Here is a 48,445-nt window from a genome sequence, read left to right on the forward strand (position 1 = left end):
GGGCCGTCTCCTTGAGGTGCAGCTTCTGTGGTCATTCCACCAGTGTATTCTCCGCCCGCCGGACGGTGCCGGGCGTGCAAGAATGGGACTGTGCGACTAAGCGAATTTTGGCGATTGATGGACGACGAGTTCACCCCTGGCTATTCCCGCGTGCTGGCCAGGGAGCTGCACCTTGCGGGCGTGGGCGGGAAATCGGCCCTCGATGCCCTCGCCGCCGGATACGAGCCGCGGGAGGTTTGGCTGGAGGTGTGCCAAATGCAGGATGTGCCGGAGTCACGGCGGCTGGGACGAGACGTCCCGGTGAAGAAATAGCCACCTTGAGAGGCGACACGCCGCACGAATACTCGAATACCTATTCGAAGCGGCTTAGAGTTGAGTCCGTTGATGCGGCCGTGGAAGAAAGTTCTCCACACATTTGCCCGGAGCGCCGGACTTCACCGGACATTGTCAGAGCCTTGAACTAGCGTTTTAAGTGTTGGAAAACCACCGGGTTGCCCCCATGGGCAGCTTGAGGATGAAGAAACTAAACCACCACCCGCCAAGGGGCGCAGGCAGCGCCGCAAGGACGGGGCCGAAGAATCGGCACAGATGAAAGACCGAGGTGAACCATGGCTGCTCCCGCAGACCGTGACAAGGCGCTGGCCGCAGCACTGGCCCAAATCGACAAGCAGTACGGCAAGGGCTCGGTAATGCGCCTGGGCGACGACGTCAGGGCGCCCATTGAGGTCATCCCCACGGGTTCCATCGCGCTGGACGTTGCCCTGGGCATCGGCGGCCTGCCGCGCGGGCGCGTCGTGGAGATCTACGGCCCGGAATCGTCCGGAAAGACCACCGTCGCCCTGCACGCGGTGGCAAATGCGCAGAAGAACGGCGGCATCGCGGCGTTCATCGATGCCGAGCACGCCCTGGACCCCGACTACGCCGCCAGGCTCGGCGTGGACACGGACGCCCTCCTGGTCTCACAGCCGGACACCGGCGAGCAGGCCCTGGAGATCATGGACATGCTCATCGGCTCCGGGTCGCTGGACGTGATTGTCGTCGACTCCGTGGCCGCCCTCGTGCCCCGCGCCGAAATTGAGGGCGACATGGGCGACAGCCACGTGGGCCTGCAGGCGCGCCTCATGAGCCAGGCACTGCGCAAGATCACCGGGCGCCTGAGCCAGACCAAGACCACCGCCATCTTCATCAACCAGCTGCGTGAAAAGATCGGCGTGTTCTTTGGCAGCCCGGAAACCACCACGGGTGGAAAGGCGCTGAAGTTCTACGCTTCCATCCGCATCGACGTCCGGCGCATCCAGACGTTGAAGGAGGGGGCCGACGCCGTGGGAAACCGGACCAAGGCCAAAGTCGTCAAGAACAAGATGGCCCCGCCGTTCAAGATCGCCGAATTCGACATCATCTACGGCCAGGGCATTTCGCGCGAAGGCGGCATCATCGACATGGGCGTGGAGCACGGCATCATCCGCAAGTCCGGCTCCTGGTTCACCTACGACGGCGACCAGCTCGGCCAAGGCATGGAGAACTCGCGCCGCTTCCTGCGCGACAACCCCGAACTCGCCGAGGAGCTGGAGCGCCTCATCAAGGCCAAGCTGGGTGTCGGCGTCACGCCCGCCGCGCCAGAGGCCGAGGCTGCCCCGAAGCTAAAGGCCGTGGACGGGTTCTAAGCGGCCGCCATGAACAGCGAACGGCCCGCACCGGAACTGGACCCCGACGCCAACCCGGCGTCGGTGGCCCGGGCCATCATCCTGCGCCAGCTGACCAACTCGCCCAAGAGCCGCCAGCAGCTGGCCCAAAAACTGGCCGAACGCAACGTCCCCGCCGGCGTCGCCGAGGCCGTGCTGAACCGCTTCGAGGAAGTCAAGCTCATTGACGACGCCGAATTTGCGCAACTGTGGGTGCGCAGCAGGGCGCAAAACAAGGCGCTCGCCCGGGGAGCCCTCAGGCGCGAACTGGCCGGGAAGGGAATAGCCCCCGAGCTGGCCGAGGAAGCACTGGCCCAGCTCAGCGACGAGGACGAGGCCGGCAGCGCCGAGGCCCTGGTGCGGCGCAAGCTGCGCACGTCCATGAACCTGGCCGACAGGGCCGAGCGCGAGAAGTACACGCGCCGCTGGGTGGCCATGCTGGCCCGCAAGGGCTACAGCCCCTCAGCAGCCTTTGCCGTCGTGGACCGGCTGATCGACGAACAGGTCGACGGCGAATCACCGGAGTAATTGCCGCCGAAAGTGGGTACTGGGTGGTTATGCTGGCCACCTATGATTAGTTTTCCACGTCGTGCCATGAGCACCCTGGCAGCCGCCGTTGCCGCCGGGTTCATCGTGGTGTCCGGCGTTTCGGCAAGCCCCGTGTCCGCCGACGACGGCCCGCCCAGCGGCTACCCCACCTGGTCCGACGTGCAACAGGCCAAGGGCAACGTTGCGGCCACCAAGGCGGAAGTCGCCAAAATCAACGGCCTGCTGGACAGCTTGTCCGCCGAATCCGACGCGCTCGGCACCGCGGCCGTCCAGGCCGGGGCCAGCTACGCCGCGACCCAGGCACAGCTTGATCTGGTCAACGGCCAGGTCAGTGTGCTGCAGGCGCAAACCAACAGGGCCGAAAAGCAGGCCCTGGGGTACCAAAAGGACGTTGCGGCGGCCGCGGTCCAAAGCTACAAGTCCGGCGGCGCGAATCTGGGCATCTTCAACACCCTGGCCACGCTCGGTAACGCCAATGCGCTGCAAGGCCTGGACATGCTCGCCCAAGTGGGCGGGCAGTCGGCGGGCCGGGCCGTGCGTGCCAAGGACGCGGAAGCCGTGGCATCGTCGCTCGCCAAGTCGCGTCAGGCAGCGGAGGCCGAGCAGGCCAAGCTCACGGCGGCCTCCAAGTCGGCACTGGCGGCTGCCATTGCCGCGCAGCAGGCGGTGGCCAGGCAACTCGCGGCCCGGAAGAAGGACAGCGCCACCCTGACCGCGCAACTGGCCGCGCTGAACAACACCACGGCCGCCGTCGAACATAAGTACCGGCAGGGCCAGGAGGCACTCGCCGCCTATGAGGCCGCCCAGGCGGCCAAGCGGAAGGCCGCCGCGGAGGAAGCTGCGCGTCAGGCGGCCGCAGCCGCGGCAGCAGCGGCAGCCGCGGCAGCGCAGCAGGGAGTCCAGCAGCCGGCGGCAGCCCCCTCCTCGGGCGGCGGATTCATCCCGGTTGCGGTGCTCCTGCCCAACATTCCCGGCGAGGCCGTGAACGACCCCTCCGGCGCGCAGGCCTACGCCGCGTCCCGGCTCGGCGCCCACGGATGGCCGCAAAGCCAGTTCCAGTGCCTGCTGCAGCTGTGGAACCAGGAGTCCGGCTGGCTGACCAACGCCACCAACCCGAGCAGCGGGGCCTACGGCATCGCCCAGGCGCTGCCTCCGGGAAAGTATGCGGACACCGGCTCGGACTGGCTCACCAACTACCGCACGCAGATCGACTGGGGCCTGGGCTACATCGGCAACCGCTACGGTTCACCCTGCGGCGCCTGGTCGCACGAAGTCTCCAACAACTGGTACTGACCCCCAAAGTCCGGGCGCGCCGCACTGTTGCCTGCGCGGCCCGGTGGGACCGTTGCGCAGAACGCCGTCCTGCGCAACGCGCGCAACGGCCGCCGCGCGGAACAGCCCGGACGGAGCCGGCGGGGCCCATTTACCGAGTACCCGTCCCAGGACTTAAGCTTGATGGGTGAGCCTGACCCTAGACGGCGTTGATTCTTCCGCCACCAGCACCTCCAGCCGGCCGCGCACCTACCAGGTGCGCACCTACGGCTGCCAAATGAACGTCCACGACTCCGAGCGCATGGCGGGCCTGCTGGAGGCCGCAGGCATGGTCGCCGTCGAAGAGGCCGGCCCCGCGCCCGTGCGGGATGCGAACGGCGAACCCGTGCCCGACGTCGTCGTCTTCAACACCTGCGCCGTCCGCGAGAACGCCGACAACAAGCTGTACGGCAACCTCGGCATGCTGGCCCACATCAAGGAAACGAACCCGGGAATGCAGATCGCCGTGGGCGGCTGCCTGGCGCAGAAGGACCGCGACACCATCCAAAAGCGCGCCCCCTGGGTCGACGTGGTCTTTGGCACGCACAACGTCGGCGCCCTCCCGGTGCTGCTGGAGCGCGCCCGCCACAATGCCGACGCCCAGATGGAAATCCTGGAGTCCCTGGACAGGTTCCCGTCCACGTTGCCCACCAGGCGCGACGCCGTGTACTCCGGCTGGGTCAGCATTTCCGTGGGCTGCAACAATACCTGCACCTTTTGCATCGTGCCGTCACTGCGGGGCAAGGAACGCGACCGCCGCCCCGGCGAGATCCTCGCCGAGATCCAGGCCCTCGCCGACGACGGCGCCATCGAGGTCACGCTGCTGGGCCAGAATGTGAACTCCTACGGCGTCGAATTCGGCGACCGCCTCGCCTTCGGCAAGCTGCTGCGTGCCTGCGGGCACATCGCGGGCCTGGAACGCGTCCGCTTCACCAGTCCCCACCCGGCCGCCTTCACCGACGACGTCATCGCCGCCATGGCCGAAACCCCCAACGTCATGCCGCAGCTGCACATGCCGCTGCAGTCCGGCTCCGACAAGGTCCTCAAGGACATGCGCCGTTCCTACCGCTCGGCGAAGTACCTGGGCATCCTGGACAAGGTGCGCGGGGCGATGCCGCACGCCGCGATCTCCACCGACATCATCGTCGGTTTCCCGGGCGAGACGGAGGAGGATTTCCAGGCCACGCTCGACGTCGTCGAGAAGTCCCGCTTTGCCACCGCCTTCACGTTCCAGTACTCCAAGCGACCCGGCACGCCCGCCGCCGAGCTGCCCGGCCAGCTCCCCAAGGAAGTGGTCCAGGAACGCTTCCTGCGCCTGACCGCCCTGCAGGACAGGATCGCGGCAGAGGAAAACGCAAAGCAGGTGGGCCGCACGGTGGAGGTCATGGTCACCGCCCGGTCCGGGCGCAAGGCCGCCGAAACGCACCGGCTCTCCGGCCGCGCCCAGGACCAGCGGCTGGTGCACTTCAGCGTCCCAGAAGGCGGCCAGGCACCGCGACCCGGCGACCTCGTCACCGTCACCGTCACGGAGGCGGCCGCCTTCCACCTCGTGGCGGATCCCGCCACCGCGGCGGACTACCAGCTGCGCCGCTCACGCGCGGGCGATGCCTGGGACCGTTCACAGGCCGAATCCTGCGGCGTCCCGGCCACCGTTGCCGGCAACGCGTCCGGCGGCAAGGCGGCGGTGAGCCTCGGCATGCCGTCGCTGCCCGTCCGCACCGCGTGAGCGCAGCGGATTCCGGCCCGGCCACGGCGCGCGAGGGCCGGGCCCTGCCCGTTGTGGCCGTCGTGGGCCCCACGGGGTCGGGCAAGTCGGAACTGGCCCTGCAGCTCGCGGAGCGCCTCAACGGCGAGGCCGTCAACGCCGATTCCATGCAGTTCTACCGGGGCATGGACATTGGCACCGCCAAGGTGCCCCCGTCGGAGCGCCGGGGCATCCCGCACCACCTCCTGGACTTCCTGACCGTCCGCCAGGACACCACGGTCGCGGAATTCCAGTCCCTGGCCCGGGCAGCGATTGCCGACATCCAGTCGCGGGGGAAGCTGCCCATCCTGGTGGGCGGCTCCGGCCTGTACGTGCGCGCGGCCGTGGACGTGCTTGACTTTCCCGGCACCGACGCGGACGTGCGAGCCCGGCTGGAAGACGAGCTCGACGCCGGCGGGCTGGCCCCGCTGGCCGCCCGCCTGGCGCTGGTGGACCCTGTCTCCGCCGCCCGCATCGGCGACGGCAGGCGGATCGTCCGCGCCCTGGAGGTCCAGGAGCTGACCGGGCGCCCGTTCAGCTCCTTCATGCCGGCCCGGGAGTATGTGCAGCCCACGGTGCAGATCGGTCTGAACGGGGACCGTGCCGAACTCCACCGGCGGCTGGCCTCCCGTGTCCGCGGCATGGTGGACGCCGGGCTGCAGGCCGAGGTCGAGGCCCTCATCCCGCAGGGGCTGCGGGAGGGCCGGACGGCGCGGAAGGCACTCGGCTACCGGCAGTTCCTGCGTGTCATCGACGGCGTGTCCACCGTGGCGGAAGCCGCGGACGACACCATCACCGCCACCCGGCAGTTTGCCCGCCGCCAGCTGACCTGGTTCCGGGCGGACCCCCGCGTGCAGTGGCTCGACTGGGACCGGCCCGATCTCGGCGGGGCCGCCGCGCGGCTGGTGAATGGCGCGCCGGGCGCGACGCCCGCCTGAGCCGGGATCCTGCGTCGCACGCCCCCGCCCGATTTTGTGAAAGGCTTGACCCATGACTGACGCACCAGCCCCCTTGTCCGGTCTTCGCTTTGCGAAGGGACACGGCACCGGCAACGACTTTGTGCTGGTGGCCGATCCCGACGGCGAACGCGAGATCTCCCCGAAGCAGGTGGCCCTGCTGTGCGACCGCCACCGCGGAATCGGCGGCGACGGCCTCATCCGCGCCGTCCGCTCCCGGCAGCTGCCCGAAGGCGCCGCGCTGCTGGCGGAGCACCCCGCAGCGGAATGGTTCATGGACTACCGCAACGGCGATGGTTCGCTGTCGGAAATGTGCGGCAATGGTGTGCGCGTGTTTGTGCACTTCCTCATTGACCAGGGCCTGGCGGCGCTGGCCGAAGGGGAGGCCCTGACCATCGGCACCCGCGGCGGCGTCAAGGTGGTGGCCCGCACGGCGGACGGCTACCGCGTGGACATGGGCCCGTGGGAGTTCATCTTCCCGGAACAGGCGCAGGAGCGGGGCATGGATTCCCTCGTGGAGGCTGCGGGGCTCGACGTGGCCCGTCCTGCCCTGTCCGTGAGCATGGGCAACCCGCACACCGTGGTGGCGCTGGCCGACCGTGCAGAGCTCGACGGGACGCGCCTGACTGAGGCGCCCTCCGTGACGCCCGTTCCGCCGCACGGCACCAACGTGGAGTTTGCCGTGCCGGCCGAGCCGCTCGTGACCGACGACGTCGGCAACATCACCATGCGCGTCCACGAACGTGGCGTGGGGGAGACCCTGTCCTGTGGGACGGGTGCGTGCGCAGCGGCCGCCGCCACCCGCTTCTGGGCCGGCGCCGACGCCCCGGACACCTGGGCCGTCGCGGTGCCCGGCGGCACGGTGGGCGTGCGCTTCTTCCCCGGCCCGGACGGCCGCGAGCACGTGGAACTCAGCGGGCCGGCCGTGATCGTGGCCGACGGGGTGCTCGCCCTGCCCTGACTGCGTGCCGACCGGACGCCCCGACTGCGTGCCCAGCCGACGGACTGCCCTAGGTGCCCTCCTGCGTGCCGTCCGGGCGGAACACCTTCAAGATCCGGAATGCCTTGTGCGTTGAATCCCGGGAAACCTTGAAGCCGGCCTCCGGGAACTGCTGGGCCAGCTCCGCGGCAAGCCAGCGCTGCAGGGAATCCGCGCCCAGGTTCTTTTGCACCACCAGGTAGGCGGCCCCGCCGTTGGCCAGGCGCGGCAGCCACAGGAGCAGGAGGGAGTGCAGCTCGGCCTTGCCCACGCGGATGGGCGGGTTTGACCAGATGGTGTTGAAACGCAGCTCCGGGTCGACGCCGTCGGGCGTGGACGCGCGGACGTTGTCCAGGCCCAGGGCCCGCGCGTTGTCGTTGGTGAGGTCGATGGAGCGTTCGTTGACATCAACCGCGTGCACGGTCGCGGCGGGGGAGCGAAGCGCCAGGGTCAGCGCCACGGGACCCCAGCCGCAGCCAATGTCCAGCAGGTGACCCCCGGCGGCAGGCGGCGGCGCCTCGTTGAGCAGGACCGCCGTGCCCTTGTCCACGCCGTCCGGGCTGAAAATGCCGCCAGCCGTTTGCAACTTGCGTTCGGCACCGGCCAGGAAAACCGTCAGGGGACGCCGCTTCAGCGGTGTTGACGGCTGTGAGGTGAAATAATGATCTGCGCCCTGAGTACCCATAGTCCTGCCAGATTAGTGGCAATTGCGCGCCAGCGGAATTTGGGCGGCATGGCCGGCGGGCGACGCGTCGTGGCGGCCCGGGTGCGGGATATCCACAGGACGCCGCTGCAAAGGTGTGCCCGTCGGTGCCCGGGACTACGATTGGTATAACCGCCACTAAGGAGAACATGTCCAACCCATCTGCACCCCACGGTCCCGCAGACCACCATGATCCCCGCGGCACGCGCGCGTCCGGGTCCGCCGGGGATGCCAGCTCTGACCTATCCGTCGCCGAGATTGAAGCCGTGATCGACCGCATCCTGGCCAAGGATGCTGCCGCGAGCCGGGCCGTTCGCGAGGATGCAAGGCTTGACGCCGTGGACCCCCAGTCCGCGGCCGGCGCGTCCCGTCCCATCGTCGGGCGGGCCCAGGCGCTCTCGCAGCTGAACTTCCAGCACAGCAGCTTTGACGGCGACCAGTCGGAACTCGCCGAACGCAACGCCCTGCGGCGCACGGCCGGCCTCTCCACCGAGCTCGAAGACGTCACCGAGGTTGAATACCGCCAGCTGCGCCTGGAGCGGGTGGTCCTGGCCGGGCTGTGGAGCGAGGGCACCATGGCCGATGCCGAGAACTCGCTGCGGGAACTGGCCGCCCTGGCCGAAACCGCAGGCTCGGAAGTCCTCGACGGCCTGGTGCAGCGCCGCGCCAAGCCGGACCCCGCCACCTACCTGGGCCAGGGGAAGGCGCAGGAACTCAAGGACATCGTCCAGGCCACCGGGGCTGACACCGTGATTGTCGACGGCGACCTCGCCCCCTCCCAGCGGCGCACACTTGAGGAAGTTGTCAAGGTCAAGGTCATCGACCGGACTGCCCTGATCCTGGACATCTTCGCCCAACACGCACAGTCGCGCGAGGGCCGCGCCCAGGTGGAACTGGCCCAGATGGAATACCTGCTGCCGCGCCTGCGCGGCTGGGGCGAATCCATGTCCCGCCAGGCAGGCGGCCGCGTGGGCACGGCCGGCGGCGGCATCGGCTCGCGTGGACCCGGTGAAACCAAGATGGAACTGGACCGCCGCAAGATCCGCACCCGGATGGCCAAGCTGCGCCGCGAAATCGCGGCCATGAAGCCCGCACGGGAGACCAAGCGGGCCAACCGAAAGCGCAATGCCGTCCCCTCCGTGGCCATCGCCGGCTACACGAACGCCGGCAAGTCCTCTCTCCTGAACCGGCTCACCGACGCCGGCGTCCTGGTCGAGAACGCCCTGTTCGCCACATTGGACCCCACCGTTCGCAAGACGGAAACCGCCGACGGCCTGGGCTTCACCCTCGTGGACACTGTGGGCTTTGTCCGCTCCCTGCCCACCCAGCTCGTGGAAGCGTTCCGGTCCACCCTGGAGGAGGTGGCCGATTCCGACCTCATCCTGCACATTGTTGACGCCTCCCACCCGGACCCGGAGGGCCAGATTGCGGCCGTCCGGACCGTTTTTGCCGAGGTGTCGGCCCTGAAGATCCCCGAAATCATCGTGCTGAACAAGGCCGACATCGCCGACCCGTTCGTCGTGGAGCGGCTGCGGCAGCGCGAACCCCGCACGGTGGTGGTCTCCGCACGCACCGGCCAGGGGATCGACGAGCTCCTGGCAGCCATCAGCGACGCCATCCCGCGCCCCAGCGTCGCCCTGACGCTGCTCATTCCCTACGACCGCGGCGACGTGCTGAACCGCCTCCACCGCAGCGACGCCGAGATCGTCAGCGTGGAGCACGGGGAACACGGCACCATCGCCAAGGTCAAGGTCCGGGAAGACCTGGCCAGCGAGGTGGACCCGTTTGTCCAGCATGGGTGAGGCTGCAACCGCCACGGACCTGGACAGCGCTGCGAAGAGCCCCGGAGCCATGGCGGCCGAAGCCCTGGAGCTTCTGGACAGCGCCGTGGAGGCCATGGGCGGCCAGCGCCGCGACGGCCAGCACGAGATGGTCCGGCGCGTGGTCGAAGCCATCGAAAGCGGCGACCACCTGCTGGTTCAGGCGGGCACCGGCACCGGCAAGTCCCTCGCCTACCTGATCCCGCTGATCGTGCATTCACTGACCAGCGACAAACCTTCCGTGGTGGCCACGGCAACGCTGGCCCTGCAGGCGCAGATTGTGGGCCGGGACGTGCCCCGGCTGCTGGCCGCGCTGGCGCCGCTGCTGCCGCGCCCGATTGACGTGGCCCTGGTCAAGGGTCGCAGCAACTATGTGTGCAAGCACAAGCTGGGCGGCGGGTTCCCGTCCGAGGACTCCTCCGAGGGCGCCCTCTTCAGCCTGGGCGAGGACTCCAGCGTGGTGCACCTGCCGGGCGCCAAGTCCGGACCCTCCTCACCCCTGGGGCGCGAAGTGGCGCGGCTGCGCGAATGGGCCGGGGACACCGAAACCGGCGACCGCGACGAACTCATGCCCGGCGTCACAGACAAGGCCTGGCGCCAGGTTTCGGTGACGTCCATGGAGTGCCTGGGCGCGCAAAAGTGCCCGCTCGCCGAAGTGTGCTTCTCCGAACTGGCCCGCGCCAGGGGCGGCCAGGCGGACATTGTGGTCACCAACCACGCCATGCTCGCCATCAGCGCCTTTGAAGGCATTGCCGTGCTGCCCGACTACGACGTGGTGGTGGTGGATGAAGCCCACGAACTGCAAGACCGCGTCACCGGGGCCGTCACCGGCCAGCTGTCAGTGCAGATGGTCCAGGCGGCCGCCTCCAGCACGCGCAAACACACCGGCGTCTCCGTCGAGGCGCTCCACGCCGCCGCCACGGTCTTGGACATGGCCTTTTCGGGCACGCCCACCGGGCTGCTGCCCAACGGGCTCAACGAAGAACACACCGCCGCCATCGAACAATTGCGCGACGCTGCGCGCGTGGCGCTCTCCGACTCCAAGCCGGATGGCAACGCCGCGGCAGACGGGGGCCGGTCCATCGCCAGGTCGCGGCTGACCCTGATTTTTGACCTGTGCGAACGGCTGCTCACCGCCCGGGACGGGCGGGAAGTTGTGTGGGCGTCGAGGACCGGCACCTTCGCCCCGGGCAAGGGCTACCAAAAGGCCGACGAGAGCGAGCCCCCCGTCATCAACGTGGCCCCGCTCAGCGTGGCAGGCAAACTCCGGGAGGGCCTGTTTGCCGACCACACCGTGGTGCTCACCTCGGCCACCCTGGCCATCGGGGACTCCTTCCAGGCCACCGCCGGCGGGCTGGGCCTGCTGGGCGCAAACGCACCCGCCTGGACGGGCGCCGATGTAGGCTCCCCGTTTGACTACCCCAAGCAGGGCATGCTGTACGTGGCGGCGCACCTGGCCAAGCCCGGCTTCGGGAATTCCCCCGAACAGCTCTCCGAGCTCGAGGCGCTCATCACCGCCGCCGGCGGGGGCACGCTCGCACTGTTCTCCTCGCGGCGGGCCGCGGAGGATGCCGCGGAAAAGCTGCGCAAGAAGCTCAAGGTCAAAATCCTGTGCCAGGGCGACTCATCCATGGCAGGGCTCATCAAGGAATTTTCAGACGAGCCGGACACCTGCCTTTTCGGCACCATGTCGCTCTGGCAGGGCGTGGACGTCCAAGGCGCCTCTTGCCGGCTGGTGGTCATCGACCGGATCCCGTTCCCCCGCCCCGACGACCCCCTCGTTACGGCGCGTGCCCGTGCCGTTGCACAAAGCGGCGGCGACGGCTTCATCGCCATCTCCGCGACGCATGCCGCGATCCGGCTGGCCCAGGGTGTGGGCCGGCTGATCCGTTCCAGCAGCGACCGCGGGGTGGTTGCCGTCCTCGACTCGCGCCTGGCCAACGCCGGCTACGGCGGCTTCCTCCGCGCGGCCCTGCCGCCGTTCTGGTCGACCAGGGACCGGTCCGTCGCCCTCGCGGCGCTCCAAAGGCTGTCCGGGAAGTAGCCGCTCCGCCGCTTCCGGTCGCGCGCGCTGACAGCATGGAAGCGCCCCCGGCCTCGCTGCCGGGGGCGCTGCTGGGTCCTGCGGAGCTTGCCTACAGGCTGCGGAGGACTGAGACGACCTTGCCCATGACGGTGGCCTCGTCGCCGAGGATGGGTTCGTAGCGGGTGTTCTGCGGCAGCAGCCACGTGTGGCCGTCGCGCTGGCGGAAGGTCTTGACCGTGGCCTCGTCCTCCAGGAGGGCGGCGACGATGTCCCCGTTGTTGGCGGTGTTCTGGCGCCGGACCACCACCCAGTCGCCGTCGCAAATGGCGGCGTCGATCATGGAATCCCCGGCGACCTTCAGCATGAACAGTTCGCCGCTGCCCACGATTTGGCGCGGGAGTGGCATGATGTCGTCGACCATCTGGTCGGCCAGGATGGGCCCGCCCGCGGCGATCCGGCCCACCAGGGGGACAAACGCGGTGTCCGAGGCACTGCTCAGCTGGGCAAAGTTCAGCCCGTTCGAGCTGCGGACCTGGTCGGGTTCGTTGACGCCCTCAATTTCCACGACACCGTTGTCGATGACCAGCGGGATCAACACTTCCATGGCACGCGGGCGCTTGGGGTCGCGGCGCAGATAGCCATGGCGTTCGAGCTGTGTCAGCTGGTGGGTGACGCTGGAGAGGCTGGCCAGGCCCACGTCGTCGCCAATTTCACGCATGGACGGCGGGTAGCCCTTGTCAGCGATGGAGCGCTGGATGCATTCGAGAATCTTCTTCTGCCGCACGGTCAGCCCCTTCATGCCGGCCCGGCTCGGAGCCTGCGGGATTCGATGCGGAGGTTCGGGTAGCGCCATGTTCCTTCGATCCTTTCTGCGGATGCAGCCAATAATGTCAGTGCCTGCTGGTGGACTGCTCTTGTTGGCGAATCCTGTACCTCAAGATTAAGCCCGGTCCGGCCAAATTTCAAACATTTGTTCGATCGAGTCTTGGCAGGAGTCGTCAATAGATGCTAAAACTAATAGAGCAACGTTAGAACATACGTTCTATCGAACGAATTGTGCATGGAAGCTCCGCCCCGCAAGACACACGCGGTCCCCGCCAACCGGGAACGCCCGGGTGGCGGCCTCCCGAATGCGAAAGGAATGAAGTCATGAGCGCATTGGTGATTTCCCCCGCAGGGCCCGCCGTAATGTCGGCGTCCACCCGCCCCGCCGCGGCCCGCGCGCTGCGGCTGACTCGCCGCGGCCGCATGGTGCTGTTCGGCCTGCCTGCCCTGGCGGTGACGGCCGCGCTGGTCTTCTCCCTGCTGGCAGTCCTGCTGGGTTCCCTCGCCAGCCCGGCCAACGCGGCCACCAAGGTCAACACCGCGAACCTGGCCGGCTACGCCGCCCCGGTCACGGTGCTCCAGGGTGACAGCCTGTGGACCATTGCCGCCCACAGCGACCCCGCCCGCGACGTTCGTGACGTCGTGGCGGACATCGTGGCCATGAACGACCTCGGCACCGGCGTCCTGCAGGCGGGCCAGCGCCTTTATGTCCCATTGCGCAAGTAAGGGAGCCGGCCCAGGGCGTCACAAGTTCTTAACGGGAGGGTGGCACACTTAAACTGGTGGCATGGACCAGTTTGAACGTCTCAGCCAGCTACCCCTTCGCGACGATTTGCGCGGCCAGCACCCGTACGGCGCCCCCCAGCTGGACGTCCCCATCCTCCTCAACGTCAACGAAAACACCTTTGGCCTCCCCCTGGACGCCAAGGAAGCCATCCTCAAGGCAGTCGCGGACGAGTTGGATGGACTCAACCGCTACCCCGACCGCGAGTTCACCGAACTGCGCAGGGCCCTCGCCGCGTATCTGGGCCACGGCCTGACGGACGCAAACATTTGGGCGGCCAACGGTTCCAACGAGGTCCTTCAGCAGCTGCTGCAGGCGTTTGGCGGCCCGGGGCGCAGCGCCATGGGATTCCCGCCCACCTACTCGATGTACCCGCTGCTGGCCAGCGGCACCGGCACGGCCTACGTGGCCGGCGTCCGCGGGGACGACTACGGCCTCACGGCCGAGTCGGCGGCGCAGCAGGTGCGGGCGCAGGCCCCCAACGTCGTCTTCCTCTGCTCGCCCAACAATCCCACGGGCACGGCGCTGGGCCTGGACGTGGTGGAGGCCGTCTACGACGCGGGGGAAGCATCACAGGCCATCGTTATTGTCGACGAGGCCTATGCGGAGTTTGCCCACGCCGGCACTGGGAGCGCGCTGACCCTCCTGGAAGGCCGGCCGCGCCTGGTGGTCTCCCGCACCATGAGCAAGGCCTTCGCGCTGGCCGGCGCGCGCGTGGGCTACCTCGCATCAGCTCCCGAAGTCACCGACGCCATCCGGCTGGTCCGCCTGCCCTACCACCTGTCCGCCATCACCCAGGCAACCGCGGTTGCGGCGCTGCGGAACTCGGATGCCCTGCTCGCTAACGTCGAGGCCATCAAGGTCCAGCGCGACCGCATCGTGGCTGAACTGGAACAGATGGGCCTGAGGCCCGCACCGTCGGACTCCAACTTCGTGTTCTTCGGTGGCCTGGAAGATCCGGTGTCCGTCTGGGAGAAGCTGTTGGCCGACGGCGTGCTGATCCGTGACGTCGGCATCTCCGGCCATCTGCGCGTCACCGCCGGCACGGAGGCCGAGACCGGCGCGTTCCTGGACGGGTTGCGCTCCATCCTGGCGAAATAGCGCCAAGGCACCCGGCCGGCGTCGCCCTTCCGGGAACGGCACGGGGATGCGCATCCCCTCGGGCGCCGTCCCCGGGACCGGGCAGGGAGCCCGGCGGGTGCGTCTAAACTGGTGGTACACCAACACCCCAGTTGCACGCGCCATGCCCGGCCTGGCACGCCCAATTAACCAAAGGACCGTAAGAACAATGACCGAGAACAGCCAGCAGCCCGGCCAGGGACGCACGGCACGCCTGGAACGCGCCACGAGCGAATCCAGCGTGCTGGTTGAGATCAACCTGGACGGCACCGGGGTTTCGGAGATCGACACGTCCGTGCCGTTCTACGACCACATGCTCACGGCCCTCTCCAAGCACTCGCTCATCGACATGAAGGTCAAGGCCACGGGAGACACCCACATCGATGCCCACCACACCGTGGAGGACGTGGCCATTTCCCTGGGCGAGGTGCTGCGCGAGGCGCTCGGCAACAAGGCCGGGATCCGCCGCTTTGGCGAAGCAACCGTCCCCCTCGACGAAGCCCTGGCCAACGCGGTCGTGGACGTTTCCGGCCGGCCCTACCTGGTCCACAGCGGCGAGCCCGCCGGGCAGGAATACCACCTCATTGGCGGCCACTTCACGGGTTCCCTGACGCGCCACGTATTTGAGGCCATCACCCTGCACGCGCAGATCTGCCTCCACATGACGCTCATTGCGGGGCGGGACCCGCACCACATTGTCGAGGCCCAGTTCAAGGCCTTTGCCCGGGCCCTGCGGTCGGCCGTGGAGAAGGACCCCCGTGTCACGGGGATTCCGTCCACCAAGGGACTTCTGTGAACACGGCCGCGGCACAGCCCACCGTCACGGTCCTGGACTACGGTTCCGGCAACGTCCGCTCGGCCGTGCGGGCCCTGGAGCGTGCCGGCGCAAACGTCAGCCTGAGCGCGCGCCCCGAGGACGTCCTCGGCGCGGACGGCCTGGTGGTGCCCGGCGTGGGTGCCTTTGGCTCCGTCATGGCTGAGCTGAGGGCCGTGGACGCCATCCGCATGATTGGCCGCCGCGTGGCCGGCGGGCGCCCCGTCCTGGGCATCTGCGTGGGCCTGCAGGTCCTCTTTGAGGCCGGCGTGGAACACGGCATCCGCGAGGAGGGCATGGGGGAGTGGCCGGGAACGGTGGAACTCCTCCCGGCCGACGTTGTCCCGCACATGGGCTGGAACACCGTGAAGGCCCCGGAAGGCTCCCTGTTGTTCAACGGCGTCGAGGAGGAGCGCTTCTACTTTGTCCACTCGTACGGCGTCCAGACGTGGGACTTTGAGGTGATCCAGCCCAAGATGAAGCCGCCGGCGGTCACCTGGTCCGAACACGGCGCGCCGTTCATTGCCGCCGTGGAGAACGGCCCGCTGTGCGCCACCCAGTTCCACCCGGAAAAGTCCGGCGACGCCGGCGCGCGCCTGCTGCGCAACTGGGTGCAGTCCCTGAAGGTGGCAGCGTAGATGTATTCGCTGCTCCTCATGGGCCTGGGCGGCCTGCTCATCGGCGGTGCCTACACGTTTTACCAGCAGAAGACCCCACGCTGGATCCCCGTCAGCTTTGCCATCCTCGCCGCCTTGTCCCTCGTGGCGGCCTACCTGCTCACCCTGAAGGGCTAGGCGGCCCGGACCGCGCCACCGGGCCTGCCCAGCCAACCCGTTCCACCACCTACACGTTGAGGACCCGATGACCACCACCCCCATTCTGGAACTGCTTCCCGCCGTTGACGTCGCCGACGGCCAGGCCGTCCGGCTCGTGCAAGGCGAAGCCGGCTCCGAGACCGGCTACGGCTCGCCCCTCGAAGCCGCCCTGAACTGGCAAAACGATGGCGCCGAATGGGTCCATCTGGTGGACCTGGACGCCGCCTTCGGCCGCGGCTCCAACCTTGAACTGCTGAGGGAGGTTGTCCAGGCCCTCGAGGTGAAGGTGGAGCTGTCCGGCGGCATCCGCGACGACGCCTCGCTGGAAGGTGCCCTGGAATTGGGCGCAGCCCGCGTCAACCTGGGCACGGCGGCTCTCGAAAACCCCGAGTGGACGGCCCGGGCCATCGATCGCTTTGGCGAGCGGATCGCCGTCGGCCTGGACGTGCGGGGCACCACCCTGGCCGGCCGCGGCTGGACGAAGGAAGGTGGGGACCTCTGGGAGGTCCTGGCCCGCCTGGAGGATGCCGGCTGCGCCCGCTACGTGGTTACCGACGTCACGAAGGACGGCACGCTGCGCGGCCCCAACGTGGAGCTGCTGCGGGAAATGTGCTCGCGCACGTCAAAGCCCGTGGTGGCCTCCGGCGGGATTTCCAGCCTCGGGGACCTGCGCGTGCTGCGCGGGCTGGTGGCCGACGGCGTCGAGGGCGCCATTGTGGGCAAGGCCCTGTATGCGGGCAAGTTCACGCTGCCCGAGGCCCTTGACGTTGCCGGACGCCGCTAGAGCCCGTGCTTGAGATGCCCCGCAAGCAACTGCCCGGACACATCGCCGCGGCCCTCGCCGGTGCCGGCGGCGTGGCCGACTCCGCCGGCCAGCCCTGGTCCGGCCGCAGCCTGCCGGACCAGGCGAAGTACCACAACTTTGACGCCGACGACGGCGCCACGGACCCCCGCTATCAGGCGGCCGTTTCGCGGCTCCTGGGTGGAAGCGGCTCCGAAGCCGATGTGGTTGCGTCGCTGGCGGAGGCGCGCGTGTTCATCCCGATTGTGGCGCAGCTGGCCGACCGGGCCGTGGGGGAGAATGGGCTGGCGTCGGACAAGGAGTCCGACATGGCCCTGGTGACCCTGCAGGCGCCCGACGGGCGGCGGGCGCTGCCGGCGTTTACGAACGCGGCGGCCCTTTCCACCTGGCACCCCGAGGCGCGGCCCGTGGCCGTGCATGCCGCGCGCGCTGCCCTGTCCGCCGTGGCCGAGGAGGCCCAGCTGCTGGTCCTGGACCCGGGATCGGAACGCCCGTTTGTGGTGCGGCGCCCCGCCATGTGGGCCCTGGCGCAGCAGCGGCAGTGGCTGCCCAGCTACGCTGACCCCGCCGTCAGGCAGGTGTTGGCAGATTCCATGACTGCCGCCGGGAACCCCGGGATTCTGGACATTTCCGCCTGCGCCGGCAAGGGCATAGAATCCCTGTGGGACCACAAATCTGAACCGTCTGGACGGCTGGTGGCGGGCGGCGGCGCGGGACCGGAACTGGCCGTCTCGCTCACCCTGCGCCCAGGGCTCGACCAGTCCGCCGTGGACAGCATTCTCCAGGTCCTGCAGGCATTCTGGGCGCGGAATGACGTTTTCGCCCAGGCCGTTGACTCCGTCCAGGTGCGGTTGCTCCATCCCGGCCCCACACCCTAACTCCACAGCAAGGCTGCCCTGCGCTCTCTTGTGACGGACCACAAGAGAGAAGAAGCAAACAAGTGGACTTTGCCAGCTACCGGCAGCTCTTGGCGCTTGCGCCGGTGCGGAGGCTGCTCCTGATCGCCATGATTGCGCGGATCCCCCATGCGGCGGCCGGCGTGCTGCTCACGCTCCATGTCGTGGCCACGCTGCACCTGAGCTATGCGGCGGCGGGATCCGTGGCAGCAGCCATCACCGTCGGGATGGCCCTCGGCGCCCCGTGGCGCGGGCGCCAGGTGGACATTCTGGGCCTGCGCCGCGCCCTCATACCTTCCGTCATCGCCGAAGTGGCGGTGTGGTCCGTGGCGCCCTTCCTGAACTACCAGCTGCTGGTGGTGGCCGCCGTCATCGGCGGACTGTTTGCCGTGCCCATTTTCTCCGTCGTCCGGCAGGCCCTGGGCGTCATGGTGCCGGCCGGACAACGCCGCACCGCCTACGCTCTTGACTCGATGGGCGCGGAGATCACGTTCATGGTGGGGCCGGCGGCCGGCGTCGTCCTGGCCACCACCCTCCACACCGCGGCGGGCCTGGTCATCATTGGCGTTGCCTCCGCGCTTGCGGGCCTGCTGCTGATGTGGACCAACCCGCCCACGCGCTCGGGCCAACGGGGCGCCTGGGCGGAACCCGTCGAAGCGGCCGGGGCGCCGGCGCCCGGCAGGTTCGAGGCTGCCGTCGGGGCTCTTGATCCGCCTGCCGGCAGGCTGGGACGCGCGTGGGGCAGCACGCGCAGCAACCTGGCCTGGGTGAACCTGGCGGTGCTGGCCGTTTTGGGAGCTTCGCTGGGGGCCGGACTGGTGCTCTCCGGGACCGATGTCGGCATGGTGGCCGTGCTGCGTGCCAGCGAGCAGGTGGGCGAGCTGGGGATCGTCTTCTTCTTCTGGTGCGGGGCCTCCCTCGTGGGCGGGCTGGTCTACGGCTCGCTCAGGCGGTCCATCAACCCGCTGTGGCTGCTCGGCGCCATGGCCCTGTTGACCATTCCCATGGGCTTTGCCACCAACGCGTGGACGCTGGGGCTGCTCTCCATACTGCCCGGGCTGCTCTGCGCCCCGGTACTGACGTCCAGCGCCGAACACATTGCCGACCTCGTCGAGGAGCGCCGGCGCGGCGAGGCCATGGGCTGGTACGGCTCATCCATGACCCTGGGCAGCGCCATGGGTGCACCGTTCGCCGGGGCCATGATCGACGAGGTGGGACCCTGGGCAGGATTTGTCATCATCGGCATCGTCGCCGGCATCCTCGCCGTCGCGGGCCTGGCCGTCCAACGCAGCCGGCGGCGGAAGGCCGCGGGGGCGCCTGCCGGTCGCGGGGAGGACGGCACCATCCCCGGCGCGCCGGGGTCCGCTGTTGACGGGCTGCTGGGCGAACCCGACGCCGTCTGAGCCTGCGGCATAAACAAAGTGTGGCGCAGTGGTTGCTGGAATTCCACAAAATTCCAGCAACCACCGCGCCACGGATCCCACCTTGGGTGGATTTGGGTCAGTTGACGGCTCCGGTGAACTTTTCGCCCGGGCCCTTGCCCGGCGCGTCCGGGAATTCCGAGGCCTCGCGGAATGCAAGCTGCAGCGAACGCAGGCCGTCACGCAACGGTCCGGCATGCTGGCTGCCAATCTCCGGGGCCGCTGCCGTCACGAAACCGGCGAGGGCGGTAATCAGCTTGCGTGCCTCGTCCAGGTCCTTCAGGTCCTCGGCGTCGGGTCCGGCTGCCAGGCCGCACTTGACAGCCGCTGCGCTCATGAGGTGGACGGCAGCCGTGGTGATGACTTCGACGGCCGGGACTTCGGCGATGTCGCGCACCACGGACGCCGCTTCGGCGTCGCCGAGGGACTCCTCGGGTGCGAAGCTGTTGCGGTGGCTGGTGTCCGAATTATTGTCTGGGGTGCTCATACTGCTAAGCTTGTCATAGACCGACTGGGTGCTGTTACTTCTGCGGGCCAAAACCCCGCGAGGAAAGAGCGCATCCAGTTTGCAAGTGGAGTCCTCTCCCACCTTTCGACCCAGCAATGGCGTTGTCTGGTTCCGGTTGGCGCCTGCATTCGTGTTGGCTGGCCGCGGCCCCGCTGGGGGCGGCGGAACCAATCCCCGAGGCCTCCGATTGCATCAGCAATGGGAGGCCTTCTTCTTTTGCCGATGGCACCCACATTTCTTTGAATCAACAGGAGTTACACATTAGCGAGCCACGCATCAATGATCGTATCCGCGTCCCCGAGGTGCGGTTGGTGGGGCCGGCAGGCGAACAGGTTGGAATCGTCCGCATTGAGGACGCCCTCCGATTGGCTGCCGAGTCGGACTTGGATCTGGTTGAGGTAGCACCGACGGCGAAGCCGCCGGTGTGCAAACTGATGGACTTCGGTAAGTACAAGTACGAGGCCGCCGTCAAGGCGCGTGAAGCCAGGAAGAACCAGACGAACACCGTTCTGAAGGAAATCCGCTTCCGTCTCAAGATCGACAAGCACGACTACGAGACCAAGCGCGGCCACGCGCTGCGCTTCCTCGGCACCGGTGACAAGGTCAAGGCCATGATCCAGTTCCGCGGCCGCGAGCAGCAGCGTCCGGACATGGGCATCCGCCTGCTCCAGAAGTTTGCGGAGGACGTGGCCGAGGTCGGCGTGGTCGAGTCAAGCCCCCGCATTGACGGGCGCAACATGGTCATGGTGATCGGACCCTTGAAGAACAAGGCCGAGGCCAAGGCCGAGGCCCGGCGCCAGCAGCAGCGCGCCGAGGCGAAGGCCCAAAACGAGGCCGTTGCCAATGGCACCGCCCGCGTTGACGTGGACCGGGACAACAAGGCGCCGATGACGCAATCCCTGGCTGACCTCCTGCCCGAGGGCCTGCACCTGGACGAAGGCACCGCCGAGGCAGTGGACGCGGCTCCCTCCACGGGCCACGAGGCACCCGCGGCCAGCGCCGCTGCCGCCCCGGAGACGCCCGCCGAAACCGCCACCCCGGAGGCACCTGCCGCCAAGGCTCCCGAGGCCGAGGCAGCCGTGGCCAAGGCCCCCGAGGCCAAGGCGCCCGCCGTGCCACGGTCTGCAGCCAAGGCCCCCGTTGCCAAGGCACCTGCCGCTGCGCGTCCGGCTGCCACGGCGGCACCTGCCGCTGCGCGTCCTGCCGCCACGGCGGCACCTGCCGCTGCGCGTCCTGCCGCAACACCAGCAGCCGCGCCGAAGCCAGTGACGGCCAAGCCGATCCCCATGCCCAAGCCCATGGCGAAGCCGGTTGCCAAGCCCGCGGCCAAGCCCGCTGCAAAGGCGGCAGGCAAGCCGGCGGCCAAGGCTGCACCTGCAAAGCGTGCGGCCGACACCAAAGACTCAGCCGAATAGGGCCAACACCCTCTTTGGCGGTGAATACACACCCCACACAGTGACCGAACCGGTCGCTGCAAAAGAACCACGGGCAGCGCCGGTGGATACGTAAGGAGACAGGTCCTCATGCCTAAAATGAAGACACACAGTGGTGCAAAGAAGCGATTCAAGCTCACTGGCACGGGCAAGCTGCGCCGCCAGCGCGCCAACCGCCGCCACTACCTGGAGCACAAGCCCTCCAGCCTGAAGCGCCGCCTCAAGGGCGACCTCACGGTTGCCAAGGCCGATGTCCGCAACATCAAAAAGATGCTCGGCATCTAATTTCGCAAGTCAATCGGTGAAGGGCCCGTAGCGGGTCCGACACCATTGAAATCAACGCCTTCCCCGGCACGATTGGCTTGGGATGCAAAAACTTGAAGGAGTACGCACGTGGCACGTGTGAAGCGGGCGGTAAACGCCCACAAAAAGCGTCGGGTTGTTCTTGAGCGCGCAAAGGGTTACCGCGGACAGCGTTCGCGCCTGTACCGCAAGGCCAAGGAGCAGCTGCTGCACTCGTTTGTGTACAGCTATGGCGACCGCCGCAAGCGCAAGGGTGACTTCCGGCGCCTCTGGATCCAGCGCATCAACGCTGCCTCCCGCGCCAACGGCCTGACCTACAACCGCCTGATCCAGGGCCTGAAGGCCGCCGAGATCGAGGTTGACCGCCGCATGCTGGCCGACCTGGCCGTGAACGACGCCGGTGCCTTCGCCGCACTGGTCAAGCTCGCCAAGGCCGCGCTGCCCGCAGACACGTCTGCCGCAGCCGCCAAGTAGCACTAATTGACGCGGAACCCAGCGTTCCGTATTCATGCGGGCGGACTGCTAAAGTCCTAACCATGGATGAACCCGGGCGCCCGTCAGCTGATGCAATGACCAATCCTCGAGCAGATCGGGTGAGGGAAGTTGCGAAGCTGGCAGGGCGCTCGGGCCGTTTAAAGCGCCGGCAGTTTTTCGTCGAAGGCCCGCAGGGCGTCCGTGAGGCGCTGCAGGCGCACCGCGACTGTTTGGACGCGGGCGGCAGCCCCGTGGTCGAGGCCGTGTATGCCACAGTGGAGTGCCTCAAGCGCCACGACGAGCTGCTGGAACTGGTCCACCATCCCGGCTCGCGGCTGCAGGTCCGCATTGCCAGCGACATGGTGCTCTCGGCCATGACGGACACTGTCACGCCGCAGGGCATCGTGGCTGTGTGCAACTTTGTGGACGTGCCGCTGGCGGAAGTGCTGGCGGCCAGGCCCAAGCTCATCGCCACGCTGTGCCGCGTACAGGACCCCGGAAATGCCGGGACGGTCCTCCGTGCCGCCGACGCGGCAGGCGCGGACGCCGTCATCTTCACCAGCTCCAGCGTGGACATCTACAACCCCAAGGCTGTGCGGTCCACGGCTGGTTCACTGTTCCACCTGCCCGTGGTGCGCGGTGTCGAGCTGGCGGATGTGGTGGCTGCCGCCAGGGAGGCCGGCATTGGCATCCTGGCCGCGGACGGCTATGGGCTGCTCAACCTTGACCTGCTTCAGGACGAAAGCGCCGCCAGGGCGTTTGAGCAGCAGATCCCCGACGCCCAATACGCCTTGGAGGACCCCACCCTGTGGCTGTTCGGCAACGAGGCGCAGGGCCTGGCGGGGGAGGAGAAGGCGCTGGCGGACCACCGTGTCGCGGTCCCCGTCTACGGCCGGGCGGAGTCCCTTAACCTGGGAACTGCAGCCACGGTGTGCCTGTACGCCAGTGCCCGGGCCCAGCGCCGCGCGGAGTGAATCCGCGCCGCCGCAACCCAGTACACTATGAATCCGGGGCTGTGCTGTCCCATCCATTAGTGAGGGGATCCGATCGTGGCTCATGGGGGCGGGAACAAGGCAATTATCGCCGCGCTGGCGGCAAACCTGTCCATTGCGGTACTTAAGTTCCTGGCCTACCTGCTGACGCTTTCATCGTCCATGCTGGCCGAATCGATCCACTCCCTCGCGGATTCAGGCAACCAGCTGCTGCTGCTGGTCGGCGGCAGGCGGGCGAAGCGGCAGGCCAGCCCCGAGCATCCCTTCGGCTACGGCCGCGAACGCTATGTCTACGCCTTCCTGGTCTCCATCATCCTGTTCAGTGTGGGCGGGGTCTTTGCGCTGTATGAGGCGTATTCAAAATGGCAGCACCCCCACGGCATGGATCCTCGATGGGCGTGGGTTCCCCTGGTGGTGCTCATCGGATCGATCCTGCTGGAAGGCAATTCCTTCCGCACGGCCATCAAGGAATCCAACCGCACCCGCGGATCCAAGACCTGGGGGCAGTTCATCCGGACGGCCAAGGCGCCCGAACTGCCGGTGGTTCTGCTGGAGGACGCTGCAGCCCTGCTCGGTCTGCTGTTTGCCTTGTTTGGCGTCACCCTGACAATCGTCACCGGCAACGGGCACTGGGATGCGGTGGGAACCGGCCTGATCGGCGTCCTGCTGGTGGCCGTGGCCGTGGTGCTGGCGTTGGAAACCAAGTCCCTCCTGTTGGGGGAATCGGCCACCGAGGAGGACATCCGGGCCATCGAGGCCGCGCTGGTGGGCCCGGGCGTGAGCGGCATCATCCACCTCAAGACACTGCACCTCGGGCCGGAGGAGCTCCTGGTGGCGGCCAAGATTGCCGTGGAGGAAGCGGGGACCGGTGTCCAGATTGCGCAGGCAATCGACGCCGCTGAAAAGCGCGTGCGCAGCTCGGTGCCCATCGCCACTGTCATTTACCTGGAGCCGGACATTTATTCGGCCGCCAAGGAAAGCCAGCCCTAGCCGTCCACCCGTGCCGTTGCGCCTACGGGCACGACGGCGGCCGGCCGGCCGCGTCTGTCGAGCCGGCCGCTGACCAGGGCGATGCCGAGGCCCATTACGGCCAGGACGGCGCCCACCAGTGCGGGGGCGGTGAAGCCCCAGCCCCAGGAAATGACGAGACCGCCGGCGAAGGCGCCGAGCGCGTTGGCCATGTTCAGGGCGGAATGGTTCAGCGAGGACGCCAGCGTGGGGGCGCCGGGGGACACGTCCAGCAGGCGGGTCTGAAGCGACGGGACCAGCATGGACCCGGACGCCCCAATGACGAAGATCATGACCAGCGCCAGCCACTGGATGTGGACCGTGAACGCATAGGTGACCAGCATGAGGGCGATGAAGCCCATCACGATGTAGATGCTGCCCAGCACGGACCAGTCCGCCAGTTTCCCGCCGGCAAAGCTGCCGGCCACCATGCCCAGGCCGTAGAGGCCGACGATGACGGGCAGGAAGTCCGCCGGGAACCCGGCGACGTCCGTCATGGTGTTGGCAACATAGGTGTAGACAGCAAAGAATCCGCCGAAGCCCACGACGCCCACGAGCAGCGTCAGCCAGACCTGGCCGCGCCGCAGGGCGCCAAGCTCCCGACGCAGGCTGGCGTCCGGGTGGGCCTTCTGAAACGGGATGACCACGGCGATGAACGCGATGGTCACGAGCCCGATGAAGGCAACGAAGACAAACATCAGCCGCCAGCCGAACTGCTGGCCCACCATCGTGGCCAGCGGAACGCCCACAACGTTGGCCACGGCCAGGCCCATCATGACCATGGCGATGGCCCGGCCCCGCTTGGTGGGCACCACCAGGGAGGCGGCGAGCACGGCGGCGACCCCGAAGTACGCGCCGTGCGGCAGGCCGGCCACGAAGCGGGTGGCCATCAGCGTCGGGTAGTCCTGGGCAAAGAACGATGACAGGTTGCCCAGGGTGAACAGGCCCATCAGCGCCAGCGCAAGGGTCTTGCGCCGCCACTTGGCGCTGACGGCCACCAGCAGCGGGGCCCCGACCACGACGCCGAGGGCGTAGGCGGAGATGACGTGCCCGGCCTCGGGCACGGACACCCCCACGCCTGCGGCCACGTTGGGCAGCAGGCCCATCATGGCAAATTCGGTGGTGCCGATCCCGAATCCGCCCATGGCCAGGGCGAAGATGGCCCAGGCGGCGGCATTCGGCGAGGCAGGCTTGGTCTCGGACAGGAAGTTGGCAGTGGTCATGGGGCAGTCTCCCAAGGGACGTTATCGCCCCGGCCGACGAGGCGCAGGTGCGGGCGGCGTGATGGGGCCGCAACGGTGAATGGACCAGACGGCGCTGTCCGCATCCAGTCTAGTTGTGGCTATGCTGTCCGGGTGACCTCATCGAAACAAATTGTGGGCGGAGCCCTTGTCGATTCCCTTGCCCGGCCCACGCGCCTGCTGGCTGCCCGGCGCACCGCACCGCCGGAGTTCGCCGGACTGTGGGAATTCCCCGGTGGCAAGGTTGAGCCCGGGGAAGGCGCCGAGGAGGCGCTGCACCGCGAACTCGCCGAGGAGCTTGGCGTCACGGTCCGCCTCGGAGCCGAACTTGACGGTCCGACGCCGGAGGGCTGGCCCCTCGCCTCCACCGCGGCGATGCGCGTATGGCTGGCGCAGGTGACGGACGGTTCGCCGGAACCACTGGAGGACCACGACGAGCTGCGCTGGGTGGCCCTGGACGGCGGGGAGGCGCTGGGGCTGGCCTGGATTCCCGCGGACCTGCCCATTGTGCAGGCCCTGCTGGAGCTGAACATGCCTGCGAGCTGAACACGCCTGGTTGAGGTGTTGAATATCCCACCCCCTGTGCCAGACTGGGGGCTAGCCAAAAAGCGCAAGGAGGTTGTGCAGTGACATCGTCCGAGAACCACAACGAATCAGCCCCGGCCGAGGCCGGCAGGGCCAGCGAAGAAATGAAGGAAAAGTTTCGCCAGGCCCTGGAGAACAAGAAGAACCAGCACCACGGGAGCGTGGAGGCCGCGAACGGCGCCAAGATCAACGCCCAGCACGGGGCCGCGCAGCACAAGCGGGAATTTCGCCGCAAGAGCGGATAGCCGCAGCGGGAAAAGCCGGCGCCGCGAACACGGGCCTGGAATGCCGGCCTAGAACAGTGTTGGCGCAAGCTCGGCGAGGGCAGGGGCACGCATGGCGGCCCCTGCCCTTTGCCGCGCCCCGGGCCCTCCCGTCCCGGCCGGGCCCGCGGCGCCCGGCGTCCGGTGGCCGGTCCCGGCGTCGGGCAGGCTCCCGGCGGGGTAGCGTGCCTCTTCCTGGCGGGGGTCATGGATGAAGCCGGCCTGGCCGGCAAAGCCGTGGCGCCGCTTGGCAGCGTTGACGCGGGCCGCCAGCCACTGCCGGTAATCCTTGGGCGCATAGGCGCCCTGGCCGTAGAGCCGCTGGTAGCGGCCCACCAGGGCGGGATGCTCGCGTGCCAGCCATTGCATGAACCATTCCCGGGTACCGGGGCGAAGGTACAGCGCGCCGGCGCTGACGCCGGTGGCTCCGGCGCTGGCCAGGGCGGCAAACAAGGCGTCAAGGGATTCCTCGGAGTCCGTCAGCCACGGCAGGATGGGCATCGACATGACCCCGCACGGCAGCCCGGCGTCGCGCAGCTTGCCGATCAGCGCCAGCCGGGCCTTTGGTGACGGCGTGCCGGGCTCGACGGCATCAGCGAGCTTTTCGTCAAGGAGGGCCAGCGAGATGCCCATGCCCACGCTGACGTCACGGGCGGCTTCCCGCAGCAGCGGGATGTCCCGCGCGAGGAGCGTCCCCTTGGTCAGGATGGAAAACGGCGTGCCGGATTCGGCCAGTGCCGTGATGATGCCCGGCATGAGCCCGTAGCGGCCCTCGGCACGCTGGTAGGGGTCGGTGTTGGTGCCGAGCGCCACGTGCGGGTGCTGCCACGACGGCTTGTTCAGTTCCCTGCGCAGCACCTCGGCCACATTGACCTTGACCACCACCTGCGAATCAAAGTCCACCCCCGCGTCAAGGTCCAGATACGTGTGGGACTTGCGGGCAAAGCAGTAAACGCACGCGTGGGAGCATCCACGGTAGGGGTTGACGGTCCACTCAAAGGGCATGGACGACGTGGCCGGCACCCTGTTCAGCGCGCTCTTGGCAAGCACCTCGTGGAAGGTGATGCCGGCGAACTCCGGAGTCCGCACGCTCTTGACCAGGCCGGCCAGGGGGAGCAGGGGCAGGGCGGCGCCGGCGCCACTTCCGGAGTCGGCAGCGTCCGGAGCGGGGAACAGGGCCTGGCCGGGCTGCCCGTTGAGTTGCTGCGCGTTCCACCTCATGCAATTCATTCGAACATACTTTCTATAATGCGTCAATGGCCCACGCCACGCCTGCCCAGTGGGCCGTGTTACCGACGGGTATCCGTATGGCGCGGATCACACCGCGGAGGGCTAGGCTGTGAGCACGAGGCACCGAGGCCTCCCTTTCCGTTCAAGGAGCCGTCATGACCAACCTGGCCACGATCGTGGGCATGTCCGCGCAAAGAAACCCGGCAGGCACCGCCATCAAGATGGACGCCATTGAAATCTCCTTCGGTGCGCTGGAGGTCCTCAGCGCGAAGGTCGCCGCCCTGCTGGCCGAACGCGGCGTGGCGCCGGGTGACCGGGTGGCGTTGATTTCGCCCAACCTCCCCCAGATGCCGCCCATCTACTACGGGATCCTGCGGTACGGGGCCATCGTGGTGCCCCTGAACCCGCTGCTGAAGGCCCGCGAGGTGGCTTACCACCTCAAGGACTCCGGCGCCGTCTTGGCCTTCGCCTGGGAGGGCGTCATGGGCGAGGTGGCGCCGGCGGCCGAGGAAACGGGAACCGCCGTCATTCCCATCGATGCGAACTTCATGGCCCTGCTGGCCCCGCTTGAGCCCCTCACCGAGGTGGCCGCGGCGGAGAAGGGGGACACCGCCGTCATCCTGTACACCTCGGGGACCACGGGCAAGCCCAAGGGGGCCGAGCTGACGCATGAAAACCTGCGCAGCAACGCGGAAGTCTCCGTCAGCCTCTTCAGCAGCCGCGACGGGGACGTGATCTTTGGCGGGCTTCCCTTCTTCCACATCTTTGGCCAGACCTGCGCCCTGAACTCCGCCGTGCTGGCAGGAGCCACCGTGACCATCCTGCCCAAGTTCGACCCCGTCAAGGCCCTGGACATCATCCAGCGGGACAAGGTCACCATCTTCGAGGGCGTCCCCACCATGTACATTGCGCTCCTGCGCACGCCCGGGCGCGAGAAGTACGACCTCTCCAGCCTGCGCCTGGCCGCGTCGGGCGGCTCGCCCCTGCCGCTGGAGATCCTGCACGAGTTTGAAAGCACGTTTGGCGCCACCATGCTCGAAGGCTACGGACTCTCCGAGACATCCCCGGTGGTCACCTTCAACCAGATGGACGGCATCCGCAAGCCGGGCTCCGTCGGCACAGCCGTGACCGGCGCCCAACTGCGGGTGGTCGATGACGCGGGGAACGACGTCGAACCCGGCGCGGTGGGGGAGATCGCCGTCGCGGGGCCCTATGTGATGAAGGGGTACTGGAACAATCCGGAGGCCACGGCGGCGGCCATTCCCGACGGCTGGTTCCGCACGGGGGACCTGGGCCGCCGGGACGGGGACGGCGTCTTCTTCATTGTGGACCGCAAGAAGGACATGATCCTGCGCGGCGGCTACAACGTCTACCCGCGGGAAGTCGAGGAGGTCCTGTATGAGCACCCGGCGGTGGCGGAAGCCGCCGTCGTCGGCCGCCCCGACGACGTCCACGGCGAGGAGGTCTACGCCGCGGTTGCGCTCAAGGCCGGGGCCGACGGCGCCGACGATCCCGAGGCGCTCGCCGCCAACATCAGGGACTTCGTCAAGGACCGGGTGGCCGCCTACAAGTTCCCGCGCCGGGTGATCATCATGGACACCCTGCCCAAGGGGCCCACGGGAAAAATCCTCAAGCGCGAGATCACCATCCCGGAGGCCTGATCACCGCGGGCGTCCGGCGGCGGCCGGGTACCTGTGGTGTCCGGCCGCCGGTGCGCGGGTGGTCCCTACAGCAGCTGCCAGGTGACTTCGACGGTGGCCGTGATGCTGCTTTGGCCCGCTTCCACCGGCAGGGCAACGGACGTGCTGTCGAACCGGGATGCGGCCCGGGCCATGGGGATCATCATGCCCCGGTCCTGCATCTCCGTGATGGCCGTGGGGGCGCCCAGGCTGCGCCCTGCCATCCCGGCGTAGAGCTCGGCCGCGCGCCGGGCGTCGGCCCAGGCCACAGCCCGCGCAGCATCCTGGGCTGCGGAAGGGTCGGAGACCGCCGGGGACAGGCCGTCGAGCCGCACGGCGTCGCCGCCGGCGTCGACCACGGCGGCGATGACGTCCGCCGCGGCGTCGTCGTAGCGGAGGACGACGTTAAGGCTGGTGGTGACAACGTAGCCGGTGACGACGCTGACCCTGCCCTCCTGCCATTGAGTATCGGCGTGGACGTTCAGTGCCTCGGTGCCCACCGCATCACGGGCCACGGACAGTCCGGCCAGGCGCTGTTGGACCGCGGTGACGGCGCCGGCCGCCGCGGCGTAGGCTTCCTTGACGTTGTTGCGCCGGGCTTCGATGCCGATGTGGATGTGGAAGCAGTCGGGCTCGGCGTTGACGGCACCACGCCCGGTGACGGTGATGGTGTTGGCATGGCCTGCGGCGCTGGTGGTTTCATTCATGTGGCTGCCCTCCGCGGTGATGGTCGACGGCGGCCGCCCCGCCTGCCGTTGTTGCCAAGCTACGTCCGGTGCGTGAGGTTGCGCAAGGCGGGCCGCCGGACGATGGTGGGCAGTTCCCGGTAGCCCCCGGCGGCCAGCCCCGCGTTGCGTTCGAAGAAGTTCCGGCTGCCCGGATCCCCGGTGTGCCACCAGGAATAGGCCGCACAGGCTGCATAAAGCGGCAGGAACGGCAGCCCCAGGCACCAGGCGTACTGCGTGGCATGGCCGGCTTCATGCCCCAGCAGCTCCGGGCGCGAGTCGATGAATGCCCGGTCCGCGCGGTAAAAGATCACGTTCCCCACGGTGAAGGCGCCGGCCAGCGGCAGGGGCGGGCGGTAGCCGGTGCCCAGCAGCAGGCCGTCCGGGCCGCGTTCCACGGGCGTCCGGCTCCCGGCCGCCAGCAGCAGGCCGGCGGCCGTGGACAGGTTCAGGGCATTGGCCACCTGCCGGACCCGCAGGGCCGTCCTCACCGCTCAGCTGTCGTGGACGTTGGCGTGGCCGGGGGAAGGGTCTTGGGCTGCGGGGCCGGCTGCAGCACGGCCTTCAAGACTGTTGTCTCCGTAACGTGCAGCCGCGCCAGCAACTCCTTGGTTCCCGGTTGGGACTTCCGGCACGCCGTCAGCGGCCACTGCACGTGGATGGCCCTGCCCGCGGCGTCCACGAGCCAGACGTCCGGAATGATCTCCAGGCTTGCCTCGCACACCAGCTTGCCCACCGCCTTGTAGCTGGGTCCCCGGAAAGCCTTGACCAGGGGTGTCAGGTCCCCGGTGAGGCGCTTTTGGGTGATGGTCCGCCAGGTGCCCCGGGCGTCGGTGACGTTGCTGCCGAAGGCGGTGCACTCCACCGCCGAGACAGGCACAAAGCCCTCCGGAATGCCGCCCATGTCCTTGGCGGAAGGGTCGGCCAGGCCGTTGCCTTCATACCAATGGGCCGTGGTCATGCAGTCGGCGCCGGCCAGGATGCGCGCGGGCGGCGGCGTGACCGGCTCGACGGCGTCGGACGGCCTGACGTCGATGGACTTCGAGGATGTCACCGTCAGGGCCGCCAGGGCCTGCCGGACCCCGGGCTTGGTGAAACCGCAGGCGTCGTGCGGCCACTCGATGTGCACCGCCTTGCCCGTGGCATCCACCAGCCACAGGTCCGGGATTGTCTCGGCCATGGCGACGCAGGCGCCGCCATCCTGCCGCTCGCTTTGTTCCGCCAGGGCGGCAAGGAGGGGTCCGTAGTCCCCGGAGAGGTGTTGTTCCAAAATGGAGGCCCAGGCCGGCTCCGTACTGGCTTGCCGGAAGATGCGTTGTCCCGGCGAGCACTCAACGACGTCCACCGGCACGAAGCCCTGCGGCACGCTGCCCATCGTGGCCGCCACGCCAGGCGGCGCGGTCATGAGAGGTTCGTTCCAATACGACGTGGCCAGGCAGTCCGCCCTGCCCTGCGGGGCCGCTGGGGAGGGCGTGTAGTGCGTGACGCGGCCGGTGATGGCCGTGCACCCGCCCAGGCACAGGACCAGGACGGCCATAAGGGTCGCAGTGATGGCTGCCAGGGCCGGGCGGAGCCTGCCGGCCGCCGGAGCTGCCCCAATCATGGGGCCACCGGTATTTCCAGCTGCGTCGAGGAGGCGATCTTCAGCGCGGCCGGCGCCTTCGCTGTGGCGGGGTTGGGGCCGCTGCACACGTCCGGCGGCCGCATGACATGCATTGCCTTGCCTGATGAGCCCATGAGCCTCAGCCCGGGAATGCCCACCCGTTCCGAGGTGCACGACACGCCTTTCCGCCTGTCGTCCGGTTCGGACAATGCCGCCACCAAAGCGGCGTGGCCACCGCCCGGGTGCACCTCCCGGATGTCCGCATCCGGATTGACGGCGTGGCTGGACGTTGGGCTGGACGTTGGGATGGACGTTGGGCCGGGCTGCGGCTGGCACAGCACCACATCGACGGGCGTGAAGCCTGCGGGGACGGATCCCAGGAGGCTGCACCGCGCCAGGCCCCCCGCACCCAGGCCCCCCGCACCCAGGCCCAGCGCAAGGCAGGCCGGCAGCACACGCCGGGCGGCCGGCGTCGTACGCCTTGGCGGGAGGGGTACATGGGAGCCCATGCCCGCAAGCGTAACAACGGGTGCGCGGGAAGGGGATGGCAAACGGGTAAAGAGTCGGTACCGTTTGGGCAGCGGAGAGGTCCCGGGGGCAATTCAAATACCGCGAAGGCCGTCCTCTAGACTAAGAACGGCGGCCCGAGCAATGCCGCCGCTTACTCGCACACGAGCTTAGGTAAGAACTGTAGATGTCTGACACGCCCCAGAAGACGGCCGCCGCGCCGCACTCCTCAAACCCCGCCGCCCCGGACCCGCTCGATGAGGCGGCCGTTGGCGCCGCTGTGGAGCAGGCGCTCGCCGCCATTGCCGCCGCCGCCTCCCTGGACGAGCTCAAGGCCGCCCGCCTGGCGCACACCGGCGAGAAGTCGCCGCTGAGCCTGGCCAACCGGGAGATCGGCGGGCTGTCCAAGGAGTTCAAGGCCGCGGCCGGCAAGCTGCTCGGGGCCTCGCGCGGACGCGTTGCCAAGGCGCTCGCAGCCCGTTCCGGGGTGCTCGAGGCCGAGGACGCCGCCCGCATCCTGGTCGAGGAAACCGTGGACGTCACGGCCGCCCCGCGCCGCCGCCGCGCCGGCGCCCGCCACCCCCTGTCCACCCTGCAGGACCGCGTGTGCGACATCTTCGTGGGCATGGGCTGGGAAATTGCCGAAGGCCCGGAACTGGAGTCGGAGTGGTTCAACTTTGACGCCCTGAACTTCAAGCCGGACCATCCGGCCCGAGAAATGCAGGACACCTTCTTCGTCGAGCCGCCCGAGGCCCACCTGCTGCTGCGCACCCACACGTCCCCGGTGCAGGTCCGTTCGCTGCTGGAGCGCGAGCTGCCCGTGTACGTGTTGTGCCCGGGCAAGGTGTTCCGCACCGACGAGCTCGACGCCACGCACACGCCGGTGTTCCACCAGTTCGAGGGCCTGGCCATCGACAAGAAGCTCTCCATGGCGGACCTGCGCGGCACGCTCGAGCACTTTGCCCGGCAGATGTTCGGAGATGGCGCCAGCATCCGCCTGCGCCCCAACTTCTTCCCGTTCACCGAGCCCTCAGCCGAGCTGGACATCTGGCACCCTGGAGCCAAGGGCGGCCCTCGCTGGATCGAGTGGGGCGGCTGCGGCATGGTCAACCCGAACGTGCTCCGGGCCGCCGGCATCGATCCGGACGAATATTCAGGATTCGCCTTCGGCATGGGGATTGAGCGGACCCTGATGTTCCGCAACGAGGTCTCCGACATGCACGACATGATTGAGGGCGACATACGATTCAGCGAACACTTTGGGATGGAGATCTAAGCGGTGCGTATTCCACTGACTTGGCTGCGCGAGTATGCGCAGGTGCCGGCGGGAGCAACCGCCGAAGACGTTATGACCGAGCTGGTCAAGGTCGGCTTTGAGGAGGAAGCCGTCCACCGTCCGCTGGACTCGATCAGCGGGCCCATCGTGGTGGGCCAGGTGCTCTCCAAGGTGCCGGAGCCGCAGACCAATGGCAAGACCATCAACTGGTGCACCGTCCGCGTGGTTCCGGAAGGCGCTGCGCAGGACCTGGCAGGCGACGGGATCGACCCCTCCGGCGTGCAGGGGATTGTCTGCGGCGCCCACAACTTCGAGGTGGGGGACAAGGTGGTGGTCACGCTGCCCGGCGCGGTGCTGCCCGGCGACTTCCGCATCTCGCCCCGCACGACTTACGGCCACGTGTCGGCCGGCATGATCGCCTCGGTCCGCGAGCTGGGCATCGGCGAGGACCACGACGGCATCCTGGTGCTTTCCACGCTGGGCCTGGACCCGGACCTGGGTGCCGATGCGCTGGAGCTCCTGGGGCTGCGCGACGAGGCCGCCGAGATCAACGTCACGCCGGACCGCGGCTACGTGTTCAGCATCCGCGGCGCCGCCCGCGAGTACGCCCACGCCACCGGCACCCCGTTCACCGACCCGGCCGCGCTGGTTGCTGTCACCGCCGCGACGGGTCCGGGTCATCCCGTCCGCCTCGAGGATCAGGCGCCGATCTACGGCAAGCCCGGCTGCGACCGCTTCGTGGCCCGCACGGTGCGCGGAATTAACGCGGCTGCGCCAACTCCGACGTGGATGTCCGCCCGGCTGCGCCTGGCCGGGATTCGCTCCATCTCACTGCCGGTGGACATCTCCAACTACGTGATGCTGGAGCTCGGACAACCGCTGCACTTCTACGACGCGGGCAAGCTTTCCGGCGACATTGTGGTGCGCCGCGCGGCCGCCGGGGAAACCCTCCGGACGCTGGATGGCAAGGTCCGCAAGCTGGACCTCGAGGACCTGCTGATCACCGACGACTCGGGCGCCATCGGCGTCGCCGGCGTCATGGGCGGTGCCTCCACCGAGGTCACGTCCGCGACCACCAGCGTGCTGGTTGAGGCCGCGCACTTCGAGGAAGTCTCGATCGCCCGCTCGCGCCGCCGCCACAAGCTGCCCTCCGAGGCCTCCAAGCGCTTTGAGCGCGGCGTGGACTGGGAGGTGGCCGACGAGGCCGCCCAGCGCGCCGTGGACCTGCTCGTGGAGCTGGCCGGCGGCACCGAGGACACGACCGTCACCGACGTGGGCACCGAGCCCGGGCCTGTCACGGTGTTCCTGCCCGCAGGCTTCGCCTCGGCCCGCATCGGCATCGACTTCACGACCGGACAGATTGTCGGGTCCCTGGAGGACCTGGGCGCCGTGGTTGAACCGGCCGACGGCGGCTGGTCCGTCACGGCCCCTAGCTGGCGCCCGGACCTGGCCACCCCCGAGGACCTCACCGAGGAGGTGGCCCGCCTGGTGGGCTACGACGCCATCCCGGCCACCCTGCCCGTTGCCCCGCCCGGCCGCGGCTACTCGCGCACCCAGCAGCAGCGCCGCCGCGCCGTCCAGGCCCTGGCGGATTCCGGCCTGACCGAGATCCTCGCCTACCCGTTCGTGTCCAAGGCCGCCAACGACACCTTTGGCGTGGCCGAAGCCGGCGCCCCCCGGGCCGCGGTGAAGCTGGCCAACCCGCTGAGCGAGGAACACGGCTACCTGCGCACCTCGCTGCTGCCGGGCCTCATGGAGACCGCCAGGCGCAACCACTCCCGCGGCTTCCACGACCTGGCGCTGTTCGAGTCGGGGCTGGTCTTCCTGCCCTCCGGCACCTTGGGCACGGCGTCCATCCCGCCGCTGGGCGCCAGGCCGTCCGACGACGTCCTTGACGCCCTGTACGACGGCATCCCCTACCAGCCGCTCACCATCGGCGCGCTGTTCACGGGCAGGGACACCCCGGCCGCACCGGGCCACACGCCGCGTCCCTGGGACTGGGCCGACGCCATCGACGCCGCCCGCCTCGTGGCGGACGTGACCGGCGTCGACCTCGTGGTGGAGCAAGGCTCGCACCAGGCCTTCCACCCCGGCCGGGCCGCCGTGCTGAAGCTGCGCTCCGGCGAGGTGGTGGGCCATGCCGGCGAGCTGCACCCCAGGCTGCTGGCCGAGCAGCACCTGCCGGCCCGCACCGTGGCCATGGAACTCAACGCCAGCATGGTGTTTGACGCCGCCGCGGACGTCATCGTGGCCAAGCCGATCTCGACCTTCCCCGTCGCAACCCAGGACGTTGCCCTGGTGGTCCCGGCGGAGGTTCCGGCCGCGGCTGTGCTGGAGTCCCTGCGTGAAGGCGCCGGCGAACTGCTCGAGGACGTGGCGCTGTTCGACGAATACGCGGGCAAGGGCATTCCGGCCGGCAGCAAGTCGCTGGCCTTCGGGCTGCGCTTCCGCGCCGCGGACCGCACCCTGACGGCCGACGAGGCGTCGGCGGCCCGCGCGGCCGCCGTCGAACTGGCCGGCGAACGGTTCGGCGCCACGCAGCGGTAACCGGGCCGCGCGCGGCCGGTCCTGCCGGCGCGGGCCTACGGGACCAGGATGACCTTCCCGGTGGTCTGGCGGGACTGCAGCGCCGCATGGGCGGCCCCGGCCTCGGCCAGCGGGAAGCGGGCGCCGATGCGGGCGGTCAGCTTGCCGGCGGCCGCCGCGTTGAAAACATCGGCCGAACGCCAGCGGCGCTCCTGCGGGTTGCGCAGGTAGTGCCCCAGGGTGGGGCGGGTGACAAACAGGGAACCGGCCGCGTTGAGTCGCTGCAGGTCAAACGGAGGCACCTGGCCGGACGCGCCGCCAAAGAGCACCAGGGTGCCCCGGATGCGCAACGACGCGAGGGAACCTTCGAAGGTGTCCTTCCCCACGCCGTCGTACACCACGTCCACGCCGTCGCCGTCGGTGAGCTCGCGCACCGCCTCGGCAAAGCCGTCGTAGCGCAGGACGTCGTCGGCCCCCGCGACGCGGGAGAGCTCCTCCTTTTCATCCGTGGAAACCGTGGTGATGACCCGTGCCTCGCGCTCCTTGAGCATCTGGGTCAACAGCAGCCCCACGCCGCCGGCGCCGGCGTGCAGCAGCACGGTCTGGCCCGGCTCCACATGGTAGGTGGAGTTCATCAGGTAGTGGGCCGTCATGCCCTGCAGGGGCAGCGCCGCGGCAATGTCCAACGGCAGGGAGGAGGGGACGGGCAGCGCCTTCTCGGCCGGGAAAATGGCGTATTCCGCGTAGCACCCCCGCCCTTCGGCGGTGGCTACGTGGTCGCCCACGGAAAATTCCTCCACGCCGGGACCGACGGCCGCGACGGTGCCGGCGGCCTCGGCGCCCGGGGTGAACGGGAAGGGGACGTTGTAGGTGCCGTCGCGCTGGTAGGTCTCAATGAAGTTCACGCCGATCGCGGCCACGCGGACCAGCAGTTCGCCCGGCCCCGCCTCCGGGACCGGCACGTCCCTGACCGCCAGGACCTCGGGGCCGCCGGGGGCGTTGGCAACAATGGCGCGGCTTTGCGAGGTCATGGTGTTCTCCACTTCTGTACAGATTCCTGGGGTCTTCGATTGCAGTGGGCCGGGCGCCCTGGAACGTCGCAAGCCTGCTTACATCATAGGTGCGAAAAAACGGACCGCGCCGGAACTTGATGGATAAATATCGGTAACAATGAATAATCCTGCTGTATAGTCGTTTCATGAGGATTTCAGCAGCCGTTTCAGGGGCCAGCGGGTACGCCGGGGGAGAGGTGCTGCGCCTCCTGGCCAGCCACCCGGACGTGACCATCGGAGCCATCACCGCGCACAGCAACGCAGGCACCCGCCTGGGCGAGCTGCAGCCCCACCTGCACTCGCTGGCGGACCGCGTCCTGGTCGAGACCACCGTGGAAAACCTGGCCGGGCACGACGTCGTCTTCCTGGCCCTGCCGCACGGCAAGTCCGCCGCCGTCGCCGCCCAGCTTCCTGCCGACACGCTGGTGATCGACGCCGGCGCGGACCACCGCCTGCAGGATGCGGCGGAGTGGGAGAAATTTTACGGCTCCCCGCACGCCGGCACCTGGCCCTACGGCCTGCCCGAGCTTCCCGGCGCCCGCGCCAGGCTGCAGGGCGCCAAGCGGATCGCCGTCCCCGGCTGCTACCCCACCAGTTCCCTGCTGGCACTGCTGCCAGGCTTCAGTGCCGGCGCACTGCTTCCCGACGACGTCGTCATCGTCGCGGCGTCCGGGACCTCCGGGGCAGGCAAGGCAGCCAAGATCAACCTGATCGGTTCCGAAGTCATGGGCTCCATGAGCCCCTATGGCGTGGGCGGCGGCCACCGGCACACGCCGGAAATCCAGCAGGGCCTCTCCGAAGCGTCCGGCCTGGATGTGAAAGTGTCCTTCACCCCGACGCTGGCGCCCATGAGCCGCGGCATCCTCACCACGGCCACGGCCAAGGTGGCGCCCGGCTTCGCAGCCCAATTCGGCGGCGGGCAGGACCTCGCCGCGGCCCTGCGCCGGATCTGGGTGGACAGCTACGCTGACGAGCCCTTCATCAAGGTCCTCCCCGAGGGCCGGTGGCCGTCCACCAAGTCGGTGCAGGCCTCCAACTACGCCGCCCTGCAGATCGCCTACGACCCCAATGTCAACCGCGTGGTGGCCTGCTGCGCCATCGACAACCTCACCAAGGGGACGGCCGGCGGGGCCGTACAGTCAATGAACATTGCCCTCGGCCTGGCCGAAACGTCGGGCCTTTCCTTCCAAGGAGTAGCACCATGAGCGTGACAACTGCACAGGGCTTCCGGGCCGCCGGCACCACAGCCGGCCTGAAGGCCTCCGGCAAGCCAGACCTCGCCCTGGTGGTCAACGACGGCCCGCAGCGCAGCGCCGCCGCCGTCTTCACCTCCAACCGCGTTGCAGCCGCGCCCGTCCACTGGTCGCGCCAGGTGCTCAGCGACGGCCGGGTCGACGCCGTCGTGCTTAATTCCGGCGGGGCCAACGCCTGCACCGGCCCCGAAGGCTTCCAAAACACCCACACGACGGCTGAAAAGGTGGCCGACGTGCTGGGCATTTCCGCCACGGACGTGGCCGTCTGCTCCACCGGGCTCATCGGCGAGCAGCTGCCCATGGACAAGATCCTGCCGGGCGTGGAGGCCGCCGCCGCCGCCCTGGCGTCCGACGGCGGGGCTGCCGCGGCGGCGGCGATCATGACCACCGACACCGTCGCCAAGGAAGCAGCGTGGACGTCGGCCCCGGATGCCAACGGCAACAGCTATTCCATCGGCGGCATGGCCAAGGGCGCCGGGATGCTGGCCCCCGGCCTGGCCACCATGCTGGTGGTCATCACCACCGACGCCGAGGTGGAGGCCGAGGGCCTGGATGCCGCCCTGCGCGACGCCGTCCGCCCCACCTTCAACCGGGCCGACTCCGACGGGTGCATGTCCACCAACGACACCGTGCTGCTCCTGGCCTCCGGCGCCTCCACCGCGATCCCCGACATGGACGAATTCACCGCGGGCCTCACCGAAGTCTGCGCCACCCTGGCCCGGGCCCTGATTGCCGACGCCGAAGGCGCCAACCACGACATCGCCATCACCACCGTCAATGCCGACAGCGAACGGGATGCCGAGATCGTCTCCCGGGCCGTGGCCCGCTCCAACCTGTTCAAGTGCGCCATCTTCGGCAACGACCCCAACTGGGGCCGGGTCCTCTCCGCCGTCGGCACCACCGACGCCGTTTTCGACCCCAACGAGGTCAATGTCAGCATCAACGGGGTCCAGATCTGCCGCAAGGGCGGGATCGGCGACTCCCGCGACCTCGTGGACCTTTCCGGGCGGGAAGTCACTGTCGAGATCGACCTCCGCACCGGCGACGCCTCCGCAACCATCTGGACCAACGACCTGACCCAGGCATACGTCGAAGAAAACAGCGCCTACTCCTCGTAAGCCGGTGTCCCGGTGGTCGAGCCTGTCGAGACCAGCGGCCGCGAGTGCCGTTAACGCGTTACAGCAGGAAACGCAGCCGGGCGGCGACACCACGAACGTATTTGCACTAGTGAGGAAAACATGATGACTTCGGTGGAGACCGCGCAGGACAAGGCAGCGTCACTGATTGAGGCGCTGCCGTGGATCCAGCAATTTGCCGGCACGGTGGTGGTGGTGAAGTACGGCGGCAACGCCATGATCAACGACGACCTCCGGCGCGCGTTTGCCGAGGACATCGTGTTCATGCACCACGTGGGCATCAAGCCGGTGGTGGTGCACGGCGGCGGCCCGCAGATCAACTCCATGCTCAAGCGCCTGGACATCAAGAGCGAGTTCAAGGGCGGGCTGCGCGTCACCACGCCGGAAGCCATGGACGTGGTCCGGATGGTGCTGACGGGTCAGGTGGGCCGCGAGCTGGTGGGACTGATCAACTCGCACGGCGCGTACGCGGTGGGCCTGTCCGGCGAGGACGGCGCCCTGCTGCAGGCGGAGCGCACCGGCACCGTGGTGGACGGGCTGCCCGTGGACCTGGGCCTGGTCGGCGAGGTGGTGGGAGTGAACCCCGGCGCCATCCTGGACCTTCTGGAGGCCGGGCGCATCCCCGTCATCTCCACCGTGGCCCCGGAGGTCGGGGACGCCTCCACCGTGCTGAACGTCAACGCGGACACCGCCGCCGCGGCCCTGGCCGTGGCGCTGGGGGCCTCGCGCCTGGTCATCCTGACCGACGTCGAAGGCCTCTATGCCCACTGGCCGGACAAGTCGTCACTGCTCTCCTCCCTCGCCGCCGGCGAGCTGCGCGCCATGCTGCCGTCGCTGGAGTCGGGCATGATCCCCAAGATGGGCGCCTGCCTGAGCGCGGTCGACGGCGGTGTGGCGCGTGCCGCCGTCGTCGACGGGCGCAGCGCGCACTCAGTCCTGCTGGAACTGATGACCACCGCCGGCAACGGCACCCAGATTTTTCCCGACGATGAGGACGCATCATGAGCAGTGAAACCGCGGGGAACAGCCCCGAAGAATCCAGCCCCGAGGACGCCGGGCAGCTCCAGGCGACGGCCGCCGCGGTGGCCGGGACGGGGACCAGCGAACAGTGGCTGGCCCGCTACAGCAATTCGCTCATGGGCGTCTTTGGCAGCCCGCAGCGGGTCCTGGTCCGCGGCGCCGGAGCCGTCGTGTGGGACGCTGACGGCAAGGAGTACCTTGACCTGCTTGGCGGCATCGCAGTGAACGCGCTGGGCCACGCCCACCCCTTTGTCACCTCCGTCATCGCCAGCCAGCTGGCCACCCTGGGCCACGTGTCCAACTTCTTCACCAGCCCCACGCAGATTGCCCTGGCCGAAAAGCTCCTGGAGCTCAGCGGCGCCCCGGCCGGCTCCAAGGTCTTCTTCGCCAACTCCGGCACCGAGGCCAACGAGGCCGCCTTCAAGCTGGCCCGCGCCCACGGCAAGGCCAACCCGTCGCCCGACGGCCGTGCCCGCAGCACCATCCTGGCCCTCGAGGGCGCCTTCCACGGCCGCACCATGGGAGCCCTGGCACTGACGGCCAAGCAGGCCTACCGGGAACCGTTTGAACCCATGCCCGGCGGCGTGCGCCACATCGCCTTCAACGACATCGACGCGCTGCGGGACGCGTTGGACGGCACGGTGGCCGCGCTGGTGATCGAGCCCGTGCAGGGCGAGGCAGGGGTCCGCCCGCTGTCCGCCGAGTACCTGGTGGCCGCCCGCGAACTGACCACGCAGGCTGGCGCACTGCTCATTGTCGACGAGGTGCAGACAGGGGTGGGCCGCACCGGCGACTGGTTTGCCGGCATTGCCGCCGGCATCCAGCCGGACGCCATGACCCTCGCCAAGGGCCTGGGCGGGGGATTCCCGATTGGCGCCCTCATCACGTTTGGCAGGGGGCCGTCGTCGCTCCTTTCCGCCGGCCAGCATGGCACCACGTTTGGCGGGAACCCGGTGGCCACCGCAGCGGCCCTTGCCACGCTCCACGTGCTCGAGGCCCAGGACATCCTGGCCAATGTGCGCGCCGTCAGCCGGATTTTCGCGGAGGGCCTGGCCACGATCGACGCCGTCACCGCAGTCCGCGCGCACGGCCTGCTGATTGGCTTTGACCTGGCGCGGCCCGTGGCAGCCGGGGTGGTGGCGGCCGCCCTTGACGCCGGCTTCATTGTCAACGCGCCGCGGCCGAGCACCATCCGCCTGGCCCCGCCGCTGAACCTGACGGCCGAACAAGCCGCCTCATTCCTCGCGGCGCTGCCAGGGCTCATCCAGACGGCCGTCGCGGCCCAGCCCACCGAAGGAGCATCCTCATGACCCGGCATTTCCTGGTCGACACCGACCTCAGCCCCTCAGAGCAGGCGGAAGTTCTGGCCCTGGCCGCCGCGCTGAAGAAGTCGCCCTATTCAAAGAGCACCTTCGCCGGCGACGGTTCCGGCTCGCAGACCGTGGCCGTGATCTTTGACAAGACCTCCACCCGGACCCGCGTTTCCTTCGCCGCCGGCGTGGCCGCGCTGGGCGGCACGCCCCTGATCATCAACCCCGGCGAGGCCCAGATCGGACACAAGGAGTCCGTGGCGGACACCGCGAAGGTGCTCGAGCGCATGGTTTCCGCCATCGTGTGGCGCACCTACGGGCAGGACGGGCTGGAGGAGATGGCCGCCAATTCCAGGGTGCCCGTCATCAACGCGCTCTCCGACGACTACCACCCGTGCCAGCTGCTCGCGGACCTGCTCACCATCCAGGAGCACAAGGGCACGCTGGCCGGGCTCACCATGACGTACATGGGGGACGCGGCCAACAACATGGCCAACTCCTACCTCCTGGCCGGCGTCACGGCCGGCATGCACGTGCGCGTCACGGGCCCCGAGGGCTACCTGCCCGCCGCCTCCGTGGTTGCCGCGGCCGAGGAGCGGGCGGCGCTCACCGGCGGTTCCGTGCTGGTCACAATCGATGCGGCGGCCGCGGTGCTCGGCGCCGACGTCCTGGTCACCGACACGTGGGTGTCCATGGGCCAGGAGGCGGAGAAGGAGGCCCGCCTGAAGCTGTTCAAGGACTACGCGCTCGACGACGCCGCCCTCGCCAAGGCGGATGCCGGCGCGATTGTCCTCCACTGCCTCCCCGCCTACCGCGGGTACGAGATCGCGGCCTCCGTCATGGACGGCCCCCAGTCAGTGGTGTGGGACGAGGCGGAAAACCGCCTGCATGCCCAGAAGGCGCTCATGGTGTGGCTCGTGGAACAGACAGCCGCCGAGGACGCGCTGGAGGCGCAGGCGGCCGCCGAGGCGACCGGCGACTGACCATGTCCAGGACACCCGCGCCCGGGGCAGCAATGCCCGCCACCAAGACCGCCCGCCAGGCCCGCGTCACGGCCCTGCTGACCAGCCGGGCCGTCCGCTCCCAGGCGGAATTGGCCACCCTGCTGGCGGACGACGGCCTGGTGGTGGGGCAGGCGACACTCTCCCGCGACCTCGTGGAGCTGCGGGCCTACCGGGTGCGTGGCAAGGACGGCGGGCTGATTTACGCCGTGCCGCGGGAGGGAGGGGAACGCGGGGTCCATTCGCCGTCGTCCCAGGAACTGCTGGACACCCGGCTGGTCCGGCTGTGCGGGGAACTGCTCGTCACCGCCGAGGCCTCCGCCAACATCGCGGTGCTGCGCACCCCGCCCGGGGCGGCGAACTTCCTGGCCCTGGCCATCGACCACTCGGTCATGCCGAGCATCCTGGGCACCATCGCCGGCGACGACACCGTCATGATCATCACCCGGGACCCCCTGGGCGGGGCCGAGGTGGCGGAACGTTTCCTGCAGTTTGCGGCGGAATCCGGCGCCGCAGGGTGACGGCCCGGCAAACCACCTAATCTGGAACCACGAGAACACACGCCGTTGGAGCCGCCAGGCCGAACGGTATCGATCAAATTCATTCATACAAGGAGAAAAAACGTGACTGAACGCATTGTGTTGGCCTACTCAGGCGGCCTCGACACCTCTGTTGCCATCGGCTGGATCGGCGAGGCCACGGGAGCCGAAGTCATCGCCGTGGCCGTCGACGTCGGACAAGGCGGGGAGTCCCTGGAGGACATCCGCCAGCGCGCCCTGGCCTGTGGAGCCGTCGAAGCCTACGTGGCCGACGCGCGCGACGAGTTCGCCAACGACTACGCCATGCCCACGCTGAAGGCCAACGCCCTCTACCAGGGCCACTACCCGCTGGTCTCCGCGATTTCCCGCCCCGTGATCGTCAAGCACCTGGTCAAGGCAGCCCGCGAATTCGGCGCCACCACGGTGGCCCACGGCTGCACCGGCAAGGGCAACGACCAGGTCCGCTTCGAAGTCGGCATCCAGACCCTGGGCCCGGACCTGAAGTGCATCGCACCGGTCCGCGACCTGGCGCTGACCCGCGACAAGGCGATTGCCTTCGCCGAGGCCAAGGGCCTGCCCATCGAGACCACCAAGAAGAACCCATACTCCATCGACCAGAACGTCTGGGGCCGCGCCGTCGAGACGGGCTACCTCGAGGACATCTGGAACGCCCCCACCAAGGACATCTACGACTACACGGCCACCCCGGAATTCCCGCCGGCACCGGATGAGGTCATCATCACCTTCGCCCAGGGCGTCCCCGTCGCGATCGACGGCCACAAGGTATCCCCGCTGCAGGCCATCCAGGAACTGAACCGCCGCGCCGGCGCGCAGGGCGTGGGCCGGATCGACGTCGTCGAGGACCGCCTGGTGGGCATCAAGTCCCGCGAAATCTACGAAGCCCCCGGCGCCATGGCGCTGATCACCGCGCACAAGCACCTCGAGGACATCACCATTGAGCGCGAGCAGGCACGCTTCAAGGCTGCCGTGGGCCAACGCTGGTCCGAGCTGGTCTACGACGGCCAGTGGTTCTCCCCGCTCAAGCGCTCCCTGGACGCCTTCATCGAGGACACCCAGCAGTACGTCTCCGGCGACATCCGCATGACCCTGCACGGCGGTGCGGCCATCGTGAACGGCCGCCGCTCGGACACGTCCCTGTACGACTTCGACCTGGCCACCTACGACACCGGCGACACCTTCGACCAGTCGCAGGCCCGCGGCTTCATCGAGCTGTGGGGGATGTCCTCCAAGGTGGCCTCCACCCGCGACCAGCGCGCCGCAGGGAAGTAGCTCCGGTGGTTGATAAGGCCTCGACAGGCTCGACCAACGAAGGTGCGCTCTGGGGCGGCCGCTTCCAGGGCGGTCCTGCCGACGCGCTGGCGGCACTGAGCAAGTCCACCCACTTCGACTGGCGGCTGGCGCTGTATGACATCGCCGGGTCCAAGGCCCACGCCCGGGTTCTGAACTCGGCGGGACTGCTCGATGCCGCCGAACTGACGGGCATGCTCGCGGCGCTCACCGACTTGGAGGCGGACGTAAAGTCCGGCGCCTACGGCCCGTCGGAAAGCGACGAGGACGTGCATGGCTCGCTGGAACGCGGCTTGATAGAGCGCGCCGGTACCGCCCTGGGCGGAAAGCTCCGCGCAGGCCGCTCGCGCAACGACCAGATTGCCACGCTGGGCCGCATGTACCTGCGGGACCACGCGCGCATTGTGGCAGCTGGCGTCTTGTCAGTGATTGACGCGCTGGTGGAGCAGGCCAAGGCCCACCACGGCGTAGCCATGCCGGGACGCACGCACCTGCAGCATGCCCAGCCGGTGCTGCTCAGCCACCACCTGCTGGCACACGCCTGGGCCCTGCTGCGCGATGTGCAGCGCCTGGTGGACTGGGACAAGCGCGCGGCGGTCTCACCCTATGGGTCCGGCGCCCTGGCGGGGTCCTCGCTTGGCCTGGACCCGAACGCCGTCGCGGTGGACCTGGGCTTCGACTCGGCTGCGTGGAACTCCATTGACGGAACGGCCTCGCGCGACGTCTTTGCCGAGTTCTCCTGGGTTTCGGCCATGATCGGCGTAGACCTGTCCCGCATTTCCGAGGAAGTCATCCTGTGGGCCACCAAGGAGTTTTCCTTCGTCACGCTGCACGATTCCTACTCCACGGGATCGTCCATCATGCCGCAAAAGAAGAACCCGGATGTGGCCGAGCTGGCCCGAGGCAAGGCGGGGCGCCTCATCGGCGACCTCACCGGCCTGCTGGCCACGCTCAAGGGCCTGCCCCTGGCGTACAACCGGGACCTGCAGGAGGACAAGGAGCCGGTCTTCGACGCGGCGGACACGCTGGAACTGCTGCTGCCGGCCGTTTCCGGCATGATCGCCACCCTGGTGTTCAACACCGACCGCATGGAGGCGCTGGCCCCGCAGGGCTTTGCCCTGGCCACGGACATCGCCGAATGGCTGGTCCGCCAGGGCGTGCCGTTCCGTGACGCCCACGAGCTTTCGGGTGCCGCCGTGAAGGTGGCCGAGGCCCGCGGCGTGGAACTGTGGGACCTCACGGATGAGGAATACGCGGGCATCTCCGCCCACCTCACCCCTGAGGTCCGTTCGGTGCTGAGCACGGAAGGATCGCTGAACAGCCGCAGTGCCCAAGGCGGGACGGCCCCCTCGGCGGTGCTCCAGCAGCTCGCCGCCCTGGAGGGGCAGCTGGGAGAGGCGCGCGCCTTCCTGGCCTGACCGGCGTCGTGCCCGGAACGAAGACTGCCCGCACCCAAACACCGGATGTGGGCAGTCTTCGTTCCGGGGCCGGGTATCGCACGGCCGCCTCCCACTCGGCCGCCATCGCATAGCGGCCTCCCTCTGCTCGCGAACTCGCAGTGGGCCCCTCGGCCGCCATCGCATAGCGGCCTCCCTCTGCTCGCGAACTCGCAGTGGGCCCCTCGGCCGCTATGCTGGGGCAATGACTGAGATCACAACTGCACAGCTGATGGACCGGCTGGGTGCCACGGCGGATGCGCTGGCCGGCAAGGTGGCAAAACTTAGCGATGACGACGTCCGCGCCGCCACGGAGCTTCCCGGGTGGACCCGCGGGCATGTGCTGGCACATGTTGCCAACGTCGCCGACGCCGTGGCGCGCCAGGTGGAGTACACCCTGCGCGGGGAAACCATCGAGTTTTACGACGGCGGCATGGGCGGGCGCACGCAGGCCATCGAAATGGCTGCAGGACACCCTGCCGCGGAGCACCAGGCCCGTTTGGACACCGCCCTCCAGCGCGTGCTCTCCGCCCTGGCCGGGTTGGACGAGGATCAGTGGAAGCTGGGCATCAGCTACCGCGACGGCACCGTGTACGACGGCGCGCTGGCGCTGTGGCGCGAGCTGGTCATCCACCTCGCGGACCTCAACGTGGGCCGCGGACCGGAAACCTGGTCCAAGGAATTCTGCCTATACCTGGTCGGGTTCCTGGCAGCCCGGGTGCCCGGGAACATCCGCCTGGTGCTGCTGCCCCTGGCACTGCCGACCATGACGTTGGGGACCGGCGACGACACCGTCTCGGTGCAGGGAATGCTGACGGACATCGCCGCGTGGCTGGCCGGGCGCACCCCCACCCTGGACAGCCTGCGCGCGGAAGCCGCCGCCGATTCGGTGGACCTGCCAGAGCTGCTGCCCTGGCCCTCGGCGATGAAGAAGTAGCCCCGCTCCGGGCCCCCAATGCGGGGTCCTGGCGAAGGGCCTTCAGCGCCGGGCCGCCCCGGACGGCCTTTCCCCGGAGACGCGCCAAAAGTGCAGCGTGGCGTAGGAGCGCCAGGGCCGCAGGGGCTCGGCCATGCGGGCCAGCTCCGGGGCCTTGATGGCCCTCGCCGCAGCCAGCGAATCACCCCGGAGCAGGCCGTAGCCGTTGCGGACCGCCGAGTCGGTGGGAAGAAAGATGTCGCTGCTGCCGAGCACCCGCATGCAGACATAGCCGACGGTCCAGGGCCCGATGCCCGGCAACGGCAACAGCTTCTCCGCCAGGGATTCGGGGGTGTCCTGCACGCCGATCGTCAGCGACCCGTCGCCCAGCATTCCCGCCACCGCCAAGATGCTGTCAATCCGCCGCTGCGGTCCACGCAGGATGCTGCGGCCGTCCGCCGCGATTTGGGATGGGGTGGGAAAGAGGTGCGTCATGGAGCCGTGCGGGAGTCGGGTGGGAGTGCCCACTGCCATCAACTGGCGGAGCGCCGTGGTGGCCGCCGCGACGGTGATTTGCTGGCCAATCATGGCGCGGATCAGGATTTCATGGGGATCCACGCAGCCGGGCAGCCTGATCCCCGGCAGGGCCGCCACACGCCGGGCCAGCAGTGGGTCCGCGGCGAGGGCTGCGTCGGCGGACGCCGGGTCGTGGTCCAGGTCGAAAAGGTGGCGGACGCGGGCTGCCAGCACGGGGGCGTCGGCGGCGTCTTCGACGCTGTAGTCCAAGAGCAGCTTCCGGCGCTCCCGCACCAGCCGAAACCACCCATGGCCGCCTGGCAGCGACAGCGTACGGGCGTAGCTCCGCGGCGTTGCCTCCTCCACGCCAGCCACGGCGCGCGCAGCCAAAAAATCGAAGATCCCCGGTTCAAAGGGAGGAAGGAAGGGCTCGGCGTGTCGCATGCAAACATCCTGCCACGGACGCGCCGTGCGGTTGCCGCAGCAGCAGGCCTCGCCTAGTCTGGCTGCATGGTCGACATCATGGACACGCTCACTGGAATCACCCGACTCGTCAAGACAACCCAACTCAACCACCAGGACGCCACCTCGGTGGTGCTGCAGCAGGAAGTATCCTCGCCGGCGCATGACGTGTGGACCGCGTGCACCGAGGCCGAACGAATTCGGCAATGGTTTCTGCCCATCACCGGCGACCTCAGCGTCGGGGGCCGCTATGCGCTCGAAGGAAATGCCTCGGGTGAAATCCTTGAGTGCAATTCCGGGCGAAGCTTCCGCGTTTCATGGCAGATGGGCCACGGCCCTGACTCCGAGCTTGAGTTCACCATAACGCCCACCAACACCGACCACTCACTCGTGGAGCTGCGCCATACGGCCATGGTGGACCCGGACATGATGGGCACCTACGGTCCGGGCGCGGTCGGGGTGGGATGGGACGCGGCCCTGCTGGGCATCTACCAGTATCTGCGCGGCATCCCCACCGGCCCGGCCAACCAACTGCCGCCCGCGGTCATGAACCCGTTCATGGCCGCCAGCAGTGAGGCGTGGGCGGAGGCCGCCATCGCCAACGGCGCCGACCCGGCCGCGGCACGGGAGGCGGCCAGGCGCACCACGGCGTTTTACACCGGCACGGACGACGCCGTCACCTCCTGACGCTTTTTTCGCCCCAGTGGACCAGACTGCCGAGACCCACGGGGGATGGGCAGGGGCTGTGGACCGGCATTTTCCGGCGACTTCCCCGCCGCCGGCCGCGGGCGGTCTCACGGCACTCTTGACTTTGCCTTCAAAGGGCGACTTCGCCGCCTGCGAAACACCGTGGACGGTGGCCGGGCTGTCCGGGTCTGGGGTTGTCCGCCGGTTTGG

At 68.8% G+C, this 48,445-nt stretch carries 49 protein-coding genes (1 of these 49 running past the window's edge); 37 read left to right on the forward strand and 12 right to left on the reverse strand.

Translation table 11 applies throughout. The features are described from left to right. Positions 1-35 carry the beginning of a MarR family winged helix-turn-helix transcriptional regulator gene (locus G6034_RS09850; RefSeq protein ID WP_176634933.1) on the reverse strand. The gene continues 451 nt to the left of window position 1, outside the view, so 35 of the gene's 486 nt are visible here — the first part of the coding sequence; it begins with the start codon at positions 33-35; its stop codon lies beyond the left edge, outside the window. A 55-nt stretch (positions 36-90) separates the two neighbouring features. Between G6034_RS09850 and G6034_RS09855 the strand changes: the two genes are divergently transcribed. The 7 genes from G6034_RS09855 to dapF all read left to right on the forward strand — a co-directional run bounded on the left by G6034_RS09855 (position 91) and on the right by dapF (position 7,203). Further along, entirely contained in the window at positions 91-312 is a 222-nt protein-coding gene (locus G6034_RS09855) for a DUF3046 domain-containing protein (RefSeq protein ID WP_176634934.1), read from the forward strand. A gap of 296 nt (positions 313-608) precedes the next feature. After that, positions 609-1,664, forward strand: coding sequence for a recombinase RecA (recA, locus tag G6034_RS09860; protein WP_176634935.1), 1,056 nt, complete (start codon positions 609-611; stop codon positions 1,662-1,664). Positions 1,665-1,673: 9 nt separating this feature from the next. Continuing rightward, the gene (locus tag G6034_RS09865) at positions 1,674-2,210 is read left to right on the forward strand and encodes a regulatory protein RecX (protein ID WP_176634936.1); all 537 of its coding nucleotides are present in this window, start codon (positions 1,674-1,676) and stop codon (positions 2,208-2,210) included. A gap of 66 nt (positions 2,211-2,276) precedes the next feature. Continuing rightward, on the forward strand, positions 2,277-3,524 hold the full coding sequence (locus G6034_RS09870) for an aggregation-promoting factor C-terminal-like domain-containing protein (RefSeq protein ID WP_246295596.1): 1,248 nt from the start codon (positions 2,277-2,279) through the stop codon (positions 3,522-3,524). Positions 3,525-3,690: 166 nt separating this feature from the next. Next, positions 3,691-5,268, forward strand: coding sequence for a tRNA (N6-isopentenyl adenosine(37)-C2)-methylthiotransferase MiaB (gene miaB, locus G6034_RS09875; RefSeq protein WP_176634937.1), 1,578 nt, complete (start codon positions 3,691-3,693; stop codon positions 5,266-5,268). Further along, entirely contained in the window at positions 5,265-6,224 is a 960-nt protein-coding gene (gene miaA, locus G6034_RS09880; RefSeq protein ID WP_176634938.1) for a tRNA (adenosine(37)-N6)-dimethylallyltransferase MiaA, read from the forward strand. The genes miaB and miaA overlap by 4 nt, the downstream gene beginning before the upstream one ends. A gap of 52 nt (positions 6,225-6,276) precedes the next feature. After that, a complete protein-coding gene (dapF, locus tag G6034_RS09885) occupies positions 6,277-7,203 on the forward strand; it encodes a diaminopimelate epimerase (protein ID WP_176634939.1) in 927 nt (308 codons plus the stop codon). A 49-nt stretch (positions 7,204-7,252) separates the two neighbouring features. Here the strand turns inward: dapF and G6034_RS09890 are convergent, their stop codons facing one another. Then, the gene (locus G6034_RS09890; protein WP_176634940.1) at positions 7,253-7,906 is read right to left on the reverse strand and encodes a class I SAM-dependent methyltransferase; all 654 of its coding nucleotides are present in this window, start codon (positions 7,904-7,906) and stop codon (positions 7,253-7,255) included. Between the two features lie 167 nt (positions 7,907-8,073). Between G6034_RS09890 and hflX the strand changes: the two genes are divergently transcribed. Both hflX and G6034_RS09900 read left to right on the forward strand, forming a co-directional pair. Next, positions 8,074-9,726, forward strand: a complete 1,653-nt coding sequence (gene hflX, locus G6034_RS09895; RefSeq protein ID WP_176634941.1) for a GTPase HflX — start codon at positions 8,074-8,076, stop codon at positions 9,724-9,726. After that, positions 9,719-11,788: an ATP-dependent DNA helicase gene (locus G6034_RS09900; protein WP_425485504.1), complete on the forward strand. Its 2,070-nt coding sequence runs from the start codon at positions 9,719-9,721 to the stop codon at positions 11,786-11,788. The genes hflX and G6034_RS09900 overlap by 8 nt, the downstream gene beginning before the upstream one ends. Positions 11,789-11,879: 91 nt before the next feature. Here G6034_RS09900 and lexA read toward each other — a convergent pair whose 3' ends face one another. Beyond that, the gene (gene lexA, locus G6034_RS09905; RefSeq protein ID WP_218063777.1) at positions 11,880-12,623 is read right to left on the reverse strand and encodes a transcriptional repressor LexA; all 744 of its coding nucleotides are present in this window, start codon (positions 12,621-12,623) and stop codon (positions 11,880-11,882) included. Positions 12,624-12,919: 296 nt separating this feature from the next. On the opposite strand from lexA, the gene G6034_RS09910 reads away from it, so the two are divergent. The 8 genes from G6034_RS09910 to G6034_RS09945 all read left to right on the forward strand — a co-directional run bounded on the left by G6034_RS09910 (position 12,920) and on the right by G6034_RS09945 (position 19,228). Then, on the forward strand, positions 12,920-13,321 hold the full coding sequence (locus tag G6034_RS09910; protein WP_246295598.1) for a LysM peptidoglycan-binding domain-containing protein: 402 nt from the start codon (positions 12,920-12,922) through the stop codon (positions 13,319-13,321). Between the two features lie 61 nt (positions 13,322-13,382). Continuing rightward, positions 13,383-14,480 carry a histidinol-phosphate transaminase gene (locus tag G6034_RS09915; RefSeq protein ID WP_176634942.1) on the forward strand — a complete coding sequence of 366 codons (1,098 nt, stop codon included), beginning with the start codon at positions 13,383-13,385 and terminating at the stop codon, positions 14,478-14,480. Between the two features lie 187 nt (positions 14,481-14,667). Continuing rightward, entirely contained in the window at positions 14,668-15,294 is a 627-nt protein-coding gene (hisB, locus tag G6034_RS09920; protein ID WP_176634943.1) for an imidazoleglycerol-phosphate dehydratase HisB, read from the forward strand. Further along, positions 15,291-15,950: an imidazole glycerol phosphate synthase subunit HisH gene (gene hisH, locus G6034_RS09925; protein ID WP_176634944.1), complete on the forward strand. Its 660-nt coding sequence runs from the start codon at positions 15,291-15,293 to the stop codon at positions 15,948-15,950. Before hisB ends, hisH begins: the two co-directional genes overlap by 4 nt. After that, positions 15,951-16,106, forward strand: a complete 156-nt coding sequence (locus G6034_RS09930) for a hypothetical protein (RefSeq protein ID WP_176634945.1) — start codon at positions 15,951-15,953, stop codon at positions 16,104-16,106. It abuts the gene before it with no gap. A gap of 67 nt (positions 16,107-16,173) precedes the next feature. Then, positions 16,174-16,911 carry a bifunctional 1-(5-phosphoribosyl)-5-((5-phosphoribosylamino)methylideneamino)imidazole-4-carboxamide isomerase/phosphoribosylanthranilate isomerase PriA gene (gene priA / locus G6034_RS09935; protein WP_176634946.1) on the forward strand — a complete coding sequence of 246 codons (738 nt, stop codon included), beginning with the start codon at positions 16,174-16,176 and terminating at the stop codon, positions 16,909-16,911. A 14-nt stretch (positions 16,912-16,925) separates the two neighbouring features. After that, complete coding sequence (locus tag G6034_RS09940; RefSeq protein ID WP_176634986.1) at positions 16,926-17,807, forward strand: SseB family protein; 882 nt, start codon at positions 16,926-16,928, stop codon at positions 17,805-17,807. A 62-nt stretch (positions 17,808-17,869) separates the two neighbouring features. Beyond that, positions 17,870-19,228, forward strand: a complete 1,359-nt coding sequence (locus G6034_RS09945) for an MFS transporter (protein ID WP_176634947.1) — start codon at positions 17,870-17,872, stop codon at positions 19,226-19,228. 97 nt (positions 19,229-19,325) lie between these two features. Here the strand turns inward: G6034_RS09945 and G6034_RS09950 are convergent, their stop codons facing one another. Then, complete coding sequence (locus tag G6034_RS09950) at positions 19,326-19,733, reverse strand: DUF1844 domain-containing protein (RefSeq protein ID WP_176634948.1); 408 nt, start codon at positions 19,731-19,733, stop codon at positions 19,326-19,328. A 332-nt stretch (positions 19,734-20,065) separates the two neighbouring features. Between G6034_RS09950 and infC the strand changes: the two genes are divergently transcribed. The 5 genes from infC (at position 20,066) to G6034_RS09975 (ending at position 23,946) form a co-directional block, all read left to right on the forward strand. Further along, positions 20,066-21,169 carry a translation initiation factor IF-3 gene (gene infC / locus G6034_RS09955; protein WP_425485501.1) on the forward strand — a complete coding sequence of 368 codons (1,104 nt, stop codon included), beginning with the start codon at positions 20,066-20,068 and terminating at the stop codon, positions 21,167-21,169. Positions 21,170-21,277: 108 nt separating this feature from the next. Further along, the gene (gene rpmI / locus G6034_RS09960; protein ID WP_113717404.1) at positions 21,278-21,472 is read left to right on the forward strand and encodes a 50S ribosomal protein L35; all 195 of its coding nucleotides are present in this window, start codon (positions 21,278-21,280) and stop codon (positions 21,470-21,472) included. Positions 21,473-21,580: 108 nt separating this feature from the next. Further along, positions 21,581-21,964 (forward strand): 50S ribosomal protein L20, encoded by a 384-nt coding sequence (rplT, locus tag G6034_RS09965; RefSeq protein WP_176634950.1) that lies wholly within the window; start codon positions 21,581-21,583, stop codon positions 21,962-21,964. 62 nt (positions 21,965-22,026) lie between these two features. After that, a complete protein-coding gene (locus tag G6034_RS09970; RefSeq protein WP_176634951.1) occupies positions 22,027-22,938 on the forward strand; it encodes a TrmH family RNA methyltransferase in 912 nt (303 codons plus the stop codon). Positions 22,939-23,013: 75 nt separating this feature from the next. Next, positions 23,014-23,946, forward strand: coding sequence for a cation diffusion facilitator family transporter (locus G6034_RS09975; RefSeq protein ID WP_176634952.1), 933 nt, complete (start codon positions 23,014-23,016; stop codon positions 23,944-23,946). On the opposite strand, the gene G6034_RS09980 is transcribed toward G6034_RS09975, so the two are convergent. Further along, positions 23,943-25,187: an MFS transporter gene (locus G6034_RS09980; protein ID WP_176634953.1), complete on the reverse strand. Its 1,245-nt coding sequence runs from the start codon at positions 25,185-25,187 to the stop codon at positions 23,943-23,945. The two genes, G6034_RS09975 and G6034_RS09980, sit on opposite strands and share 4 nt — an antisense overlap. 132 nt (positions 25,188-25,319) lie before the next feature. On the opposite strand from G6034_RS09980, the gene G6034_RS09985 reads away from it, so the two are divergent. Both G6034_RS09985 and G6034_RS09990 read left to right on the forward strand, forming a co-directional pair. Beyond that, positions 25,320-25,751: an NUDIX domain-containing protein gene (locus G6034_RS09985; protein WP_176634954.1), complete on the forward strand. Its 432-nt coding sequence runs from the start codon at positions 25,320-25,322 to the stop codon at positions 25,749-25,751. A gap of 80 nt (positions 25,752-25,831) precedes the next feature. After that, complete coding sequence (locus G6034_RS09990) at positions 25,832-26,035, forward strand: DUF5302 domain-containing protein (protein ID WP_343038009.1); 204 nt, start codon at positions 25,832-25,834, stop codon at positions 26,033-26,035. Between the two features lie 48 nt (positions 26,036-26,083). On the opposite strand, the gene G6034_RS09995 is transcribed toward G6034_RS09990, so the two are convergent. After that, on the reverse strand, positions 26,084-27,274 hold the full coding sequence (locus G6034_RS09995; RefSeq protein ID WP_176634955.1) for an Rv2578c family radical SAM protein: 1,191 nt from the start codon (positions 27,272-27,274) through the stop codon (positions 26,084-26,086). 164 nt (positions 27,275-27,438) lie between these two features. On the opposite strand from G6034_RS09995, the gene G6034_RS10000 reads away from it, so the two are divergent. After that, a complete protein-coding gene (locus G6034_RS10000) occupies positions 27,439-28,944 on the forward strand; it encodes a long-chain-fatty-acid--CoA ligase (RefSeq protein WP_176634956.1) in 1,506 nt (501 codons plus the stop codon). A 65-nt stretch (positions 28,945-29,009) separates the two neighbouring features. Here the strand turns inward: G6034_RS10000 and G6034_RS10005 are convergent, their stop codons facing one another. Genes G6034_RS10005 through G6034_RS10020 form a run of 4 tightly spaced genes read right to left on the reverse strand, consistent with a single transcriptional unit; the run spans position 29,010 to position 31,799 of the window. Further along, positions 29,010-29,669 (reverse strand): SIMPL domain-containing protein, encoded by a 660-nt coding sequence (locus tag G6034_RS10005; protein ID WP_176634957.1) that lies wholly within the window; start codon positions 29,667-29,669, stop codon positions 29,010-29,012. Positions 29,670-29,728: 59 nt separating this feature from the next. Continuing rightward, a complete protein-coding gene (locus G6034_RS10010) occupies positions 29,729-30,178 on the reverse strand; it encodes a hypothetical protein (RefSeq protein WP_176634958.1) in 450 nt (149 codons plus the stop codon). Next, positions 30,175-31,290 (reverse strand): hypothetical protein, encoded by a 1,116-nt coding sequence (locus G6034_RS10015; protein ID WP_176634959.1) that lies wholly within the window; start codon positions 31,288-31,290, stop codon positions 30,175-30,177. Before G6034_RS10015 ends, G6034_RS10010 begins: the two co-directional genes overlap by 4 nt. Beyond that, positions 31,287-31,799, reverse strand: coding sequence for a hypothetical protein (locus tag G6034_RS10020; RefSeq protein ID WP_176634960.1), 513 nt, complete (start codon positions 31,797-31,799; stop codon positions 31,287-31,289). The genes G6034_RS10015 and G6034_RS10020 overlap by 4 nt, the downstream gene beginning before the upstream one ends. 185 nt (positions 31,800-31,984) lie before the next feature. On the opposite strand from G6034_RS10020, the gene pheS reads away from it, so the two are divergent. After that, positions 31,985-33,073: a phenylalanine--tRNA ligase subunit alpha gene (pheS, locus tag G6034_RS10025; RefSeq protein WP_176634961.1), complete on the forward strand. Its 1,089-nt coding sequence runs from the start codon at positions 31,985-31,987 to the stop codon at positions 33,071-33,073. 3 nt (positions 33,074-33,076) lie between these two features. Beyond that, complete coding sequence (gene pheT / locus G6034_RS10030; protein ID WP_176634962.1) at positions 33,077-35,620, forward strand: phenylalanine--tRNA ligase subunit beta; 2,544 nt, start codon at positions 33,077-33,079, stop codon at positions 35,618-35,620. A 35-nt stretch (positions 35,621-35,655) separates the two neighbouring features. Here the strand turns inward: pheT and G6034_RS10035 are convergent, their stop codons facing one another. Beyond that, the gene (locus G6034_RS10035) at positions 35,656-36,630 is read right to left on the reverse strand and encodes a quinone oxidoreductase family protein (RefSeq protein ID WP_176634963.1); all 975 of its coding nucleotides are present in this window, start codon (positions 36,628-36,630) and stop codon (positions 35,656-35,658) included. 167 nt (positions 36,631-36,797) lie between these two features. Here G6034_RS10035 and argC point away from each other — a divergent pair, with 167 nt between their 5' ends. From argC to G6034_RS10080, 9 genes are all read left to right on the forward strand, one after another. Next, complete coding sequence (gene argC / locus G6034_RS10040) at positions 36,798-37,856, forward strand: N-acetyl-gamma-glutamyl-phosphate reductase (protein ID WP_176634964.1); 1,059 nt, start codon at positions 36,798-36,800, stop codon at positions 37,854-37,856. Then, complete coding sequence (gene argJ, locus G6034_RS10045; protein ID WP_176634965.1) at positions 37,853-39,022, forward strand: bifunctional glutamate N-acetyltransferase/amino-acid acetyltransferase ArgJ; 1,170 nt, start codon at positions 37,853-37,855, stop codon at positions 39,020-39,022. Before argC ends, argJ begins: the two co-directional genes overlap by 4 nt. A 123-nt stretch (positions 39,023-39,145) precedes the next feature. Next, positions 39,146-40,045: an acetylglutamate kinase gene (gene argB, locus G6034_RS10050; RefSeq protein WP_176634988.1), complete on the forward strand. Its 900-nt coding sequence runs from the start codon at positions 39,146-39,148 to the stop codon at positions 40,043-40,045. Then, positions 40,042-41,370 (forward strand): acetylornithine transaminase, encoded by a 1,329-nt coding sequence (locus G6034_RS10055; RefSeq protein WP_176634966.1) that lies wholly within the window; start codon positions 40,042-40,044, stop codon positions 41,368-41,370. The genes argB and G6034_RS10055 overlap by 4 nt, the downstream gene beginning before the upstream one ends. Further along, a complete protein-coding gene (gene argF / locus G6034_RS10060) occupies positions 41,367-42,353 on the forward strand; it encodes an ornithine carbamoyltransferase (protein WP_176634967.1) in 987 nt (328 codons plus the stop codon). The genes G6034_RS10055 and argF overlap by 4 nt, the downstream gene beginning before the upstream one ends. Before the next feature lie 2 nt (positions 42,354-42,355). Continuing rightward, the gene (locus G6034_RS10065; protein ID WP_176634968.1) at positions 42,356-42,892 is read left to right on the forward strand and encodes an arginine repressor; all 537 of its coding nucleotides are present in this window, start codon (positions 42,356-42,358) and stop codon (positions 42,890-42,892) included. A 102-nt stretch (positions 42,893-42,994) separates the two neighbouring features. Next, a complete protein-coding gene (locus G6034_RS10070) occupies positions 42,995-44,200 on the forward strand; it encodes an argininosuccinate synthase (protein WP_176634969.1) in 1,206 nt (401 codons plus the stop codon). 5 nt (positions 44,201-44,205) lie between these two features. Continuing rightward, positions 44,206-45,636, forward strand: a complete 1,431-nt coding sequence (argH, locus tag G6034_RS10075; RefSeq protein WP_176634970.1) for an argininosuccinate lyase — start codon at positions 44,206-44,208, stop codon at positions 45,634-45,636. Between the two features lie 223 nt (positions 45,637-45,859). After that, positions 45,860-46,591, forward strand: coding sequence for a maleylpyruvate isomerase family mycothiol-dependent enzyme (locus G6034_RS10080; RefSeq protein WP_176634971.1), 732 nt, complete (start codon positions 45,860-45,862; stop codon positions 46,589-46,591). A 42-nt stretch (positions 46,592-46,633) separates the two neighbouring features. Here G6034_RS10080 and G6034_RS10085 read toward each other — a convergent pair whose 3' ends face one another. Continuing rightward, positions 46,634-47,530, reverse strand: a complete 897-nt coding sequence (locus tag G6034_RS10085; RefSeq protein ID WP_176634972.1) for a DNA-3-methyladenine glycosylase family protein — start codon at positions 47,528-47,530, stop codon at positions 46,634-46,636. 78 nt (positions 47,531-47,608) lie between these two features. On the opposite strand from G6034_RS10085, the gene G6034_RS10090 reads away from it, so the two are divergent. Then, complete coding sequence (locus G6034_RS10090; protein WP_218063779.1) at positions 47,609-48,235, forward strand: SRPBCC domain-containing protein; 627 nt, start codon at positions 47,609-47,611, stop codon at positions 48,233-48,235. Positions 48,236-48,445: the final 210 nt, after the last annotated feature.

Origin of the sequence: Arthrobacter wenxiniae (assembly GCF_013376105.1) — a bacterium.
GTDB classification, from domain to species: Bacteria; Actinomycetota; Actinomycetes; order Actinomycetales; family Micrococcaceae; genus Specibacter; species Specibacter wenxiniae.

What these genes read in the sequence shown, in the direction of transcription:
- recA (WP_176634935.1), top strand. Translation starts at nt 609, where the DNA reads ATGGCTGCTCCCGCAGACCGTGACAAGGCGCTGGCCGCAGCACTGGCC.
- G6034_RS09865 (WP_176634936.1), top strand. Translation starts at nt 1,674, where the DNA reads ATGAACAGCGAACGGCCCGCACCGGAACTGGACCCCGACGCCAACCCG.
- G6034_RS09870 (WP_246295596.1), top strand. Translation starts at nt 2,277, where the DNA reads ATGAGCACCCTGGCAGCCGCCGTTGCCGCCGGGTTCATCGTGGTGTCC.
- dapF (WP_176634939.1), top strand. Translation starts at nt 6,277, where the DNA reads ATGACTGACGCACCAGCCCCCTTGTCCGGTCTTCGCTTTGCGAAGGGA.
- G6034_RS09890 (WP_176634940.1), bottom strand. Translation starts at nt 7,906, where the DNA reads ATGGGTACTCAGGGCGCAGATCATTATTTCACCTCACAGCCGTCAACA.
- hflX (WP_176634941.1), top strand. Translation starts at nt 8,074, where the DNA reads ATGTCCAACCCATCTGCACCCCACGGTCCCGCAGACCACCATGATCCC.
- G6034_RS09900 (WP_425485504.1), top strand. Translation starts at nt 9,719, where the DNA reads ATGGGTGAGGCTGCAACCGCCACGGACCTGGACAGCGCTGCGAAGAGC.
- lexA (WP_218063777.1), bottom strand. Translation starts at nt 12,623, where the DNA reads ATGGCGCTACCCGAACCTCCGCATCGAATCCCGCAGGCTCCGAGCCGG.
- G6034_RS09910 (WP_246295598.1), top strand. Translation starts at nt 12,920, where the DNA reads ATGAGCGCATTGGTGATTTCCCCCGCAGGGCCCGCCGTAATGTCGGCG.
- G6034_RS09915 (WP_176634942.1), top strand. Translation starts at nt 13,383, where the DNA reads ATGGACCAGTTTGAACGTCTCAGCCAGCTACCCCTTCGCGACGATTTG.
- hisB (WP_176634943.1), top strand. Translation starts at nt 14,668, where the DNA reads ATGACCGAGAACAGCCAGCAGCCCGGCCAGGGACGCACGGCACGCCTG.
- G6034_RS09930 (WP_176634945.1), top strand. Translation starts at nt 15,951, where the DNA reads ATGTATTCGCTGCTCCTCATGGGCCTGGGCGGCCTGCTCATCGGCGGT.
- priA (WP_176634946.1), top strand. Translation starts at nt 16,174, where the DNA reads ATGACCACCACCCCCATTCTGGAACTGCTTCCCGCCGTTGACGTCGCC.
- G6034_RS09940 (WP_176634986.1), top strand. Translation starts at nt 16,926, where the DNA reads ATGCCCCGCAAGCAACTGCCCGGACACATCGCCGCGGCCCTCGCCGGT.
- G6034_RS09950 (WP_176634948.1), bottom strand. Translation starts at nt 19,733, where the DNA reads ATGAGCACCCCAGACAATAATTCGGACACCAGCCACCGCAACAGCTTC.
- rpmI (WP_113717404.1), top strand. Translation starts at nt 21,278, where the DNA reads ATGCCTAAAATGAAGACACACAGTGGTGCAAAGAAGCGATTCAAGCTC.
- G6034_RS09970 (WP_176634951.1), top strand. Translation starts at nt 22,027, where the DNA reads ATGGATGAACCCGGGCGCCCGTCAGCTGATGCAATGACCAATCCTCGA.
- G6034_RS09980 (WP_176634953.1), bottom strand. Translation starts at nt 25,187, where the DNA reads ATGACCACTGCCAACTTCCTGTCCGAGACCAAGCCTGCCTCGCCGAAT.
- G6034_RS09995 (WP_176634955.1), bottom strand. Translation starts at nt 27,274, where the DNA reads ATGAGGTGGAACGCGCAGCAACTCAACGGGCAGCCCGGCCAGGCCCTG.
- G6034_RS10000 (WP_176634956.1), top strand. Translation starts at nt 27,439, where the DNA reads ATGACCAACCTGGCCACGATCGTGGGCATGTCCGCGCAAAGAAACCCG.
- G6034_RS10005 (WP_176634957.1), bottom strand. Translation starts at nt 29,669, where the DNA reads ATGAATGAAACCACCAGCGCCGCAGGCCATGCCAACACCATCACCGTC.
- G6034_RS10015 (WP_176634959.1), bottom strand. Translation starts at nt 31,290, where the DNA reads ATGATTGGGGCAGCTCCGGCGGCCGGCAGGCTCCGCCCGGCCCTGGCA.
- G6034_RS10020 (WP_176634960.1), bottom strand. Translation starts at nt 31,799, where the DNA reads ATGGGCTCCCATGTACCCCTCCCGCCAAGGCGTACGACGCCGGCCGCC.
- pheS (WP_176634961.1), top strand. Translation starts at nt 31,985, where the DNA reads ATGTCTGACACGCCCCAGAAGACGGCCGCCGCGCCGCACTCCTCAAAC.
- G6034_RS10035 (WP_176634963.1), bottom strand. Translation starts at nt 36,630, where the DNA reads ATGACCTCGCAAAGCCGCGCCATTGTTGCCAACGCCCCCGGCGGCCCC.
- argC (WP_176634964.1), top strand. Translation starts at nt 36,798, where the DNA reads ATGAGGATTTCAGCAGCCGTTTCAGGGGCCAGCGGGTACGCCGGGGGA.
- argJ (WP_176634965.1), top strand. Translation starts at nt 37,853, where the DNA reads ATGAGCGTGACAACTGCACAGGGCTTCCGGGCCGCCGGCACCACAGCC.
- argB (WP_176634988.1), top strand. Translation starts at nt 39,146, where the DNA reads ATGACTTCGGTGGAGACCGCGCAGGACAAGGCAGCGTCACTGATTGAG.
- G6034_RS10055 (WP_176634966.1), top strand. Translation starts at nt 40,042, where the DNA reads ATGAGCAGTGAAACCGCGGGGAACAGCCCCGAAGAATCCAGCCCCGAG.
- argF (WP_176634967.1), top strand. Translation starts at nt 41,367, where the DNA reads ATGACCCGGCATTTCCTGGTCGACACCGACCTCAGCCCCTCAGAGCAG.
- G6034_RS10065 (WP_176634968.1), top strand. Translation starts at nt 42,356, where the DNA reads ATGTCCAGGACACCCGCGCCCGGGGCAGCAATGCCCGCCACCAAGACC.
- G6034_RS10080 (WP_176634971.1), top strand. Translation starts at nt 45,860, where the DNA reads ATGACTGAGATCACAACTGCACAGCTGATGGACCGGCTGGGTGCCACG.
- G6034_RS10085 (WP_176634972.1), bottom strand. Translation starts at nt 47,530, where the DNA reads ATGCGACACGCCGAGCCCTTCCTTCCTCCCTTTGAACCGGGGATCTTC.
- G6034_RS10090 (WP_218063779.1), top strand. Translation starts at nt 47,609, where the DNA reads ATGGACACGCTCACTGGAATCACCCGACTCGTCAAGACAACCCAACTC.